This window comes from Streptomyces sp. UF-297 (genome assembly GCF_058245575.1).
In genome coordinates this window covers 1-57,671 of record NZ_JBSIBZ010000014.1, presented here as the reverse complement: position 1 = coordinate 57,671, position 57,671 = coordinate 1, and the positions used below count along the sequence as shown (strand labels likewise).

Here is a 57,671-nt window from a genome sequence, read left to right as displayed (position 1 = left end):
CCGGGGCCCGTCTGCGGGCGCATCGTGTCTGGTCGCGCGGTTCCCCGCGCACCTTTGGGGGAACGGCTGGACCCGTGCGCAGCGCCGTCCCGCCTCCCAGTGGCTACGGAATGTGACGGGGCGGGACGGTCGGCGAGCGCGGGCGGGGTCGGCGGGTGACCATGAAGGCATGGCTATACGGCGAGGCAAGCCCGCGGAGGGCGCGGCAGCAGCGGCAGGGGGTACGTCCGACGACGGGCCGGACCTGAAGCGTCGGCTGCTGTACGGCGGCCTGGCGCTGCTGGGGCTGGTCGCGGTCTACTTCCTCGCGGCCGCATTGGTGCCGCGCTGGTGGGCCCAGCGGATCGGTGACGCGGTCAACGGCCATCTGTGGGTCGGTGTGGTGCTGGGGCTGACCATCGGGCTGGTGTGCACGCTGCTGCCGCTGTTCCTGCTGAGGTTCGCGGTGCGCCGGGAGCGTTCGGGCAGGGTCCGTGTGGCCGCCGCCGTGGTCGCGCTGCTGCTGGCGGCGCCCAACCTGTGCACCCTCTCCGTGGTCATCGGCCGCGGCGGCGGGGCACGGGCGGGCCGGACGGTGATGGACGTGAACGCCCCGATGTTCCGCGGGGCGACCCTGGCCGGAGTGATCGTGGCCGCGGTGCTCTTCGCGGGCCTGCTGTGGCTGCTGTCCGCCCGCCGTCGGGGCAGCGGCACGGGCCGCCGCTCCCGCAAGGGCTGAGGGCGGGACCGAGGGGCCCTCGGTGGCTCCCGGCGGGACGGGGTCGGCGATCATTGGTGTTCAATGCCGGGCGGGGGCCGTTTCGGGCCGGGCGCCGTGTGGAGTGGGGGCGTCGGGCCGGGACGCGTGACACCGCCCCGGAACCGATGAGAGGACGTCCGCATGGTGGCCATCTGCGTGGAGTACGACCGGGAGCCGGAGGCGGACGTACGGCTGAGCGAGGAGCTCTTCGAGGGGCTGCCCGTCCCCGCACCCGACCTGGACCGCGAAGAGATGGAGTGGCCGGACTGGTGCGTGGTCGCCCGCCGTGACGGGGACCTGCTGGGGTGGGCCGAGGTCTACGACCCCAAGGACGGCAAGGGAGTAGTCGACGCCCAGTGGCTGGTGGTCTCCCGGGAGCGGGAGCGCATCGTCTCGGGCCGCAACGTCGCGCGCGCGGCGAGCGCCGAGGAGCTGGACGTGGCCGCGCGGCTGCTGCGGGGCGCGGTCGACAGCGCGCGCGAGGCCGGGTACCGGGCGGTGGAGTGGACCGGTACGGAGAACGAGATCGACGAGCGGGCCGCGGCGGAGCTGGGCGCCGCGCAGGCCGAGGAGCTGGGCCGCCACTGGATGACCCAGGTGCCGCTGGCGGACTGGCGGCCCCCGGCCGGGCTGCCGGCGGTGACCGTACGCAGGGTGCCCGAGGCGCCCGACGAGGCGCTGCTGTCGGGCTACGCCCGCTTCTTCTCCGAGATCACCGGCCAGGCCTACGACCCCCAGGAAGCCGCCGAGGTGCTGACGGACCTGCCGCCCGTGCCGCATCTGGCGCTGGACCTGCTGAGCCCCGAGGGCGAGCTGACCGCCCAGGTCACCGCGGTGGCCGCCGACGAGGCGGCGGTGGTCGACGCGGTCTTCCACCGGGACACGGCCGATGCCGGGCAGCTGGCGGCGCTGATCGCCGAGCTGATCGCCGACCTGCGCAAGGAGCACCCGGACGTGCGGCTCCTGGAGGTGCAGGAGGGCGACGACGCCGTACTGGCCGACGCGCTGACCGAACTGGGGCTGTCGGTCACCGGCCACTGGCGCCGGTACCGGATCGGGCTCTGAGGGGCCCGGCTCCGGCCGCCGCCGTCCCGTACAGCCGGGCCCGCGCAGCCACAGCGCCAGCCTGGCCGGTGAAGCGGCGGCGTTCCGGCTCCGACGGCGGGTTTTCCGGCAGGGCCGGAATCGGGTGGGCTCGCGTTTCGCGGGTCCGGGCGGCGGGGCGCACGATGCTGGGGGCGGGGCCGTGAGCGTACGGGCCGGCCCCGAGCCCGCCGTCCGGAACCGAAGGAGAGCTCCATGATCTTCATCGTCGTCAAGTTCACCGTCCGCCCCGAGCGCAGCCAGGACTGGCTCTCGCTCGTCGAGGACTTCACGCAGGGCACCCGCGCCGAGCCGGGCAACCTCTTCTACGAGTGGTCCAGGAGCGTGGACGACCCGCACACCTTCGTCCTGGTCGAGGGCTTCAAGGACGCCGAGGCCGGCGAGGTGCACGTGAACTCCGAGCACTTCAAGACCGCCATGGCCTGGATGCCCGATGTGATCGCCAAGACGCCCGAGATCATCAACGCCGAGATCCCCAACACCGGCTGGGGCCCGATGGGCGAGCTCTCCCCGCGCAACTCCTGATCCGGCAGCACCTGGGACCGGCCATCGGCATCGTGCCGATGGCCGGTCTTCGCGTTCGGTGTCCGGCGTTCGGCCAAGCTCCTGCGCCGTGCGCCTTCCCTGTGCGAAGAAGGGGGAGACTGGTGAACCGCCGAAACACCGAACCGCCGCGAAACACCGAACCGCCGAACCACTGAACCGCCGACGACTCCGCACACCGTGTGACGAGAGGACGTGAGCAAGGATGGGTTCTGGGAGCACCTGGGCCGCCCTGGGGGTCTATCTGGCCGGAGGGGTGGTCGGGTTCGGGCTGCGCAGCTGGCTGCACCACCGGGTGTCGGGGGACAACGGCCTGCGCTACACCCCGCCGGCGCCGGGCAGCCCGCCGTGGTGGTCGCACCTCCTGGCGGGCGGCGGCATCGTCCTGGGCGGGATCTCGCCCGTCCTGGCCGCCACCGGCGCCCTCGCCCCGATCGCGGCGCTGCACCGGCCCGCTGTGTACGCGGCCGGGCTGGTGGCGGCCGTCGTGGGCTTCGGCGGGGTGTTCGCGGCGCAGCAGGCGATGGGGCGTTCCTGGCGGATCGGCGTCGATCTGGGGGAGCGCACCTCGCTGGTGACGGGCGGGGTGTTCGCGCTGGTCCGCAATCCGGTCTACACCGCGCTGATCACGGCGATGGCGGGGATGGCCGGGATGGTGCCCAGCTGGCCCCAACTGGCGGCGCTGGCCGCGGTGTTCGCGGGCGTCGAGCTTCAGGTGCGTACGGTCGAGGAGCCGTATCTGGCCCGGATGCACGGCGTGGCCTACCCCGAGTACACCGCGGGTGTGGGCCGGTTCCTGCCGGGGATCGGGCGCGCGCCCATCGCCGCGCCCGCGGCGGGGGACGGCGAGGGGGGCGCCCGGTGAGCGCGGGTGGCGCGGACCGTGCGGACGACACGGACGCCGTGGACGGTACGGATGGCACGGCGCTGGAGGAGTTGCTCGAACTGCTCGCCCCGGAGCAACTGGACGCCGACACCTTCCGCGGCGGCAGCCCGGCGGACCGGACGCGAGGGGTGTACGGCGGACAGGTGGCGGGGCAGGCGCTGGCCGCGGCCGGCCGTACGGTGCCCGCCGAGCGGCCGGTGCACTCGCTGCACTCCTACTTCGTACGGCCCGGCGACCCCACCGTGCCCTTTGCGTACGCCGTCGAGCGGCTGAGCGACGGGCGCTCGCGCTCCGCCCGCCGGGTGACGGCCACCCAGCGCGGCAAGGTCGTCTTCACGCTGGCGGCGTCCTTCCACCGGGCCGAGGCGGGGCTCGTCCATCAGGACCCGATGCCCCAAGTGCCGGACCCGGAGCGGCTTCCCACGTACGAGGAGCGGCTGGCCAAGGCGTTCCGGCAGCCGGTCGGGCCGCTGCGGCAACCCTTCGACCTGCGGTTCGTGGGGCCGCTGAGCTTCGAGGCGGCGCTGGACCCGGCGCTGCGGTGCGAACGGAACCTGGTGTGGCTGCGGGCCGCCGGTCCGCTGCCCGCGGACCCGCGCCCCGAGGAGGGCCCGCCGTCCCCGCACTCCGCGCAGCGCGGCCCGCTGCTGCACGCCGCCCTGCTCACCTACATCTCCGACATCAGCCTGCTCGACACGGTCGCGCTGCTGCACGGGCTGGCCTGGGGCGACGGGCTGATCAGCGGTACGAGCCTGGACCACGCGATGTGGTTCCACCGGCCGTTCCGCGCGGACGAGTGGCTGCTGTACGCGCAGCGGTCGCCGGTGGCGCACGGGGCACGGGGGCTGGTGCGCGGTGAAGTCTTCGGCCGGGACGGGCGGTTGGTCGCCTCGGTCGCGCAGGAGGGGCTGATCCGGGTGGCCGACCCGGCGCCGGAGGAGGCGAACTGACTGTGGCGTAAAAGTGCCCACCGGCACGGCTCGCCCGTCCGCCGCTGCACCGTGTGCTCAACTGCCCCTTGAATAGAGCGTGTTACCTCGGGACCCAGGCGTTCCGTCACGTTCTTCACCCTGGCCACTGCCGCCCCAGGAGTACGCCCATTGCGGGTGGCAAACCTCCACTTGACACCCCGCCCGCTGGTTGTATGGTCGTGTCCAGTTGCATCAGGAACAGATATTCGGGCGCCGCGGCGTTGGCTACACCGAAAGTCTTCCAGTACGTCAGAGACGTCAACTTCCGCAATTCTGCGATATGGGACCACGGCGGCCCGGTTGTGCGAAAGCAACCACCACTGACGCTGTTTATAGCGTCACGTCCTGAGCACGCCGAAGGAGACGACGGCAGTGGAAGCCGAACCTATCGCGATTGTCGGCGTCGGTTGTGTACTTCCCGGCGAAGTGGCCACTGTGGACGATCTGTTCGCCACATTCCGGGACGGCCGCGACTGTATCTCGCTGATTCCGCCCGACCGCTGGGACGCCGAGGAGTACTACGATCCCGACCCGCTGCGGCCGGGCCGGACCTATGTCCGGCACGGCGGCTTCGTCAGCGACGTCGACCGCTTCGACGCGGCGTTCTTCGGGATCTCGGACACCGAGGCGGCCCGTATGGACCCGCAGCAGCGGCTGCTGCTGGAGACCGTGTGGCACGCCCTGGAGAACGGCGGGCAGAATCCCGAAGAACTGAAGGGAACCAGCACCGGTGTGTTCCTGGCATCGATGAACACCAACAACTACTCGATGCTGAAGAACAGTTACCAGGGGCCCGCCGGTATCACCCCCTACGACGCGATGGGCGATGCGACAAGCATCAGTGTCGGCCGGATCGCGCATTTCCTGGGCTTCGAAGGCCCCTGTTTCGCACTGGACACCGCCTGTTCCGGCGCGCTGGTCGCCGTCCATCTCGCCCGGCAGAGCATTCTGTCCGGCGAGTGCGACACGGCGGTGGTCGCCGGGATCAATCTGATCCTGAATCCCGGAATTCATATCGCCTTCTCCAAACTCGGCCTGCTCTCCCGCGCCGGACAGTGCCGCGCCTTCGACGCGGCGGCCGACGGCTACGTACGCAGCGAGGGCTGTGTGGCGGTGCTGCTGCGGCGCGAGTCCCTGGCGCTGGAGCGCGGCGACCCCGTACTCGCCAGCGTCGTGGGCACCGCGATCAACCACGACGGGCGCACCCCCGCGCTGACCGCGCCCAACGGCCGTACCCAGGAGCAGGTCATCCGTGCCGCGCTGGCCCGCGTCGGCGCCGACCCGGCCCGGGTGGGGTACGTGGAGGCGCACGGCACCGGCACGCCCATCGGCGACCCCATCGAGATGAGCGCCATCGCCCGGGTCTACGGCCACAGCCGGCCGCCGGCGCAGCCGCTGTACGTCGGATCGGCCAAGAGCAATTTCGGTCACATCGAGGCCGGGGCCGGCCTGCTCGGGCTGGTGAAGGCCGCACTGTCGCTGGACCGGGAAGTGATCTTCCCCAGCGTCCACATGGACAAGCTCAACCCGAAGATCGATCTGGGCGAGGCGCTCGTCGAGGTGCCGTCCTCGCGCGTGGCCTGGCCGCGCGCGGACCAGGCCCGGATGGCGGGCGTGAACTCCTTCGGCTACAGCGGCACCAACGCGCACGCCATCCTGCGCGAGGCGCCCCGCCCGGCGCCCGTCCCCGTCCAAAGGGCGCGCCCGTACGAGCTGTTGGTGCTCTCCGCGAAGTCGGCGGAGAGCCTGGAGGAGGCCGCCGAGCGCTGGGCGGGCTTCCTGACCCGTACGGACCACGCCGACCGTACGGGCGGGCCGGACCGGTCGCACCGCGACGGCGGCCCCGCGCGGGACCCCCTCGCGGACGCGGCGTACACCGCCGCCACCGGCCGGGTGCCGCTGCGCCACCGGCTCGCCGTGACGGGCGCCACCGGCGCCGAGGTCGCAGGCAGCCTGCGCCTGTGGCGCACCCGCCGCAGCCCCGCCTCGGTCGCCGAAGGGCGCGCGCGCAAGAAGGCCAGGGCCGCCTTCGTCTTCACCGGCCAGGGCGCGCAGTATCCCCTGATGGCACGTCAACTCCACGAGTGGGAACCAGTGTTCGCGGAGGCGATCGGCCGGTGCGCGGAGATCATGGACGAGGGTCTGGACGTCCCGCTGCGCACCATGCTCTTCGGGGAGGACGCGCCGCAGGCGCTGACCGGCACCCACCGCGCCCAGCCCGCGCTCTTCGCCGTCGAGTACGCGCTCGCCGAACTGCTCCGCTCCTGGGGCATCCGGCCCGCCGTCGCGATCGGGCACAGCGTCGGGGAGATCGTCGCCGCCTGCGTCGGCGGGCTGCTCACCCTGGAGGACGCCGCGCGCTTCACCGTGCTGCGCGGCCGTCTGATGGGTGAACTCCCAAACGGCGGAAAGATGCTGGCGGTGGCCGCCGGGCAGGACGTGGTGGCGCGGTGGCTGGCGGGCAAGGAGTCCGACGTGGCCCTCGCCGCGGTCAACGGCCCGCGCAGCCTGGTGGTGTCGGGCGCGGCCGGGGCCGTCGAGGAGATCGCACGGCTCGCCGAGGAGAGCGGCGTGCGCACCACGGAGCTGAAGGTCTCGCACGCCTTCCACTCGCCGCTGATGGACCCCGTGCTGGCCGAACTGGAGAAGTGCGCGGCCACCTTCCGCCTGGGCCGGCCGACGCTGCCCGTCATCTCCAACGTCACCGGACAGGCCATGACCGGCACCGAGGGGCCGGAGTACTGGAGCACCCACGCCCGGCAGCCGGTCCTCTTCCACGCCGGGATGCGCACGGTGATCGAGACGGGCTGCGCGGCGATCGTCGAGGTCGGCCCGCACCCCGCGCTCTCGCCCGCCATCGCGGGGGCGTTCGGCGTCACCGACGCCAAGCTGATCCCGACGCTGCACCGCGACGGCGAGGACATCCGGCATCTGCTCACCGCCGCCGGCGCGCTCTTCGTCACCGGCGCCCCCGTCGCGCTGCCGCGGCTGTTCACCGCCCCGCACTACCGGCGGATCCCCGCGCCGCTCTACCCCTTCAGGCGGGACCGCTACTGGATCACTCCGGACTCCGGCGCGCCGTACAGCCCGGCACCGGTACGCGACGAACACCAGCCGTCCGAGGGACAGTTGAGTGACGGAGCGGACGGGCCGACGGTCCAGGAGTCGGCGCTGACCGCGGCGATGCCGTGGACGGACCACCGCATCCTGGGCACCACCGTCTTCCCCGCCACCGGATACCTGGAGATCGCGGTGCGCGCGTACGCCGCGGCCCAGGGCGGCGAGCCGGGAGCGGTGGCGCTGCACGACGTCGACTTCGCCCGCCCGCTGATCCTGGTGCCCGGCAGGACGACGGACATCCGTACCACGCTGGCCGGCGGCGGACCGCTGGGCGACGGCCACCGCCGGTTCGCGATCACCGGTGGCGGCGAGGGGCCGGTGGAGTACTGCCGCGGCACCGTCGCACCGGCCACCGCCCCGCCCGGCGCCGCGAGCCAGGACCCCGTCCTGCCCGAGGCGCTGCGCGCGGAGATGCCCGCCGCCCTGGCCCCCGCCCGCTTCTACGGCGAACTGCGCAAGATGGGGCTGGAGTACGGGGCCGGGTTCTCCACCGTACGGGAGCTGTGGCTCGGCGGGGACGGGCAGGGCGAGGCGCTCGGCCGGATCGCCGCCGCACCCGACGGGGCGCCCGGCGAGGACCACGAGTTCCGGCTGACGACCATGCTCGACGGCGCGCTGCACGTCACGGCGGGCGCCCTGTCCACGCTCTCCTCGCAGGCGCTGGAAGGGGCGTACATCCCGGTCTCGATCCGCCGGCTCACCCTCAACGGGCCCTTCCCCGCGCAGGTCTGGAGCCATGTGCGGGTACGGACCAACGACAGCCGTACCGCGGCCGTCGCCACCTTGAGGATCACCGACGACCAGGGCGCCCTGATCGCCGGCATCGACGGCCTCGAACTGCGCTACACCGCCTCCCTGTCCGCCGCGGGCCAGGCCACCGCCCCGCCCGCGCAGGGCGTACGCCGCCGCCTGGGCGACGAGCGCAAGCAGCTCCTGGAGCGGCTGACCCCGCTCTCGCGCCAGGAGCGGCTGACCGTGGTCACCGAGTGGATCGCCGGGGAGATCCGCGACACGCTCGGACAGGCGGCGGACGCGCTGGACCTGGACATCGACGACCTCGACGCCTCGACCGCGCTGCTGGAGATCGGCCTGGACTCCCTGATGGTCACCGAACTCCAGCGCCGCATCCAGGAAAAGCTCGACTTCCGCTTCGAGGCCATGGAGGCGCTGGACTACCAGAGCGTCGAGGACCTCGCCGGCTATCTCCTGGACCGGGTGCTCGACCTCGGCCCGGCCGCCGCGGCGCCCGCCGCACCGGACCGCAGAGCCGAACCGGCCCCGTAACGCCGATCCGCGACCGTGCCCGCCGGGCCACGCGCCCCGGCGGGCCGGTCCTGCTGACCGCCCAGAACCTCCCGGAGGGGAGTGCTCCCACCGTGCTAGACGCCGACTTCGTCCATCACTACATCGACACGCACCTCGACAAACGACAGGTCAACAAGATCCAGCACGGCTTTCCCTCGCCGCGCTACTGGAGCGAGCTGTCCGTACCCGTCGAGGAGGTCGCCGAGGACCGGCGGCGGATCCGCGAGGCGGACAAGGCCTCGTTCGTGAATCTCTACGTCGGAGTGCCGTACTGCATCAAGACGGACCCCGGAAAGTGCGGCTACTGTCTTTTCCCGGTGGAGGAGTTCCAGGGGAACGCGGCCCTGGAGAACTACTACACCTATGTGGAGCGCGAGGCGGAGATGTACCGGGAGGCGCTGTCCGGCGCGACCCTGGGCGCCGTGTATTTCGGCGGCGGCACCTCCAACCTCTACAAGGAACCGCTGTACCACAAGCTGATGGACATGGTGCGCCACCTCTTCCCGGCCGTCGCACCCCAGGTCGACATCACCCTCGAAGGAATACCGCAGCTCTTCTCCCTGGAGAAGATGACGGCGATCCGCGATGCGGGAATGAACCGGATCAGCATGGGTGTGCAGCAGATCAACGAGCGGCTGAACAGCCTCAGCGGCCGCAAACAGACCACCAAACACGTCGTCCAGAGCCTTCAGTGGGCGCGCGAACTGGGCCTGGCGGCCAATGTCGACCTCATCTTCGGCTGGCCCCAGCAGACCGTCTCCACCATGCTGGAGGACCTGCAGACCCTCATCTCCTGGGACGTGCACGACATCACGCACTACGAGCTGAACGTGGGCGGTCCGACCGATTTCGCGCTCAACCGCTACCACGAACTGCCCAGCACCCTGAGCAATCTGGAGATGTACCGGGCCTCCCGCGACTTCCTCACCGACCACGGGTACGAGCAGATCACCGCGTACAACTTCCGCAAGCCCGGAGATCCGGTCGGCCGCAATTACGAGGAGGGCGTGACCCGCTGGTTCGACAACATGGACACCGTCGGGCTCGGCTATGCCGCGATCAATTTCTTCGGCGACTCGATGCTGGAACCGGGCCGCTCGTGGTCGTACATCAACCACCACAGCCTGCGCCGCTACAAGGACTCCGTCGACGCCGGTGAATTCCCGGTCGAGCGCGGCTTCAGGCACGCGCCGCAGGACTGGCGTCTGGCGATGCTCTTCCGCAATCTCTTCGGCCTCGAAGTGGAGCGCACCGCCTACCGCGAGGCGTTCGGCGTGGATGTGTACGAGGAATTCACCACTGTCTGGGACGCCCTGGCCGAGCGCGGCTTCGCCGAGATCACCCCAAAGAAGATCCGGCTGACCGGTGACGGGCCGTTCTACACGCCGATGATCCAGGCGCTGCTGGCCGAGGAGCGCTACCGCACACTGCGCGAGCGCGAGGCGAGCAGCAAGAAGCGCGCCAGGGCGGGCAGCGCGCCTGTACCGGTCGCACCGCCCGTCGTGGCTCCCGCCGAGGGCGGCGCGAACACGGGCCGGGCCGTCGGGTGAGGGGCACCGGGACGACATCGGTGCCCGCCGCGGTCGACGGGTCGGCCGGGCCCGCCGCCGCGCCCGGAGCCGGACAGACGGCGCCGAGCGGCGGCCTGCTGGCGGGAAAGCGGTTCGTGGTCACCGGCGGCTCGCGCGGCATCGGCGAAGGCGTGGTGCGCCTGGCGCTGGCCCAGGGCGCCGATGTGGCCTTCAGCTACCACCGCAACGCCGAGCGGGCCCGCGACCTGTGTACGCAGATGCGCGCCGCGCACCCGCAGCAGCAGTGCACCGCGCTGCACGCGCAGGTCTCCGACACGGCGGGCGTCGAGGAGTTCGCGGCCGCCGCGCTGGAGAGCCTGGGCAATGTGGACGTGATCGTCAACAACGCGGGCGTCGCCCGGGACGGCACCTTCGCCCGGATGCGCCGCGAGGACTGGGACGAGGTGATCGAGACCAACCTCGGCAGCATGTTCAATGTCACCAAGCCGCTGGTGCTGCCGCTGGTCAAGCGCCGCAGCGGGGCGATCGTCAACATCACCTCGGCGGTCGGCGTCCACGGGGCGCCCGGCCAGACCAGCTACGCCGCGTCCAAGGCCGGGATCATCGGCTTCACCAAGGCGCTGGCCAAGGAGATCGGCGAGTTCGGCGTCACGGTCAACGCCGTCGCCCCCGGTCTCATCGCGACCGATATGACCGCCGGCATCCCCGAGGAACGCCTCGCGCACGTCAAGGCGCTGATCCCGGGGCACCGGCTGGGCAGCGTCGAGGACGTCGCCCACGTGGTGTGCTTCCTGGCCTCGGACCGGGCCCGCTACATCACCGGGCAGGTCATCGAAGTGGCCGGCGGGCTGCTGCTGTGAGCGCACGGAAAGCGTCCGACGGGCCGTGAACTCCCTTCTCCTCACGGCCCGTTCGGACGACGTGCTGGCGCGCTTCGGCGACCCGTACGCGCTGCTCACCGGCCCTGAGCGGGAGCGCGCCGCCCGCTTCCGGGCCGCCGCCGACCGCGAGAGCTTCGTCGCGGCCCACCTGCTGGCCCGTACGACCGTCGCCGACCTGCTGGGCGCCGCTGCGGCCGAGGTCACCCTGGCCCAGTGCTGCTCCCGGTGCGGCGGCGCGCACGGCAGGCCGCGGGTGGTGGAGGCCCCCTGGCTCGCGGTGAGCTGGTCGCACACCCGCGGCCAGGTCGCCGCGCTGGCCGGGACGGGCAGGCTGGGCGTCGACATCGAGACCAGCGCGGCCCCCTACTCGGCCGCGCTCGCCGAGTGCGTCCTCGCGCCGCGCGAACTGCGCTGGATCCGCGCCGCCCAGGACCCCCGCGCCGCCTTCCTGTCCCTGTGGGTGCGCAAGGAGGCGCTGATCAAGGCCGGTTCGCTCACCCGGAACGAGCTGTCCGCCGCCGACCTGACCTGTGCCGACGGTGAACCGGGCGGCGTCTGGGGCCGGTTCCGCCTCGACGGCTGGCAGCACGGCCCGGTCACCGGCGCCTTCGCCCTGCCCCGCGAGACGGGCCCCTGCACCGTCCGCCACCTGAGCCGGGGGCGCACGGGACCGCGCTGAGTGCTCCGCCGGGAGTGCGGTCATGAACCCGCGGGCCGGTGGGAGAGCTGTGCTGTTCCTTCTCTGCCTGCCCTGCCTGCCCTGCCTGCCCTGCCTGCCCTGCCTGCCCTGCCTGCCCTGCGCTCTCTGCCTGCCCTGCCCTCCCTGACCGGTGGTGGGAAAAGGTGTCCCACGTCTTGCGCGGTTGGTACGTACCTGACGGATGATTGACGCGAACATGGCAATCACCGAACGGAGAGGGACGACCCATGCGCTTACGTCGAATGCGTCCAGTCGCGGTTCTGATCGGGCTCACCCTCGTCCTGGCCGGAGCGCCGGCCGTCGCCGCGGGCCCCGCCTCGCCCGGAACGCTGGAGGGCGCCGTCACCGCCGCGATGCTCCGGCAGGCCCGCGCCGAGGGCTCGCCGCTGGTGCGGCGCAATGCCGGTACGGAGGTCAACGTCCAGCGAAGACGCGGGGGCTGGGCGTTCGGCTCGGCCGTCGTCAAGGCGCCGCGGGAGGAGGGGGCCTATCCGCAGGGCTGGCTGTTCCTGGCCGCGCGGACCGCGCAGGGCTGGCGTACGGCCCTGGACGCCGGGCCGGAATTCGCCGCGCTGGTGCGGCGCGCTCCGGAGTCCGTGATCAGCGCGGGGGAGAAGCGGACCTTCGCGGCCAACGCTGCGAATGCGGCGAACGCTGCGGGTGCGGCCGACGCTGCGAGCGCGGCCCACGCCGCCCGCGCGCGGCAGGGCGCGCGGGAGAAGACCGGCCTGTCACTGCCCTACTCCGCCGGGCGGACCTGGAAGATCATCGGTGGTCTGCACGGGTGGAGCGGCCAGCCCCGCCCCTGGAGCTCCATCGACCTGGACAGCCGCGAGGCCAACCGGCAGGTGCTGTCGGCCCAGAGCGGCCGTGCGTACTGGATCTGCGGCAGCGGCGGGCACATCCGCGTCATCCACGACAACGGATGGACCACGGAGTACTACCACCTCCTCAACGAGATCAAGCCGGACGGCGACCCGGTCGGGCTCGGCGACTACCTCGGACTGACCAGCACCCGTATCCCCTGCGGGGGTTCGGCAGGCAGCAACCATGTGCACTTCGCGGTCAAGAAGGGCGGCTCCTTCGTCCCCATGGCGGGCAAGGTCATCGGCGGCTGGAACTACTTCGAGGGCAACTCGGCCTACGGCGGCGGCGCCGAACGCGGCGGCGTGCGCCGCTACACCGGCGACGATCTGCGCAACTACGGCCCCGAGGACGGCCGCACCTTCCACTTCGAGGGGCGCACATCCATCCCCTCCCCGGGGCAGGCCGAGGCCGCGGTGGAGGTGAGCGGGCTGAGCGGCAACGCCCCGGCCGCCCTGAAGGTGTACGTCGACATCCATCACCCATGGCGCGGTGACCTCCAGCTCGATCTGATCGCTCCCGGCGGCCGGGCCTACCGCCTCCAGAACCCCGCCCCGGACGACAGCGCCGACCTCATTCACCAGCAGTACACCGTCAACGCCTCGGAGGTTCCCGCCAACGGCACTTGGAAGCTGCGCGCCACGGATGTCAGCACCAACGACAGCGGCTACATCGACGCCGTCTTCCTGACGTTCTGAGCGACCCTCGCCCCCTTTGCCGCCCCACCCCCTTCGCCGCCCCGCCACCGTCCGACGGTGGCGGGGCACCCCGCTGGGTCACTCCTCGATCGCCCCGCCCACCGACCGCAGATGCTCGCGGAAGGTGAGACCGGGCGACTCGCGGCGGCGCCGCAGGTAGGCGGCGAAGTGCAGCTGGCCGCGCAGGGATTCACCGGACCGGATCCGGTCGGCCTGGCGGCGTTCGGTGTCCCGGATCGACTCCGCGAGCGCGAAGAGGTCCGCGGCGCGGTCGGCCGGGACGAACAGCACCCCGTCCTCGTCGCCCAGGGCCAGGTCTCTACGGTCCACCGTCCAGGGCCCGACCACCGCGGACCGGAGCGCGTCCTCGGCGCGGGTGCCCGGGCTCGGCGGCCCGGTCGCGATCGCCCCCAGGCTGAAGACGGGCAGGCCGATCGCCCGGATGTCGGCCGTGTCGCGGTGCAGCCCCCAGATCACGACCCCCGCCAGCCCGGCGGCCCGCGCCTCCAGGACCACCAGGTCGCCGACGCACGCCTCGTCCAGCCGCCCGCCGTTGTCGGCCACCAGCACATCGCCGTCGGCCGCCGTCTCGAAGGCCTCCAGGAAGACATCGACGCTGCCGGCGTGCCGGGCGGGGCAGACCCGCCCGGCCAGGCGGGCCCCCGGCACCACGGCGTGCAGCGGCGCGGGTGCGCAGCGCACCGGCACCCGCGCGCGCAGGCACGCGTCCGCCAGATGCGCCGTGGTCAGCGCCGCGAACCGCCGCTGGAGTTCTGGGTGTTCCATCCGGTCCCTCTCCCCTCGCCGTTCGTGCGTCCGTACGCCCCGGCGCCTCGTCTCCGTACGAGACAGCCGCCCGCCCTGCCCCCGCCCCCGTACGTCACAGCCACCCGTTGCGCCGGAACCCGCGGTGCGTGGCGAAGCAGAGCGTGGCGATCAGGGACAGGAGCAGGGGATAGCCGAAGGTCCAGCGCAGTTCGGGCATGTGATCGAAGTTCATGCCGTAGATGCCGCAGAACATGGTGGGGATCGCGATGATCGCGACCCAGGCGCTGATCCTGCGCATGTCCTCGTTCTGGGCCACGGTGACCTGCGCCAGGTTGGCCTGGAGGATGGAGTTGAGCAGGTCGTCGAAGCCGGCGATCAGTTCGGCGACGCGGGCCTGGTGGTCGGCCACGTCCCGGAAGTACTTCCGGGTCTCGGCGTCCACCAGGCGCAGCGGCTGGGTGGACAGCGTCTGCAGCGGGCGGCCCAGCGGCACCGCAGCCCGCTTCAGCTCCAGCAGCTCGCGCTTGAGCTGGTAGATGCGGCCCGGGTCGGCGCCGCGCGCCGCGGACGCCGCGAAGACCTCGGTCTCGACCTGGTCCATGTCGTTCTGAAAGCGCTCGGCGACCGCCAGGTGGTCGTCCACGACATGGTCCGCGATGGCGTGCAGCACCGCGGCGGGCCCCTTGGCCAACTGCTCGGGCGCGGCTTCGAGTTCCTCGCGCAGCGGGCCGAGTGAGCCGTGCGGGCCGTGGCGCACCGTCACCACGAAGTCCGGCCCGGCGAAGACCATGATCTCTCCGGTGTCCACCACCTCGCTCGTCGCCGTCAGCTCCTCGTGATCGACGTAGCGCACGGTCTTGAAGACCGCGAAGAGCGTGTCGCCGTACTGGTCCAGCTTGGGCCGCTGATGGGCGTGCACGGCGTCCTCGACGGCCAGCGGATGCAGCCCGAACAGCTCGGCGATGCCGGAGAACTCCCGCTCCCGCGGCTCGTGCAGCCCGATCCACACGAAGCCGTGGCCGCCCGCAGCGCCGTCGGCCTTGCGGGTGCCGGCCAGCGCCTCTTCGACGGAGGGCCTGCCGCGCTGCCGTACGCCCTCGCGGTAGGCCACGCAGTTGACGACCGACGAGCCGAGCGGGGACCGGGCCGGGTGGCTCAGGTCGACCCGGCGGCGGCGCCGGGTCAGCCGTGCCACTTTGCGGAGGTCCACCGACATGCGCGCTCCTTCGATCGGACACCGGCCAGTGTTCCAGAGCAGAACCGGCCACCACAGAGCCACAGACCCCCTGCGACGGGCCGCTGCGGGTAAGGATCGTGTCAACGTCGCAGCGCACAGCCGCGATCCGGCCGCTTTGCGGTGACGATGACTGTGGAAACACCTCACTCCGTCCGGCGGCGCGAGCTCCCCCCCCCCCCCCCCCCCCGCACGGCGTGCCGTAGTCCTGAGAGGGAGCGAACCGACCATGGCGCAGGGCAGCCGTCCGCACGGCGATCCGTCTGGCCCACCGACCGGCCGACGGGCCCCTGACGCTGCCGCCGCACGGCCCGTACGCCCCGGCCCGGGAAGGCTCAAGGTCTTCCTCGGCGCGGCCCCCGGCGTCGGCAAGACCTACCGGATGCTGGACGAGGGGCGCCGCAGGGCCCGGCGCGGCACGGACGTGGTGGTGGGCCTGGCCGAGTGCCACGGCCGCCCGCACACCGAGGCGCTGCTGCACGGGCTGCCCGCGCTCGCGCCGCGCATCGTCGCGGCCCCGCGGCCGGTACGGCCCGGTGGTACGTCGTCGTACGGCGGCACGGCCTGCTCCGGAGGAGGTCACGCCTTCGGGGGCACGCCCTCCTCCGGCGGTACGGCCTGCCCCGGCGGGGCGCCCTTCCCCGAAGGCGCGGCCCGCGACGGCGGTGACGCCGAACCGGACCTCGACGCCGACCTCGACCTCGACGCCGTACTGGCGCGCCGCCCCGACGTCGTACTGATCGACGAGCTGGCGCACGCCAACGCGCCCGGCGGCCGTCACGAGCGGCGCTGGCAGGACATAGAGGAGCTGCTCGCCGCCGGTATCGACGTCGTCACCACCGTCAACATCCAGCACCTGGAATCCCTCAACGACGTGGTGGAGAAGATCACCGGTGTTCCGCAGCGGGAGACCGTACCGGACGAAGTGGTGCGCCGCGCCCAGCAGATCGAGCTGGTCGACCTGCCCCCGGAGGGGCTGCGCCGCCGGATGGCGCACGGCAACATCTACGCCCCCGAGAAGATCGACGCCGCGCTCTCGCACTACTTCCGGATCGGCAATCTCACCGCGCTGCGCGAGCTGGCGCTGCTGTGGGTGGCCGGGCGGGTGGACGAGGGCCTCCAGCGATACCGTGCCGAGCACGGCATAGGGCGGGTCTGGGAGACCAGGGAACGGGTCGTGGTGGGGATCACCGGCGGCCCCGAGGGCGAGACGCTGATCCGGCGCGCCGCGCGGATCGCCGCCCGCTCCGCCGGGGGCGACCTGCTGGCCGTGCACGTCACCCGCAGCCACGGGCAGCCGGGCACCTCGCCCGCCGTGCTGGCCGAGCAGCGCCGGCTGGTGGAGAGCCTGGGGGGCAGCTACCACTTCGTGGTGGGCGACGAAGTCCCCACCGCCCTGCTGGAGTTCGCGCGTGCCGAGAACGCCACCCAGCTCGTCGTCGGCGTCAGCCGCCGCAGGAGGCTGCCGCGGCTGTTCACCCCCAACGGCGTGGGCGAGACCATGGTCGCGCTCTCCGGTGACATCGATGTCCACATGGTCACGCACGAACAGGCGGGCCGGGGCCGGACGCTGCCCGCGCCCGGCGGCGGCCTGCCGATGGCCCGCCGCATCGCGGGCCCGGTGGCGGGGCTGGTGCTGCCCGTGGTGCTGACGATGCTGCTGCGCGCCGTCTCCGGCCCCCTGGACCTCAATCTCACCAGCGAACTGCTGATCTTCCTGGTGACCGTGGTCGGGGTCGCCTGCATCGGCGGCGTCCTGTCCGCGCTGCTCGCCTCCGCCACCGCCTCCCTCCTGCTGAACTACTACTTCGTCCCGCCCATCGAGCAGTTCAGCCTCGTGCACGCCGACTACATCGTGGTGCACGCCGCCTTCGCGGCCGTGGCGGTCACCGTCGCCGCCGTGGTGGACCGCACGCTGCGGCTGGCCCGCAGGGCCGCGCACGCCACCGCCGAGGCGGAAATACTGTCCTCGCTGGCCGGGGGAGTGCTACGGGGCGAGCAGGCGGTGCCCGTACTCCTGGACCGCACCCGCGAGACCTTCGGCATGGACTCGGTGGAGCTGCTGCCCCGTACCCGCGACGGCGAACGCGACCCGGCGCCGCCCGAGAGCACCGAGCCGGGCGAGAGGGCGCGGGTACCCGCGGGCGAGGACGGCCACGAGGCGCGGGCGCCCATGGCCGAGCCCGGCCAGGAGACGCGGGTGCCCGTGGGCGAGGACGCCGAGCTGGTGCTGCGCGGGCGCGGGCTGGCCGCCTCCGAGCGCCGGATGCTCACCGCCTTCGCAGCCCATCTGGCCGCCGCTGCCGAGCGCGCCCGGCTCGCCGAGGCCGCCGCCGAGATCGAGCCGGTCAAGGCCGCCGACCGGATGCGCAGCGCCCTGCTCGCCGCCGTCAGCCACGACCTGCGCACCCCGCTCGCCAGCGGCTGGGCCGCCGTCAGCTCGCTGCGCAGCCGCGATGTCCACTTCACCGAGGAGGACCGGGAGGAACTCCTGGCCACCGCCGAGGAATCGCTGGCCAAACTCAGCCGCCTGGTCGACAACCTCCTGGACATGAGCCGCCTCAGGGCCGGCGCGCTCAGCCTGCGCCTGCAGCCCACCTCCCTGGGCGAGGTGCTGCCGCCGGCCCTGGACACCCTCCCCGAGACCCCCGTACGCATCGCCGTCCAGGACCTGGCCGAGGCCCCCGACGTCCTGGCCGACCCGCCGCTGCTGGAACGCGTCATCGCCAACCTCGTCGCCAACGCCACCCGTCACTCGCCCCCGGACCGCCCGGTCACCGTCGCCGCCAGCGTGCTGGCCGCCCGCGTCGAACTGCGCGTCATCGACCGCGGCCCCGGCATGCAACTCGCCGACCGCGAACGGGCCTTCGCCCCCTTCCAGCGCCTGGGCGACACCGACAACACCACCGGCCTCGGCCTGGGCCTGGCCCTCTCCCGGGGCCTGACCGAAGCCATGGGCGGCACCCTCACCACCGAGGACACCCCCGGCGGCGGACTGACCATGGTGGTGTCCCTCCCGGCGGCTCCCGCCCCTGTCGTCCCGGTGGGCGAACTCCTGATGTGAGCAGCGCCGCCGGTGCGCAACACAGCGGTACCGACCGCCTGTTGAGCCCGGACCGGGCAGCGCCGATACTTGAGGCGAACGGCCCGCGGTGTTCGGCGTACGGTCCTTGTCAGGGGTGCGGTGACGGGAGGTTCCGGTGGATGCCGGTTCCCAGGGGCATGAGGGTGGGGCGGACCGGGACTGCGATGTCCTGGTCATCGGGGCCGGGCCGACCGGGCTGGCCCTGGCCGTGGCGCTGCGCCAGTACGGCGTGCGCGCGGTGGTCGTGGAGAAGGAGTCCAGCGCCAAGCGCGAGGCGCGCGCCTGTGTGATCTGGCAGCGGGCGCTGGAAGTGCTGCGGGATCTGGGGTGCGTGGACAGATTCCTGGACGGCGGGCTCGCGCTGAGGCAGGCCGACATCTACGTACAGGGGCGGCGGGTCGGGCGGCACGAGATGACCGTGCCGGGCTCGGCGTTCGCCAGGCCGCTGTCCATCGAGCAGGACGACATCGAGCAGCTGCTGGGGGACCGCCTGCGCGAGCTGGGCGAGGACGTCCGCTGGCGCACCGAGGCCGTCGCGGTGCGGGTGCACACGGACCGGGTCGAGGTGGACCTCAAGGGTCCCGAGGGTGCGGAACAGGCCCTGGTGTGCCGGTGGTTGGTGGGGTGCGAGGGGGCGCACAGCATCGTACGCAAGACCCTGGACATCCCCTTCGAGGGCGAGCGGCGGCCCAACCTCCAGGCGGTGCAGCTCAACGCCGAGCCCGACTGGCGCTTCCGGTACGCCACGGACCTGACGTACTTCTTCCTGGAGCAGGGCGTGAGCCAGATCGCCAGTCCGCTGCCCCGCGGCGGCTACCGCTTCTTCAGCTTCTGCACGGACCCCGACCCCGGCGTCGAGAAGCCGCCGGGCGTCGAGGAGATGCGCGAACTGGTGGCGCGCGCGGCGCACGACCCGGACATGCGGCTGACGGCCACCGAGCCGCTGTGGACCAACCGCGCGCGCTTCCACGACCGCGTGGCGGGCACGCTGCGGCGGGGGCGGGCGATGCTGGCGGGCGACAGCGGACACCTGTGGGCCCCGATCGGCGGGCACGGGCTGAACACCGGGCTGCGCGGCGCCCACAACCTGGGCTGGAAGCTGGCCGCCGTCCACCGCGGCTGGGCCGTGCCGGAGCTGCTGGACACCTACTCCCGCGAGCAGCGCCGCACGGCGCAGCACGTCATGCGGGACATGCGGCACAACGTGCTGGAACTCCCGCCCACCCGGGTCACCTTGGCGGCGATGCGGGTGCTGGGCCCGGCCGTGCTGGCCAGTGAGCGGGCCGGGCGGCGGGCGCGGATCGCGCTGAGCGACTTCGCGCGGGACCACCGGGCCAGCGAGCTGAGCCGGTGGGTGCGCGGTGGCAGCCGGCTGCGCCACTGGCTGCGGGCCGGTGACCGCCTGCCGGACCTGCCGGTGATCGTGGCCGGCGGGCGCCGCCGCGGGCTGCACGACCTGCTGTCCTACCAGCGCTGGACGCTGCTGGTGCTCCCTGAAGCAGGCCTGGGAGACGCCGAGTTCGCGGAACTGACGAGCCGCTACGCGGTGCCGGTGGGAGTGTTCCGGGTGGCGCCGGGGCCGGGGCACGGCGTGGGTGCCTGGCGCAGCGGACTGCCCAAGGCCGCCCTGCTGCTGGTGCGCCCCGACGGACACATCGGTCTGCGGGTGGACGCGGGCGGCAGCGGTGCGCTCACCGCGCTCCAGGCCTACTTCGCGCGATGGTTCGTGCTGAGCTCCGGCGAGCCGGGCGCGGACGGGCCGGGTGCGTGAGGCGGAGGGAGCGCGGCTGCTCTACGAGGGCGCAGTGGCCTGGCCGCACGGGAGGATCACCTCCCAGGTGTCGATGCCGAAGTCGAGCGTCATGCCGTGGCGTTCGTACAGGGCCAGTGCGCCGCTGCCGTTGTCGGTGTCCACGCCGAGGCCGATCCGGTCGCGGCCCAGCGCCGCGTAGTGCCCGAAGGCGTGGCGCAGGAGGTAGCCGCCCAGGCCGTGGCGCCGGGCCCGCTCCAGGACGCCGAGACTGCTGATCCAGGCCATCGCGGCGCGGTCGTTGACGGTGCGCAGCGCGGCGACGTCGCCGAGTCCGTCGACGTGGGCGATCCACAGCAGTGACCAGTCGGCGCGCTCGGCGTCGATGTCGTCCAGCCACTGCTCGTACGTCCGCGGCTGGAAGTCGAAGTGGTCGGCGAAGGAGGCCTGGAGCAGCGCGTGGGCGAGTCGGCGGTCCGCTTCGGTCCGGCAGGTGCGCAGGGTCACGCCGGGCGGGGGAGCGGGCAAGGGGTCGCCGGTGCGGCTGAGATGACGGTCCATCACGTAGTAGCGGCGCACCCGGCGCCAGCCCCGGCCGCGCAGGGCGGTCAGGTCCGTCGTCGGTGTGGCGGTGAGCTGGAGGTGCACTACGGCCCGTGCCGCGCCGTTGGCGGCCGCTCGCTCGGCCGCCCTGGCCTCCATCAGGTCGAACAGGTGCTGGGCGCCGTGCGGCTGGTCGGGCAGGGCGTAGTGCTCCATGTCGAGCCGCTCGGCGCCCGACTCGTCCCACTGGATTCCGTAACCGACCAGCCGGGAGCCGTCGAACAGCAGCCAGGAGTCGTGCTCCAGATCCACCTCCGGGTGTTTCAAGTCGGCCTGTACGGTGGTGAGATCGGTGTCGGCGCGGCCGATCTCCAGCAGGTTTACCTCGTTGAGCAGCGCGCACACCGCCGCCGCGTCGTCGAGGGTCGCGGGGCGCACGGTCAGGCCGGGCGGCGGTGCGGTGGGCGTGGTCATGGGTCCACTGTCCGGTGGCCGGGGTGCGGCCCGCAACGGACTTTTCCGGGCCCCGGGGCCCGGGCGCCGGGGCCAGAAGGCCGGTCCTCAGGCCCCCGACCGCCCTTGTGTGGCGAGCACCAGCCGCGACGGGCCGTGGAAGACGAGGTCCTGGGCGTAGGTGACGGGCTCGTCGGACAGGGCCAGGCGCGGCAGGCCGCGCAGCAGTTCACCCAGTCCGATCTCCGCCTCCAGCCGGGCCAGCGGGGCGCCGACGCAGTAGTGCGCGCCGGCGCCGAAACCGCAGTGGCGGCGCGCGTCGCGGTGGATGTCGAGCCGGTCGGGATCGTCGAAGCGGGCCGGGTCGCGGTTGGCGGAGCCCAGGACGAGGGTGGTGCGGGCGCCGGCGGGGACGGTGCGCCCGCCGAACGGGGTGTCCTCGTACGCCCGGCGAGTGATCATCTGCACCGGTGAGTCGTAGCGGACCAGCTCCTCCACGGCGCCGGGCAGCAGCTCCGGCCGCTCCCGCAGCTCGGCGAGCTGCTCCGGGTGTGCCAGCAGCGCCAGGGTGCCCTTGGCCAGCAGGTTGGTGGTGGTCTCGTGGCCCGCCGTCAGGAGGTGGATGCAGGTGCCCACCAACTCGTCGTCGCTGAGCGGGTGTTCGTCTTCCCCCGCGCGCATCAGGGCCGCGATCAGATCCTCGCCGCCCTGATCGGGACGGCCGCGGCGGCGCGCGAGTTCGTCGCGGAAGTACGCGTCCAGGTCCCGGGCCGCGGCGTCCGCGAGGGCGAAGGCGCCGGGGCTGCGCGCGGCACGGGAGCTGGTGGCGCCCTGGAGGTCCACCGCCCGGGCGCGGAACCACCGCAGGTGCTCGCCCGGTACGCCCAGCAGTTCGCTGATGACCAGCACCGGCAGCGGCGCGGCGAAGGCGTCCACCAGGTCGGCGAGCGGCGCGCCGCGCATCGCCCCGACCAGATCGGCGGCGATCTTCTGTATGCGCAACCGCAGCTGTTCCACCACGCGCGGCGAGAACGCGCCCGCGACCAGGGCCCGCAGCCGGGTGTGCTGCGGCGGGTCCATGAAGACCATCCAGTTGGTGACCGTCCGCGCCAGGTTCGGGCAGCCCGGTGGCACGGGGGCCGGCGGGCCGCCGCCCTCCGGCAGGCCCGCGCCCCGGCCGAAGCGCCGGCTGGAGAGCACCCGCGTCACGTCCTCGTACGCGAAGAGGTAGTACGTGTCCCCGGTGCCGCTCTGCGCTGCCGGGACGAAGTGGACCGGGTCCGCCTCCCGGTAGCGGCGGTAGTGCGGATAGGGGTCGGCGAGGGGGATGTCGGAGGTGCGCAGCGGCCCCAGGGGCGGGTCTATGGGCGGCTCCTTGCCGGCAGCGGTCATCGGGCACCTCGCACGATTTCGGCCAACTCACCCGGATCGTCCGGAAGTTCGCTGCCGCGCCAGGCGACATGGCCGTCCGGCCGTACCAGGACGTAGGGCCACTGGTAGAGCCTGGCCGCCCCCGGTTCGCGCAGGCGGCCCGTGGCCAGGGGGATGCGCCGGTCCACGAAGGCCCGTACGCAGCCGTCCACCCGCTCGGAGTCCGCGAAGCGCATCAGGTTGAAGCCGCGGCCGAACAGGTCGAGGGTGGAGTGCCCGGACCCCAGCCAGGCGTGCGGGGCTCGCGCGCCGGGCACCGGGGCGTCCCGCCAGCCCGGCGCCTCACCGGCCGCGCCGGGGGCGTCCGCCTCCTCGTCGCCGCGGACGATCAGGGGCGAGTCGTACCGGAAGCCGAAGTGCACGTCCGGTGCCTCGAACTCGCGCCGTACACCGCCGTGTTCCATCCGGTTCGCCAGCGCCGCCCTGGCCCGCGCGCCCTCGGCGGAGTCCAGCAGGATCTCCTTGGGCAGCTCGCGGGAGGTCGTGCGCACCAGATTGCGGTTGGCCTCCTCCAGGCTGCGCTCGGCCACCGGGCGCCGCTCGGTGTCGTAGGAGTCCAGCAGGCCGGCGCCGCCCCAGCCCGCCAGTTCGGCGGCGAGCTTCCACCCCAGGTCGGCGGCGTCGCAGATGCCGGTGTTCATGCCGAAGCCGCCGGAGGGGGACAGGGTGTGCGCGGCGTCCCCGACCAGCAGGACGCGGCCGAGCCGGAAGCGCTCGGCGACCCGGTGGGTCAGATGCCAGACGTTCTCGGAGAGGATGCGCAGTGGGGTGTCGAAGCGGATCGCCGAGCGGACCATGACCAGCGCGTCCTGCTCGGCGGCCTCGGCGCCGGCGCCCGCGCCGACGGTGAGCCGGTACAGCCCCTGGCCGTCCATCGACCGCAGCGGATAGCGCAGCGCGGGCGGCTGGGTCAGGAAGTACACCAGCGCGTTGCGTTTGCCCAGCCGGTCGCGCAGCTGCGGGGCGCGGAAGAGGATGTTGCGGAAGACGCGGGTCTCGTGGCGGGCGGGCGCCGCGATCCCGCAGGCCTTGCGGATCGGCGAGGCCGCTCCGTCGGCGGCCACCAAGTACCGCGCGTGCAGGGTGTGGTGACTGCCGTCGGTCAGGTCGGTGACCGCGGCCGTGACGTGGTCGGTGTGCTGGGAGAAGCCGTCCAGCCGGCAGCGCCGTCGCAGCGTTCCGTGCGGCGCCTGGCCGACCTCGTCGGCGAGCAGCGGGATCAGCCAGTGCTGCGGACAGACCTGCTCCGCCTCGGGGGTGTAGGGCAGCGCGGGGCGGGTGGCGGTGGTGCCGAAGCGCAGCCGGTGGATCTCGTGGCCGCCGACCGCGGTGACCCACACCACGTCCAGCGGATGGTCCTCGGGCCAGCCGGCCGCGCGGATGCGGTCCGCCACGCGCCAGCGCCGGAACAGCTCCATCGAGCGCGGCCCGACCGTGCCCACCTTGGGGTGGTCGACGGCGCCGTCGGTGGCCTCCACCATCACGAACCGTACGCCACGGCTCCTGAGGTCCAGCGCCAGGGCCAGGCCGACGGGCCCCGCGCCCACGATCAGTACATCGGTCTCGTAAGGGAGTTGAGCAGCGGTGTGAGTCATGTCGCCTCCGCGGCACGGCGGAAGAAGTCGGCGTAGAACGCCATCATGTCGGGAACCACCTCGGGGACCACGGCGCACTTGCGGGCCGCCGCGGCCAGGTGCTCGAAGCGCAGCGCCAGCGACCTGCGGGCCACATCCGGGCGGGAGTTGGCGCTGGGCGCGACCTCCAGTTCGAAGGTCGGGCCCGCGGTGCGCCCGCGCCGTCCCGAGGGGAGGGTGACCAGCAGTTCGGCCAGCGGCCGCATGATGCCGGTCATCACGTCGATCGAGGCGTTCATCAGCTTCGAGCGGCGCAGACTGCCGTCCGGGCTCTCGCCGAAGTGCTGCGCCATGATCTGGAGCATCAGGAAGTAGGAACGGTTGAAGAGCAGGGCCACGGTGCGCGCCTCGGCGTCCGTGACCGGGTCCTTGGCGGCGTCGCCCGCCCCCAGGGTCGGGTTGCGCAGCACCGGGTAGGCCGGGCTCCACGGCAGCAGCCGCCCGTACGGCCCCGGGACGCGCTCGGTGGTGAGCAGTTCGCCGATGTGCAGGAACGTCTGGAAGTGGGTGCGGTCGGAGTCCGCTGGCGGGTGGCCCAGGGCTCCGCCCTCGCCCTGCTCGGTGATGAAGTCGACGGCGAACAGCGCGCTGGAGAGGTCGTCGACCTCCAGCTGGTAGTCGGGGTGGACGGTGTTGAGGGACTCCCTCATGAACAGGTGGTGCTCGCCGCCGCCCCGCCCCGGCTCGACCATGAACAGGCCGGGGACCCGCTGCAGCCCCTCGCGGATGCCCGCGTACAGCTCGCTGACCGAGCCCCAGGAGAAGCCGTCCACCTGCCGGGCTCTGCTCTGGTCCGAGGCCCCCTCGCGGGTCAGCTCCTCGGTGAGGGAGGCCGGTTGCTCGATGGCGATGTAGCGCTGGACGCTGCCGATGCCCAGCGGCTCCAGCGCGAAGTCCAGCGGCACGGGCAGCAGGGTGTTGACGGTGCCGAAGTCGAGGGCGGGGATGTGGAACGGCTCGCCCATCGCCATGACGATGTTGTTCACCAGCAGGAAGTGGATCATTTCCTCGCGGGCCACGGACAGCAGCGACCCGCGCATCCCCTCGTCCAGCGTCGCCCCGCCCTGCCCGCAGGCCAGCTCCAGCTGCCGCGGCGTCCACAGCCCGCGCCGTACGTACTCCCGCCCGGCGCCGTGCGTCGGCAGCGAGAAGGCCGCGTACAAGTACTGGAGCATCACGGCCAGTTCGAGCGTGGCGGCCTGCTTCAGCGCCGTCCACAGCTCGCCCCTGGTGGTGATCGCCCGCCCCTGGACACCGTGTGTCCGGGCGGCCACCGGCGGGCGGACGCGGGCCTGGCGGTTGCGCAGATACGCCAGCAGCAGCCGCGCCTTGGCGTCGGACAGATCGCGGGTGGGCGGCATGTAGTACGTCTTGGCCTTGTTGCGCGGATCGCACATCTGCCAGATCAGATCGGCGTAGGTCTCCACCTTGCAGCGGTCGCCGAGGCTGAAGACCTCCGAGGTCATGAAGGACGACAGATGCTCGTAGAACGCGAAGACCTCGCGCCGCAGCAGGTCGAAGTCCACCTCCTCGCGCGGGATGCGGTCCAGGTGCCAGTCGTCGGGCAGGACCCGTACGGCCAGCCAGCTCGCCCCCGCCCAGTAGCCGAGCGCGTCCTCGTCGTCGTACGCGGCCCAGGCCGATCCGGCGGCGCCGGGGTCGGCGCCCGGGGTGTCCGCGGGGTCGCAGGTCAGCAGCGCCCGGCAGGTGCCCGCCCGCGCGCCGCGCAGCGTGAGCACGGCCCGCCCGCTCTCATCGGTGCGCAGCACGCACTCGCGGGCGTACTCGCCGCCGTCCTGCGGGCCGCCCGCGCGCAGGCCCAGGATGTCCGCGTCCCCGCAGCGGGCGTCGGGCCCGCCGGCCACCGGGTCGGCGGGCAGCGCGCGCGGGTTGTGGAACTGCCGTACGTACACCGGGCCCGGATCGGCGGGACGGCCCCGCACGAAGGCGCGCAGCGGCACCTGAACGGCGTGGTCGGCGCCCTGCGCGCGGTCCGGGTGGTGCAGCACCAGCAGCGGCTCGTCGGCGTGGACGGTGCGTTCCTCCTCGCTGAGCAGGGTGACCCGGCGTCCCGCAGGGCCCGCCCCGCGGCCGCGGTCGGCCCCGGTCAGGACCAGCGCCTCGTCCGCGGCCCGCTGCCAGCCGGGTTCGGCGGGCACGGTGACGATGCCCGAGGTCAGCTCGGCCGCCTCGGTGCGGTAGCGGTCGGCGGGGAGGCGGGCGAGGAGCAGGTCCGAGCGCGCGGTGCGCAGTTCCAGGTCGCCCGCGTCCAGCGGCGGGCCCAGGCGGTGCAGCGGCCCGGGCCCGGCCTGGCGTGCCCGGGCGGTCAGCGGCACCGCCGAGACCATGTTGAACACCGCCTGCCCGCCCGCTACCTGGACGGTCAGATGGTGCAGCGGCGTGTCGGTGCCCGCGCGCCGCGGGCCGCGCGGGGACATCAGCCGCCCGGCCGGGTACGTCCGCGGCTCCGCGGCCCGCCAGGGCGCGACGGTGCCGCGCACCCGCCAGTGGCTGGGCCGGTCCGGGGCCAGCGGGGTGGACATGTTGTCCAGCGCGAACTGGACCACCAGGCCGTCCGCGCCGTCCTCCACCGCCGCCCGCAGCGCGACGGCGGCGGGCGAGAGCTCCGCGTCGGCCAGCCAGTGCAGACCGTGCACGTCCTGCGGGGGCTGCCCGCCGGAAGGGCCCTCGGCGCCCTGCGCAGCGAGCCCGTCCCAGGCGTCCGCGGGGACGACGAACTGGTGCACCGCGCAGTACCGCAGCTGCGGCGCCAGGCAGTGGTCGCCCACGTCCAGGATGCGCCCGAAGTCGACCCAGCGCGGCGGGTGCAGCCCCGTGACGCCGCCGGTGAGCATATAGCCCTCGTCGTGCGAGCGGCCGCGCCGGCCGAAGCAGAACTGACCGGCCATCAGCGCCATGGTCCAGCGGGAGGCCGGGTCCACGTCCAGGACGCGGGCGCGGTTGACGGTGGTGCGCAGATAGTCGTTGAAGTGGCCCCATACGTCCACGCTGCGGCCCACCACCGGATCGGTGGTCCCCAGCGTTCCGTCCGGGCCCTCCACGGCCACCACGCGGGCGTCCAGCCACCAGTGCCCGTTGCCGTCGAAGTTCCAGCCCGCGGCGGCGCTGAACTCCCCCTCGGGACACGGGCGTCCGTCCCGTCCGAAGCGCGGGCCGCGCCGCTGGAGGAAGGCCCGGTACTCGGCGCTGGAGCGCTCCGGCGCGAAGGGCCCCTGGTCGGTCAGGGCGGTGTGGGTGGCCAGGTCGGCCAGTCCGCAGCGCGGCCCGGTCGCCAGCTTGGTGACGGCGCTCCCGGCGAAGTGCAGCCGGGGCAGATCGAAAACACTCATCGCAGCGCCCTCGCTGGAGTAGGCACACCGGCGGCGGCCGGCCGGCGGACGGGCTCGTGGCGCAGGACGTCCTCCACGGCCCGCAGCGCCGACTCGATCGCGCCCTCGATCCAGGCGGGCGCCGTGGAGCAGTGCTCGCCCGCGAAGAACAGCCGCCCCACCGGGCGGGCCGCGCGCAGCCGCTCCGTCTCGCATGCCGCGGCGTCCTTGCCCCAGCGCGTGGTGCAGCCGTTCCCGCTCCAGGGTGAGTTGCCCCATACCGCGCTCACCACGTCCAGCACCATGCCCGGGTGCAGGAGTTCGGGGTGGATGGCGCCCAGCTCCTCCAGGACGGCACGGTGGCGCTGAGGGGCGGGCAGCCGGCCCAGCACGTCGGCGTCGTGCCCGATGGTGTAGCTGGCCAGCAGCGCGGCACCGCGGGCCGGATCGCCGTCGACACTGGGGTAGTACGTCTGGCGGATGGAGCCGCCGGTGTACGAGGCGCCGCCGCTGATGCCGGACGACTGCCAGAAGGGCTCCCGGCAGTGGAAGGCCACCTTCGTGGCCGGGCAGTAGACCACATCCCGCACAACGGCCGTCTTGTCGGGGTCCAGACCGCTGACCCGCATACCGCTCAGTGCCGGGAAGGGCACCGTGCACACGGCGTAGTCGGCCCGCTTGACGACCGTGGTGCCGGTGCCGGTGCGGACGTGCACGAGCACGTCGTCGGGCCGCACATCGATGCCCATCACCCGGCGGCCGCACGCCACCCGCCCCTTGAGCCGGGCGGCCAGCCGCTGCGACAGCTGGTCCATGCCGCCCTTGAGGCGCAGCAGCGAGGGGTCGGTCTCGATGAGGATGTCGTCCAGGAAGCTGTTGAGGCGGCCGCTGCACACGGCGCGGATGCCCGGGTGGTCGGCGAACAGCCCGTGCAGATCGACCCGGTCCTTGGCCTCGCCGTGCACATAGCGCGTCAAGTCGATGCGCTCGACCAGGTCCAGCAGCTGGCTGCGCAGGTCCGCGCGCAGTTCGTCGCGCAGATCGGGCGGCGCGATGGCGTTGACGACGGTGGTCAGCCAGATGCCGAAGGCGATGGTCTCCTCGCTGTAGTCGTGGCGGCGGTGCGCCAGCTGCCCCAGGAATCCCTCGCGCAGCGCGGCGGCCGCCTCCCGCACCCGTACGAAGCCGCTATCGCTCTGCAGGAAGGTGTTCTCGTCCGCCAGCAGCGGGGTGAACGCCCGCAGCCTGCCGCGCAGCCGCAGATGGTCGATGTACGCCAGTGTGTGGCGGTGGTGGGCGGGAATGCGCATCGCGCCCAGCTCCACCGAGGGCGCTCCCGGCCCCGTGCCGAAACGGTGGGTGCGGATGCGTCCGCCGATACGGGTGTCGCGCTCCAGCACCTCGACCCGATAGCCGAGTTTGACCAGCTCATATGCGGTCACCAGTCCGGATATACCGGCTCCGATGACGATGATCTCGTTACCTTTCCCCCCGCCTGTTCCCCGTTTACGGACCTGCCAACTCTGCGAACTGACGAACATCGCTTCCCCCGGCGAATTGTTCAAGTCTCCACTTGAGGCTTCACGGTATTTCGGGCATCGGCAATGCCGTTTCCGGACACCGTCCTGGTCGGATGGGGTTTCGGGGCAGGTGGCGGGTGGTGAGTAGACGGCGTACGCCCGTCGGTGGAGTGTGGCTGCTTCGTGCGGTCGCCCCGCAGAAAAGTCCGTACCATTCCCCGGGGTATGTCGGAGAGGTGCAGGATGCATTCTGTTTTCCGCCAGGAGGCTTCACTTTCTTCCGTCTTTTCTGCGCGGTGCGATCGCGCTACTCGAAGCGGCCTGCCGTATACGCGTGAATTCGGGGCCCGGTGATCGGTCGCGCTACGCCCGTCGTGTGGACAGTGCCCGGGGCAGGTGCGCGGGAGCTGCCCGTACGGCTCCGGAGCCGGCGCCCGGTTCGCGGTGCGATACCGGCACAGCACCCCATTCGGCCCAAAGCCCTGCATTGCGGGTGTTCGGCGGGGAGGCCAGCATGGCGACGACGACCTCAGGAGGTGCGCCGGTGTCTGCGCAGAACACGACGACGGATACGCCCGCGAGCCCCGGTGCCCCACCGGAACGCGGCCCCGGACCGGTGAGGGTCACGCTCACCGTCAACGGCCGCGAACGGACCATGGACATCGAACCGCGGGTCAGTCTGCTGCAGGCACTGCGCGAACACCTCTACCTCACCGGCGCCAAGCGCGGCTGCGACCAGGGCACCTGCGGAGCCTGCACGCTGTGGGTGGACGGCCGGCGGGTGCTGGGCTGCCTGACGCTCGCCATCACCTGCGAGGGCCGCGCGGTGGCCACCGTCGAGGGCCTCGCGGACGGCGGGGAACTGCACCCCGTGCAGCGCGCCTTCATCGATCACGACGCCTTCCAGTGCGGCTACTGCACCCCGGGCCAGATCATGTCCGCCGTGGCGCTCCTGGAAGAGGGCCACACCACGGACGACGAGGAGATCAAGGAGTGGATGAGCGGCAACATCTGCCGCTGCGCCGCTTACCCCAACATCCGGGCGGCCATCCGCGCCGTCCGCGACCAGAGCTGACGGGCCCCGGCGGGAGACCACCGGGCCGGGGCGATCGAAGAGGCAGAGGGAGCACCACCGTGCGGCCAGTCAGTTACGTACGTGCCGTCGACGTCACCGGCGCGGTCCGGGCCGTGGCGGCGGACGGGCAGAGCGCCTACCTGGCGGGCGGGACGACCCAGGTCGACCTGCTGCGCCAGAACGTGCACACCCCGCACCGGCTGGTCGACATCAACGACCTGCCCCTGACCGGGATCGAGGACCTGCCCGACGGCGGGCTGCGGCTGGGCGCGCTGACCCGGATGAGCGAGGTGGCCGCGGCCCCCGTGGTGCGCGAGCGCTTCCCGATGGTCTCCCGCGCGCTGGAGCTCGGCGCCTCGGCCCAGCTGCGCAACATGGCCTCCATGGGCGGCAACGTGCTCCAGCGGGTGCGCTGCGGCTACTTCCGCGACGGCGAATCGCCGTGCAACAAGCGCGCACCGGGCAGCGGCTGCGCCGCGATCGAGGGCATCAGCCGCGGCCACGCGGTGCTGGGCACCAGCGACCACTGCATCGCCACCCACCCCTCCGACGTCGCCGTACCGCTGATGGCCCTGGACGCCACGGTGCACACCCGTACCGGCGACGGCGAGCGCAGCCACACCTTCGAGGACTTCTTCCCGCTGCCCGGCGACACCCCCGAGCGCGAACACCCGCTGGAACACGGCGAGTTGATCACCGCCATCGAGATCCCGGCGACGCCGGTGGCCCGCGCCTCCACCTACCTCAAGGTCCGCGACCGCGAGTCCTACGAGTTCGCGCTGGTCTCCGTGGCCGCCGCGCTGAGCGTGGACGGCGGCGAGGTCAGGGACGTACGGATCGCGCTGGGCGGAGTGGCCACCAAGCCCTGGCGGGCCCGCGCCGCCGAGGACTTCCTGCTCGGCGCCCGCGCCCAGCGGGAGAACTTCGCACAGGCCGCCCGCGAGGAACTGGCCGGCGCCCGCACCACCCCCATGAACGCCTTCAAGGTCGAACTCGCCCAGCGGGCCGTCGTACGCGCCCTTGAGACCCTCGCCCCGACCGGGAGTCCGCGATGAACGCCACCCCCCAGGCCGTCGGCCGCCCGCTCGACCGCGTCGACGGCCGCCCCAAGGTCACCGGCAGCGCCCGCTACGCGGCCGAGATCCCGCTGCCCGACCTGGCGCACGCCGTCCTCGTCGGCGCCGCCGTTTCCAGCGGGCGCATCACCGCCCTGGACACCGCAGAGGCCATGGCCTGCGAGGGCGTCCTGGCCGTCCTCACCCACGAGAACCTGCCCAAGATCGCCGCGCAGCCCCCGCTGCTGCCCTCCCTGGCGGGCATGGCCGCCCCGGGCGAGACGTTCTTCCCCTTCCAGGACGACACCGTGCACTACGCGGGCCAGCACATCGCGCTCGTGGTCGCCGACACCTACGAGCGGGCCCTGCACGCCGCCCGCCTGGTCCGCGCCACCTACGAACAGACCCCGTCGGTCACCACCGTGGAACAAGGGCGCGACCAGGCCTACGAACCCGAGAAGATCTTCGCGGGGTTCATTCCGGGACGCACCGAACGCGGGGACGTGACCGCGGGGCTGGCCCGCGCCCAGGAGCGCATCGAGGCCACGTACACCTACGCCGCCAACCACCACAACCCCATCGAACCCTCGGCCACCACCGCCCAGTGGGAGGGCGAGCGGCTCACCCTGCACGACGCCACCCAGGGCCCCAACGCCACCCAGCACACCGTCTCCGCGCACCTGGGCATCCCCGCCTCCAGGATCCGCGTCATCGGCCATTACGTCGGCGGCAGCTTCGGCTCCAAGGCCATGATCTGGCACCACCCCACGCTCGCCGCGCTCGCCGCCCGCCACGTGGGACGCCCGGTCCGGCTCGCCCTGACCCGCGAGCAGATGTTCACCTCCTGCGGCCACCGCGAGGAACAGGAACAGACCATCGAGCTGGGCGCCACCCAGGACGGGCGGCTCACCGCGCTGCGCCACCACAAGCTCTCGCCCACCTCGCACTTCGACGACTGGGCCGAGCCCTCCCTCGGCGTCGCCGCGCAGATCTACGACATCCCCGACTACGAGGGCGTCTACCGGCTCTTTCGCGCCAACACCATGACGCCGACGTTCATGCGCTGCCCCGGCGAGGCCTCCGGCATGTTCGCGCTGGAGTGCGCCATGGACGAGCTCGCCGAGCGGCTGGGCCTGGACCCCGTCGAGCTGCGGCTGCGCAACTACGCGGACAAGGACCCGGCCAGCGGCAAACCCTGGTCCAGCAACGGGCTGCGCGAGTGCTACGAGCGCGGCGCCGAGCGCTTCGGGTGGGCCGCCCGCGACGCGCGCCCCGGCTCCCGGCGCGAGGGCAACTGGCTGATCGGCTCCGGCATGGCCGCGGCCGGCTACCCGGTCTACCCGCCCCACAACCCCCAGCGCGCCCGCGCCCGCCTCTACGCGGACGGCGCCGCCGTCGTCCAGGCCTCCTTCTCCGACTTCGGCACCGGCGTCGCCACCGTCATGACCCAGGTCGCCGCCGACGCCCTCGGGCTGCCCGTGGAGCGCTGCCGCGTCGAGAACGGCGACACCGACCTGCCCAACACCGCGGCGGCCGTGGGCTCTTCGGGTGCCGGGATGCTCAGCGCGGCCGTGCACAGCGCCGCCACCGCCCTGCGCGACCAGCTCGTCGCGCAGGCCGTCGGCGACACCGGCTCCCCGCTGCACGGCGCCGACCCCGCGCAGGTCACGGTCCGCGAGGGCCGCATGGAGCTGCCGGACGGCGCCGGGGAGAGCTACGGCGAGCTGCTGGGGCGCAACTTCCTCCCCGACGCCGAGGCATCGGGCTCCTGGAGCCCGCCGGCCGAGCTCGGCAACTACGGACTGCTCACCTTCGGCGCCCAGTTCGCCGAGGTCGCCGTGGACCCCGACCTCGGGCTGGTCCGCGTGCGGCGGATGGTCGGCGCCTTCGCGCCCGGCCGGGTGCTCAACGCCAAGACTGCCCGCAGCCAGTTGATGGGCGGCATGCTGTGGGGGCTGGGGCAGGCGCTGCTGGAGGCCACCCACATGGAGCCGCGCACCGGGCGCTGGGCCAACGCCAGCCTCGGCGAGTACCTCGTCGCGGTGAACGCCGACGCCCCGGACGTCGAGGTCGAACTCGTCGAGGTGAGCGACGAGATCGTCAATCCGCTCGGCGTCAAGGGCGTCGGCGAGGTCGGCCAGGTCGGCGCCGCGGCCGCCATCGCCAACGCCGTGCACCACGCCACCGGCAGGCGGGTGCGCAAGCTGCCGATCACGATCGAGGACCTGCTCTAGCCCCAACAGCCGCTCACGGCAAGGGTATTCGGCTCGCCGGTAGCAGTACGAGTCGGACGAGGCGTCGCCGCCCTGCAAGCGGGTCTGGTGCACGCGCAGCCCGCGGAAGTCCGCGCCGTGCGGGAAGAAGCGCCCGTCCACGGCGAGCCCGCCCGCCGCGGTGTCGGCGTCCAGCTTGACCGTCCACGCCTGGATGCCGTCCGGGTAGAACTGCTCGCCCCAGGACCCGTACAGCGAGTTGGTCAGATACACCCGCCGCCCGTCCCGGCTCAGCTCGGCCATCTGCGGGCCGCCGGTCGGCCGTCAGGGCGTCCGGGCGCCGCGCCTCGGGGTCGAAGCCCACGACGTAGGCGAGCTTCTCGGGCGGCGCCGCGGCCGCCTCGGCCGGGGAGCGGTAGAGGGTGGGGTCCAGGTGCCGGCCGTGCTCAGTCGGTCCGGGGGAGGTCATGGCCGCTCTCCTCGAAGGTCTCCTCGGATGCGCGCGCGAACGTCTTGGTCTCCATCAGGAACTCTGCCAGCGAGCCGTCGTGCGGCAGGCCCGGGCGGGAGAAGTGGGTGGGCACCTCGCCCCAGTGGGTGTTGCGGATCTGCGGGGCGGCCAGGCACGCGCCCACCAGATCCGCGTCCCCGCCGAGCACGGTCAGGGCCAGGGTGCGGCCCAGCGCGGACGGCCGCCACTGGGGCTCCCAGGGCGCAACGGCCGCGTACGGAAAGGGCAGTTCGACGCCGAAGCGCGCGTCCTGCGGGTCATCGAGGGCGGTCACCGCCGGGCGCAGTACGGCGCTGCCGTCGCCGAGATCCGCGACCAGGTCGCCGTCCGGACCCGCTCCCGTGTTCTCCCGCAGCCACCGCGCCAGCTTCTCGGCCTCGGCCAGGGGCCGTACCGGCAGCACGGCACCCTCCTCGTGCGGGGCGAGCGCGGGCAGCCGGCCCAGCTCCTCGGCCAGGGCGCGGGCAAGCCCCCGGTGGTCGTCGCGGCACAGCACCGCGCTGGCGTTGAGGCACTGCACCCCCGCCTCGCCCGCCACGGAGTCCAGCACTGTCGCCAGCCCGTCCTGCCACCGCACCCCGCCGGCGAACAGCACCTTGGAGCGGCCCGGCCCCTGCGCCAGCACCCGGCCGCTGTCCGCGTAGCGCGCCACGACCGCGTCGCCGCCGTACACCAGGCCGCGGTCGGCGTGCTCCAGCAGGGCCTCGGCGTGCTCGTGACGGGTCGGCAGCAGCGCCGTATAGCCGGGGGCGAGACCGGCCTGACGCAGCGCGCGGACGAGCCGGCGCGGGGTGAACGGGTCGCGCCGGGAGGGGCGTACGGCCACCCGGTAGCCCAACGCGAGGGCGCCCAGCCACTCCAGGTGGGTCGCGGGGTGGTTGCCCGGCGCCAGGACGCCCAGTACCTCGCCCTTGCGCACCCATACCGGGGCCGCGCCCCGCGCGCTGTCCCAGTGGGCCGCGGACAGCGCGCCCGCCGGGCGCTGCGCCGCCAGCGCGCCCGCCGCGGCCCGCCCCGCCTCGGCGGTCCTGGCCAGGACGCGCCGGACGATGCCGAGCGGCAGCCCGGACACCGCCGCCTGGGCGCGGCAGTACTCCTCGGGCGACTCGCCCTCCAGGGTGGTGGTGGCGAACAGCTCCCCGGCCAGCGCCAGCGCCGCCAGCCGCTCCTGCTCGCCCTGCCGCGGCGCCGCCCGCATCTCCTCGATCACACGGCGCACCAACAGCGGTGGCGCCAGCGAGAGTTCACCGCTCTCGCGGCCGCGCACATCGGTCAGGGGCGCCACGTTCGCCGACCGGTACGGCCCCGAGGGGCGCTCCACATCGACCACCGTGCCGGTCCCCGCGTCGACCCCGGTCACGGTCAGTACACCCCCTCGATGATCTCGGCGCCGTCGGCGCGGTACGGCTGGACATCGGCCACGCCGTCCCCGGTGTACCCCGCCACCGGGGCGACCCGCACCGCGGTGTCCCGCTCGAACACCGCGGGCAGCAGCACCTCGGGGCTGAGCTGGTGCATACGCACCCGCCCCCGCTCGCCGTACTCCACCCGCCGGGACCCGTCCTGGGGATCGAGCAGTTCGAGGTGGACGTAGGGGTGGAAGCTCTGGAAGACGCACGGCCAGGCGTCGCCGGGCACGGCGGGCCGCTGCGGCGCGGCGCCCATCATCGTGTTGCCGTACAGCCCGGCGAAGACCGCGTCGGGGAAGACCTCGCCGGACAGCAGGCGCAGGGTCTCCGCGTCGATGGAGGTGCCGCCCCACATGATGCCGCGCACCTTGGCGCGCACCAGGTCGGCCAGCGCGGGGCGCCCGGCGATCGCCTCCAGCAGCGGCGGGGTCGCGTACAGCAGGCTGATGCGCTGCGAGGAGAGCGCCCACTGGGCCTGGTCCAGGATGTGCTCGACATAGCGCTTGGCGGTGTCGTCGTGGCCCGCCTTGACCGACCTGCGCACCCAGCGCGGGTCCAGGTCCACGGGGAAGAACACCGCGCCGCGCAGCCGGGCCAGGGTCTGCACCATATGGGCCACCACATGGGGCCCGCTGGGGCCGACGTACAGCAGATTGCCCTCGTCGCGGGGCAGGGTGTGCCGGTCCAGGACCTGGGACCACCACCGGGTGGTGCGCTCCCACTGGCCGAGGTCGACGATGCGCTTGGGGGCGCCGGTGGTGCCGCCGCTCTCGTACACCGACGGCAGCCGGCCCAGCTTGCGCAGCCCCGCCGGGAGCAGGTCCTCCACCGGCAGATCGCGCCACTCGGCGCTGACGTCGGGGAAGCGGGCGAGGTCCTGGACGGTGACGATGTCCTTGCGCGGGTCGAAGGGGAGCGAGGCGGCGCGCTCCCGCCAGAATCTCGATCCGGTCTCCGGGCCGAAGTGCCACTCCATGGCCGCGGCCACCACGTCCTCGGTGGTACTCAACTCGCCCCAGGGGGTGGGGAGTACACCATCCACGTCGATCATACGCCACCTCTTCCTCGCCGCTGCCGCGCACGGTCCGGTGCACCCGTGCACAGATACAGCACCGAAGCCAACGGATCATGGGAGGTTTGCGAGATCAATGCGCCCCGGGCCGATCCGGCTTGAAGCGGACCGTGACTGACCGGATCCCGACCGTGTGCGCCGTAGTGGGACGTAGCGGATCAACCGCCGCAACCTCCCCGGGCGCGTCAACCGCTCTTCGGCGCCAGGCGCTCCAGGAACGCGGCGGCGACCGGGCCTGCGTCCTTGCCGCCGGAGCCGCCGTCCTCCAGGAGGACGGCGAAGGCCAGGTCGCCGTTGAAGCCGATCATCCAGGCGTGGGTGCGCGGCGGGGAGTCCGTGCCGAACTCCGCGGTGCCCGTCTTGGCCGCCGGGGCGCCGGGGATGCCCTTGAGGGCCCGGCCCGAGCCCTCGGTGACCACCGCGCGCATCAGGGAGCGCAGCTGCCCGGCGACGTCCGGCGCGAGCTGCTGGGGCGCCTCGTGGCGACGGCCCGCCGCGCCCGGGACCAGGACCGGCTGGTGGAAGCGCCCCTGCTGGACGGTGGCGGCGACGGAGGCCATCACCAGCGGGCTGACCTCGATACGGGCCTGGCCGATCGCCCCGGCGGCCTTCTCGTTGCCGCTCGCGGCCACCGGGACGCTGCCGTCGTACGTCGCCGCGCCCACGCTCCACGTACCGCCGATGCCGAACCGGGCCGCGGCCTCGGTCAGCGAACCGGCCTCCAGGCGGTCGCGCAGGCCGACGAAGGCGGTGTTGCAGGAGCGGGCGAAGGCGTCGTGGAAGGTGGCGTGGGGCGGGAGCCGGAAGAGGTCCTGGTTCTCGAAGCGCTGCCCGTCGACGCGGGCGTAGCGGGGGCAGTCGACGCGCTGGTCCGGGTCCAGGCCGCGCTGGAGGAGGGCCGCGGCGGTGACGGCCTTGAAGGTCGAGCCGGGTGGGTACCTGCCCGTCAGGGCCCGGTCGGCCTGGTCGGCGGGGTTGTCGGCGACCGCGAGTACGTGGCCGGTGCTCGGCCGCAGGGCCACCAGCGCGGCGTTCTTGTCCAGCCCCTTCAGCGCGGCCTCGGCGGCCTGCTGGACGCGCGCGCTGAGCGTCGTACGCAGCGGGGTGCCCTTCTTGCCGCCGCCGGTGAACAGCGTCCTGCTGTCGCCGTCGAGCCGGTCGACGAGCCGGACCGAGACCGCGGCCCGGCCCGCCAGCTGCCGCTGATAGCGGTACTGGAGCCCGCTCGCGCCCACCACGTCTTCGGCCGCTGCGCCGGGCCCGGCGTGCCGCAGTGTCTCCTGGGAGGCCGGTGCGACCGTGCCCACCAGGGCCTTGGCCATCCGGGCCACCGACCGCTGCGAGGAGCGGAACTGGAGCCCGGGGATGGGCAGGAGCCGGGCGCGGTGGTCCTGGTAGACCTCCTCGCGCAGCGTCACCACCGGCACCGACTGATCGGGGCGGGCGGTGGCCACCCGCTTGCGCAGCGCCCGGGTGTCGAGGTCCACCTTCAGCGCGTCAAGGGCCCGGTAGGCGCGCTCGGGGTCGGTGAGCTCGGCGGGCCAGATGGCGATCGACCACACCTGCGCGTCGGCGGCGACCGGATAGCCGTCCTCCGCCAACACCTGGGCCCGCGGCGGCAGTTCGCGCACCCGCTGCAGGCGGGTGTCGGCGGTGAGCGCGGGGTGCACCACCGAGGGGCGCCAGGCGACTTTCCACGCGCCGTCCTTGCGGACCATCTGTGCGGTGGAGTCGTACGACCAGGTGGCGCCCTCGGCGAGGGTGAGCCGCGCGTGGAAGGGCACCCGCGCCGTGGACGTGCCGGGCTTCTCCTCGGGTGCGCGAGCCGTGAACAGCCGTGACCGCGGGCGCAGTTCACCCTCCACCGCACGCAGCTGACCGGCCGCGGCCTTCGGGTCGGAGGTGTGCCCGGCGGCGGCCGCGGTGTCGCCCTTGGCCCAGGCGGCCAGGAACGCCTCGGCGGCAGCGGCGGGACCGTCCGCGTGCTCGGCGGTATCGGCGCTGCACGCGCTGAGCCCGACGGCGAGCGAGGCCGCCAGCAGCAGGGGGATGCGGTGCGAGGGGGTCATCGAAGCCCTTTCCGTCCGGCCGGTGCACCACACCTACCCCACACCTGTCCCAACAAGGAATGCAGGGACGGCAGGCGCGAACGGGCCGCCCGCGGGGCGGGGGAGGACACCCGCCGGGTGCGGGCCGCCGGCGGGCCGCCCGTCGCGCCTGCGCCGCGGTTCAGCCGATCTCCAGAACGACCTTGCCGCGCACATGGCCGGTGTCCACCTCGCGGTGTGCGTCCGCCGCCCGCTCCAGCGGGAACGCCCCGGACACCTCGATGTGCAGCATTCCCTGCGCGTACAGATCGGCCAGCCGCTTGAGGCGGGCGGCCGACCGCTGGGTGTGCAGGGCCCGGATGCCCAGGCCCTCCACCCGGCCGAACTCCACGAGCGTGCCGATGCGTTGGCGGTCCTCGACCAGCTCCAGCGACACATCCAGCGAGCAGCCGCCGATGGCGTCCAGCGCCGCGGTGACCCCCTCGGGGGCCAGCGCGCGCACCCGGTCGGCCAGGCCCTCGCCGTAGGTGACCGGTACGGCGCCCAGCCGGCGCAGATAGTCGTGGTTGTGCTCACCGGCGGTGCCGATCACCCGCGCGCCCCACTGCCGGGCCAGCTGTACCGCGACCGTGCCCACGCCGCCCGCCGCCGCGTGCAGCAGCAGGGTGTCGCCCTCGCCGACCTTCAGCTCCTGCAGGGCGGTGTGCGCGGCCTGCGCGGACACCGAGAACGAACCGGCCACCTGCCAAGGCATGTTCACGGGCTTGGCGGTGGCCTGGTCCTGCGGGACGACGACGAAGTCGGCATAACACGCCAATAAGGCCGAGCCCAGGACCTCGTCCCCGGCGGCGAACGCCGTGACGCCCTCGCCCACCGCGTCCACCACTCCGGCGAAGTCGTTGCCCAGCACCTGCGGGAAGCGCACCGTCATGCCGGGCGGCTCCCAGCCGGCCCGCACCGCGGTGTCGTATGCCTGGACGCCCGCGGTCTTGACCCGTACGCGCACCTGGCCGTGGCCGGGCCGGGGGGTCGGGATCTCGGCGATCTGCAGAACCTCGGGGCCGCCGAACGCTCTGACGACCGCTGCCCTCATGACCGTGTCCCAGTGCTCATGCCGTCTGCCCCCATGCCCTCAACGCGCTTGGTCCGACCGCCGTTTCGCGGTACAGCAGAACTCTAACCTTGCCGCTTCAACCAAGTTCCGGGTCAACCGGGACGGGGCGGCGCTCGAGGTGTCCTCGAGCCGTGTTCGAGGAGCGCAGGCGCCGGGGCGGCGCCGGTGGGCGGGCGGGCCGGTCAGGCGACCCGGGTGGTGCGGGCCGGGGCGACGGCGCCCGCGTGGGCGTACGACGGGCCGGTGCGGGCGGCGGCCCGTTTGGCGGCCGGGGCGCGGTTCGGGCGCGGGTCCAGGACCTCCAGCTGGAGGCGCTGCAGCTCGGGGGAGGGCTCCAGGCCCAGCTCCTCGCTCAGCGTACGGCGCAGATCCTGGTAGACGCGCAGCGCCTCGGCGCGGCGGCCCGAGCGGTGCAGCGAGGCGATCAGCCGCCCGTGGAACCATTCGTTGAGCGGATAGCTGTTGACCAGTTCCCGCAATTCCGGAATGACTTCGCGGTACATCCCCAGCTGGATCTCCGCCTCGATACGCAGTTCCAGGGCGCGGATCCGCAGCTCCTCGACGAACGCGATACGGCCCTTGAGGACACTGCCCGCCTGAATATTGAACAGCGCCGGGCCGCGCCACAGTTCGAGGGCCTTGCGGAGGTGGGAGATGGCCACTTCGGCCTTTCCCTCGCGCAGCGCCGCCTGCCCCTGTACCACCAGCCGCTCGAAGTTTTTGACATCCACCTGGTATTCGTCGACCTGGATCTTGTAGCCCTGGGGATGGGTGGTCAGCAGGTCCCGTCCCTGCGGCGTCAGTTCCTCGGTGACGAACATGCGACGGGCGTGGTAGATGTACGTCTGCAGCGTCGTCAGGGCGCTGCGCGGCGGCTGGTCCTCCCACAATTCCCGGATCAGGGATTTGGTGGCGACAATTTCGTTGGGACGGGTGAGCAGCACCGCGAGCGTCTGGCAGACCTTCGGCGTACTGGGTGCGTACGTCTTTCCGTTGTCGGCGACGATCTCGAATGGGCCGATCAGATTGAACTGCACGGCAAACTCCTGTCGTCGGCCGGTTGGCTTCTTCCTCACTGACCGTAGAGTTGTGCGACCCATGCCCCAAGGGCCGGGGTTTGAGAGTGTCACCTCGCCCAGCAGGCCTTGGTCCGGTCCTTTACCTGGCCCGTCGTCCTGTCCACGGCATGCGCGGCGCGGGGCCGGGCAGCGGCGGGGGAGTGCGCAGCGGACCGGCCCAGCGGCACAGTGCGGCCACCGCCAGCCCGCAGCTCGCGGCGATGATGTGGCCGAGGTCCCAGATGGTGCGGCTGACCACCATCGGGGTCAGCAGTACGGCCAGCAGCAGCGCGGCACCGACGAGCCGCACCCTGCCGCGCATGACCAGGACGGCGGCGGCCATCCCGGCCGCGAGGATGTAGCTGACGCCGACGTCGGTGGCGTAGGCGAGATGGGCCGGCGCCCGGCCGAGGCTGATCTGCTGTCGCAGCAGTCCCTGGGTGAGCACGGAGCCCAGTACGTGCCCGGAGACCGCGATGACGATCATGCGCGGGGTGCCGAAGCGCCGCTCGGCCCAGGCGACCAGGGTGGAGAAGCCCACGACGTACAGGACGAGCCCGTCGCCGTGGTCGGCCACCCAGAACGCGCTCGTGGCCAGGACCTCCATCGCGCCCCGGCGCAGCCGCACCAGGCTGGTGCTGTCCACCGCGGTCATGATGTCGATGAGCCGGGGCGGGGCGGTGGTCTGCACGATGGTGAAGCAGGTGAACACGGCGATGTAGCAGAACGTCGCGGGCGCCGAGAGCACCCAGGCGTGCAGCCGCGCGGTCCACGGCGAACACCGCTCGACCAGACGCCGGGCGCATGACAGACGGCGTGCCGCGCCCTTGAGGACGTACCAGGCCACGACGGCCGAGAGGAATACGGAAATCATGCGGGGCTCGCTTTCACGGGCCCATGATGACAAAGAGATCCACTGCGCTAAACGCAGCCCGCGTGGTGGCGCACACCGCACTGCGCGGCGCACCGGATTCCGGCGCACACCCGACACCGGTACCGGCCCGCAAAAGCCGGTTGCCGGGTCCGCTGTGCCGCGCATACCGTGAGCCGCGCGACAGCGTGTAGCTCAGACAGCAGAGCGCCGGGCTTCCTACCCGGAGGGCGCAGGGGCGGAACCTGCCACGCTGGCTATGAACGATGACGAGCTGTCGGTGAACAGCGACGAGCAGCAGCGGCCCGTGGCGGCCGACCCCGGCTATGCGGCAGGGCAGTTGGCCCGCGCCTTCACCACCTCACTGACCCACGCGGACCGCCGGACCCGCCGCCGTGCCCGCGAACGCGTCCGCCGCTGGCGCAAGGTGCTGGCGGGCATGAGCGAGGGGACCCTGTCCATCGGCTCGCGCACCCCCGTCGCCGGGCTCCCCGCCTGGGTGACCCCCGAGGTGGTCCGCGGCGGCTTCGCCACGGGCGCCGCGAGCGCCGAGGGTCCCCTGGAGCCGTACGAGTCCGAGGCCGCGCGGCGCGCCGGTGTCCGCGCCGACCGGCAGGCCCTGTTCGCCCACCACCTCACCCACACCGGCCTGCGGCAGCTGACCGAGCGCCTGGAGGAGGGCGCCTACGAGGCGGCGCTGCCGGAGGAGACCGCGCTGCTCACGGTGGCCTGGCTGGTGCGCGCCGGGGATTCGGACGGCGCGCTGGAGCTCCTGGACACCCTGGAGCCGTTCGCCGCCCGGCTGCGCTTCACACCCCGGCCCGCCGCCGCCCGCACCGCCCACGACGCGGCCGGCGACGCCGCCACGGCGCACCGCCGTACGGTCGGGCAGGCCCGCGCCACCGTCGCGGCGCGCGGCCGCCACGAGGCCGTCGAGGCGATGAACGAGGCGCTGGCCGTATGGAACCCCTTCGCCGACGAACTGCTCGCGCACTGGCTGGAGACCGCCGAGGGCGGCCGCGTCCTGGCCCGCACCCCGTCGGCCGACTGGCACCGGCGCTCGGCGGCCCTGCTGGAGCGCTACCGGCACCTGGCCGCCGAGCACACCCGCTGCACCAAGCACCGCAGGCCCAAGGAGAACGCCGCGATCCTGCGCTCCTGCCTGGAGTCCCTCAGTGGTGACGGCGCCGGCTCCGGTGTTCTGACGGACCGTCAACTCGGCCTGCTGCGGCACGCGGTCCACTCGATGGTGCGGCGGCGCGGCGTGCCCGGCACCGCGCCGCACCGTACGCTGCGCGACCGGCAGGCGGCGGACGCGGCCCGCCCCACGCACCACGCCCTGGCCCAGCTCGTCGCCCGCCGTCTCGCCGCCCTCCCGCAGGACACCGGCACACCCGACATCGAGCCGCTGCTCACCCCGGTCACCGAACGGGAGGCGAAGAGCGGCGGTCTCCCCGCCGGGGCCGCCGTGCCGGACCCCCTGCGCCGGATCGTCCGGGGCGCGCTGCACGCCCCCATCGGCACCCTCGTCGAGCGCGGCGTGGTGCCCTCCGCCGAGGTCCTCGCCGAACTCGTACCCCAGCTCGTGGCCGCCACCACCGCGCTGGCCTACCCCGACCCGGCGCTGCGCGCCCTCATGGCCGCCAACCACCGGGCCTTCGCCGGGCGCCGCTCCCTGCTGCTGCACAACCTCCAGCACCAGGTACGCGTTGAGGAGCTGCCGTGGGTACGCGCCGTGGCCGGCCAGCGCAGCGGCTCCGGCCACAGCCGCGCGCAGGCCCGCACCACCCTGACCCTCCTGGCCGGGCAGGCGCTGACGGGCTTTCCCGCGACGCTGCTCCCCAACCCGCTCATCGGCAGGATGAGGGACCTGGCGCGCGCCGCCGACCTGGAGGTGCCGCTGGTGGAGGAGCTGGCCGCGGACATCTTCACGGGTACCTTCTCCGGCAAGTTCCTGGCGGCGGCCCGGATCGCGGGCGAGCTGCTGCACGGCACCCTCTACGAGCGCTACTACGCCGTCGACTACGACCGGATCGTGGCGCTGGCCGACCGCAAGGCCCGCAAGGACGGCCGCGAGCGCGCCCGGCAGGGCGAACGCCCCGACCCCAGCGGCGGCTTCGCCCGCCTGTGCCACGACCGCGTACCGGCCGCGGGCTCCTGGTCGGTGGCCGCCAACGGCATGGTCATCGAACAGTCCCAGATCCTCACCACCCACAACCTCGCCACCCTGGTCCACTCGCTCGGCGCCACCGCGCCCTCCGGACGGCCCGAACTCGCCCGCCGCTGCTTCACCGCCGTCTGCCGCCTCACCGCCCAACTCCACGGCCACCCCCGCCCGTTGCCCACCGTCAAGGACGCGGCCTACGCCTGGCGTCAGATGCTCTTCCACCTCTCCCTGTGCACCCCGCCCGAGCAGACGGCCGTCCTTTCCTGGCTGGAGGAAGCGACGACCCGATTCCCCCCACGCGTGGCGCAGCGCCTGGCCCCCGCCCTCGCCGGACTCCAACTCGTCGTGTCCGGCGGCTACTTCGCCGCCGACGGCACCGCCGAGAACGGCCGGGCCCGTCGCTTCCTGGGCTGGACCACGGGCGGCCACTGGCTGCTGGCCTAGGGGCTGTGACGACAGGCCCTGGGCCTTCCCGCGTACTTCTCGGCGTACGCCCCGGCGCAACGGTCCCGTCACCGGCCCCGGACGGCCCGGAGTGCGAACAGGAGGGGGATGCGGGGGCGGTCGGGGGGCAGGTGCCACCAGCCGTCGGGGGCGCGGAGCATGCCCTGGAATCTCGGCCAGGGCAGCAGCTCGGTCTCGCGGAGGGCGGTCAGGGTCAGGCCGGTGCCCAGGGTCGCGGAGACGATGTCCGCCAGGCTGTGGCGCCACTCGTAGCTGGTCCGTGCGCCGCTGAGCGGGGGGCCGTCGGTGTAGGTGTGCGGGGAGTCGCTCCGGATGGGGCCGCGGCCCGACAAGTAGTCGTGGCGGAGCAGGAGTTCGTGGTCGTCGGGCTGGGGTACGGGGCCGAGCGAGTTGAGGACGGGGTGGAAGTCGACGACGTAGAGGGTGCCGCCCGGGCGCAGGAGCGAGGCGACGACGCGGGCCCAGCGGGGCAGGTCGGGCAGGTAGCAGACGGCGCCCTTGCCGGTGTAGACCACGTCGAACTGTCTGCCGCCGAGCGCGGAGACGGCGTCGTGGACATCGGCCTGGACGAACTCGATGTCGTGCCCGGCCCGCTGTGCCAGCTGCCTGGCCTGCGCCACCGCCTCGCCGGAGAAGTCCAGGCCGACCGTGCGGGCCGCGCCGCGTTCGGCGAAGGCGAGTGTTTCGGTGCCCAGATGGCACTGGAGGTGCAGGACCTCGCGGCCCTTCACCTCACCCAGGTCCTCCCACTCGAAGGGGGCGATGAAGTCGGCGGTGGTCCGGGAGCCGTCCAGGCCGTAGAAGTCGCTGGCGACGTGGACCGGGGTGCGGGCGTCCCAGTTCTGCTGGTTGGCGCGCAGCATCTGTTCGACGGTGAGGTGGTGATCGGCTTCGCTCATACGTCCTTTCTGCTCCGTCAGCCGTGTTCTACTCCGCTTCTACTCCGCCCGGACGGGCGTGGCCTCGGCGTTCAGCAAGGCACGCCACACGGCGCTCTCGGTGTAGTGGTTGTCGTAGAGTTCGGAGGACTCCGCGATCTCCCTGGGGTCGGCCTGGCCGAGCGCCACGCGGTTGAGCAGCCGCAGATAGTCGAACCGCGGCATCCCCGGCGTGAACAGGCACAGCACGTCCGGCTCGGACCCGGGCGCGGCCCGGAAGGCGTGCGGGGTGTGCGGAGGTACGGCCAGGAAGTCGCCGTCGTTCAGGACCGTGACCTCCTCGCCGACCAGCACCTGGAGGGAGCCGCTGATGACGAAGAAGATCTCCCAGGCGCGGGTGTGGAAGTGGACCGGGGCGCCGGGCGTGCCCGGGCTGAACCTGCTGCGGTAGCTGGTCACGCCGGAGCCGTCGGTGCCCGCGTCCGCCAGCAGGGTCATCACGCTGCTGGGGTCGGCGCGGGTCTCCGCCCCGGCGGCGCGGGTCAGTACGGGCTGCTGCGGGGCGGTCGAGGTGGTGGGGGCGGTCGCGGTGTGCTGCGTGCTGTTCATGTCGTTGACTCTATGAGCCGGATAGACCCCTTCCAGGGTGCAATTACGGTCGGAATTTTGGGGTCAATTCGTGGCCGGCGAGGCGCGGGGTCAGGGCAGCAGGCCCCGGCACCCGAAGTGCCCGTCCGCCGCGCCCCGCCCGCCCCGCCGCTCCCCGTACAGCGCCTCGATGTCCTGGGCGTAGGCCGCGGCGACGGCGTGCCGGCGCATCTTCAGGGAGGGGGTGAGCAGGCCGTTGTCCTGGGTGAACTCGCCGGGCACGATCCGGAAGGCGCGGATGGCCTCCGCCCGCGAGACCGCCTGGTTCGCGTGGTCCACGGCCCGCTGGACATCGGCCAGCAGGCCGGGGTCGTCCCGGAGTTCGGCGAAGGGGGCGCCGGCGGGGCGGCGGCGGACCCGCAGCCAGTGCTCCATCGCCTCGGGGTCCAGGGTGATCAGCGCGGCGATGTAGTGCCGCCCCTCGCCGACCACCAGGCACTGGCCCACCGGCGGGCGGCTGCGCAGCCGGTCCTCCAGGATGCTGGGGGAGACGTTCTTGCCGCCGCTGGTGACCAGGATGTCCTTCTTGCGCCCGACGATGGTCAGATGGCCCTCCTCGTCGAGGCGGCCCAGGTCTCCGGTGGCGAACCAGCCGCCGTCCAGTGCGTCCGCGGTCGCCTCGGGGTTGTTCCAGTACGAGCCGAAGACGATGCCGCCCCGGATCAGCACCTCCCCGTCGTCGGCGATGCGCACCGACGTGCCGGGCACCGGCAGGCCGACCGTGCCCAGGCGCGGGGCCAGCGGCGGGGCGACGGTCGCGGCGGCGCTGGTCTCGGTCAGCCCGTACCCCTCGTAGACCAGGACTCCGCAGCCGAAGAAGAACAGGGCCAGCCGCGGGTCCAGGGAGGAGCTGCCGCTGAGCGCGTACCGCAGCCGCCCGCCCAGCGCCTTGCGGACCCTGCGGTAGACCAGCAGGTCGTACAGCCCCCTGGCGAGCCGCAGGCGCAGGCCGGGGCCGGGCCCGGTGCCCAGCAGACGGTGCATCTCCCGCTCGCCGTAGCGCACCGCGATCCGCTCGGCCCGGGTGAACGAGGCGCCGCGGCCGATGCGCTCGGCGGTCTCCCGCGCCACGTCGTGCACCTTCTCGAAGAAGTAGGGCACGGCCACCAGGAAGGTCGGCTCGAACCGGGCCAGTTCGGGCCGCAGCTCGGCGGGCTTGATGCTGGGGAACAGGCCCAGGGCGATCCGGTCCAGGAGGCAGGCGATCTGGATGACCCGGCCCAGGACGTGCGCCAGCGGCAGGAAGAGCAGCGTGGCGGGGGTCTGCCGGGTCGCCTCGACGAAGGCCGGGCGCAGCAGCTGGACGAGGTTGGCGGCCTCGGCGTACAGGTTGCCGTGGGTCAGCACGCAGCCCTTGGGGCGGCCGGTGGTCCCGGAGGTGTAGACGAGGGTGGCGACGGTGTCCGGGCCGAGCGCCCGCCGCCGCTCGTCCAGGACCCGCTCGCCGACGTCCTGGCCGATGGCGGTGAGCTCCTCCAGCGCCCCGGCCTCGATCTGCCGGATCCGCGGTGCCGGTGCGTCGGGGCCGGCCGTGGCCCGGTGGGCGGTGTGCAGATGCTGTGCGTTCTCCACGATCAGGAAGGTGGCCGCGCAGTCCCGCAGGATCCACCGCAGCTGGTCCGCCGAGGAGGTGTCGTAGACCGGTACGGTGCGGCCGCCCGCCGCCCAGATGGCGAAGTCGAGCACGGTCCACTCGTACCGGGTACGGGACATCAGCGCGACCCGGTCTCCCGGCGCCAGGCCCGCGGCGATCAGCCCGCGTGCCACGGCGGCGACCTGCCGGGCGAAGGCGGCCGCGGTCACCGGGCGCCACTGCCCGCCCTCCTTGCGCCGCAGCACCACCGCGTCGGGGGCCTCGGCGGCGTTGGTGAAGGGGATGTCGGCCAGGCTGCCGCGCTCGGGCGGCACGGCGAGCGGGGCGGCCCGCACTTCCCGTACGACCCCGCCCTCGCGGACGATGTCCACCCGCGCGCGCCCGGCGAGTCCGGGGCGCCGCAGCGCGGTTCTCAGGTCCCTGGTGATACTGCCCATGGCCACCTCCGGAGCCTTGGACGCGGGCCGACTTACTCCGGCTTACTCGGAAGTCAACTTACCCGGGCGTAGGGAGAATGCAATGCCTGTGCGGCGTCAAGGGCCGTATGGAAAAGGGGAGTTGGGGGTTCAGTGGCGGGCGTCAGTGGGTGGCGCCCCGGGGGAGCGGTGCCGGTGTGGCGGGGCCGTGGCCGTGTCCCGGAGCGCCGGTGGGTAGTGTGGCCGGGCGGTCCACGGCGCGTGGAGTGACGCGTGGTGAGTGGCAAGCGGTGAGGAGACCGGTATGGCCGAGGACGTCGCCGCCCGGCTGGCCGGGCTCGACTTCGCGAGCGTGACCCCGCAGGAGTTCGCCGGGATCGTCAAGAGCCTGTCCGCCAAGGAGATCGCCCAGGTCGCGCGCGGTGAGCTGCGGGCGAGGGTGCTCGGCGAGATCTTCGGCCGCATGGAGCGGCAGTTTTGCCCCGAGAACGCGCGCGGGCTGCGGGCGCTGATCCGCTGGCGGATCACCGGCGAGAGCGACGTCGACTACGAGACCACGATCGAGGACGGCACCTGCTCGGTGCGCCGGGGGTGGGGCGAGGGCGCTCCCCGGGTGACCTTCACGCTGCGGGACGCGGAGTTCCTCAAGCTGGTCTCCGGCAACAGCAGCCCGGTGACGATGTTCCTCACCCGCAAGGTCAAGGTGACCGGCGACCTGAGCCTGGCCGCCTCCCTCACCCGCCTCTTCGACATCCCCAAACCCTGAGGGCCCGGGTTCAGCCGCAGGCCCTGGCGTCCCGGCGCTCGAAGATCGCTCAACTCGGCGTGCCCATGGGGACCTTGAGCGTTGAACCTCTTGACCGTGCACGGACAGCCGGTAAAGTCTAGACCAATTGGCGTACGAGATCCGGGCCGCCGCGAATGCGGTCGGCAGCCCTGCGCGGACGGCTTCGGACCCCGTCGCCAGAGGAACACCTTCACATCCCCTACCCCCCCCATTCGACGAGGCCCCCGGCAAGCGGACGCCCGGTGCGGCGACCCCGGTGCGCATGCCTGCCCGTGCGGGGGCCTCCATCGTGAAGGAGTTGACATGCGCAAGAAAAGGATGCTGGCCGCTGCCGTGGGCGCGGGCATAGCCCCGCTCCTCGTGGTCACCCTGCCGGCCGGCCAGGCCAGTGCGCACGGCTATGTGAACGCCCCGCCGAGCCGCCAGGCGCAGTGCGCGGCGGGCACCGTCCAGTGCGGCCCCATCAAGTGGGAGCCGCAGAGCGTCGAAGGGCCCAAGGGGCTGCGCAGCTGTAGCGGCGGCAACCGGCAGTTCGCCGACCTCGACGACGACAGCAAGGGCTGGCGGGTCACCAACGTCGGCCGCACCCAGGCCTTCACCTGGCGGCTGACCGCCCGCCACGCCACCAGTACCTGGCAGTACTTCGCCGGCGGCCAGAAGGTCGCGGAGTTCAACGACGGCGGTGCCCGGCCGCCCGAGACCGTCACCCACCAGGTCAACTTCGGCAATGTGAGCGGCAAGCAGAAGGTGCTGGCGGTCTGGAACGTCGCCGACACCGCCAACGCCTTCTACGCCTGCATCGATGTGAACATCGGCGGCTGACCGCGGCGGGCGCCCACCCTCCGCACGGGCGTTCCGGACCGGAGCCACCCGGTCCGGAACGCCCGCATCGGCGGGTGACGCACCCCGGCCGGGCGCCCGCCTCGGCCGCGCGGCGCCCCCGAAAGCCGGGCCGAGCGCGGCGGCCGGTGCAGCGGCACCCCGGCGCGGAAGACCGCCGGCACCCGTCCGGAGCCGGAGCCGGAGTCCGGGGCGAGCCGGGTGTGCGGCGCGCGTGCGGTCCGCGGGCGGCTCGGCCAGCTGAATTCCCGTCACGAGTGGGCGGACAGGCGCCAGTTGGGCGTCGGTGAGGCGGGGCGGGCGGTGCGGGCCGCGGGCGCAGCCGCGGGTGGCGAGGGTGGTGGCGCTGAAGGGCGTACGGTACGGCGCGGTCGCGGGCGGCAGCCGGGCGGCGGTCCGCCGCCCTTCGGCCGCCTCGACGTGCGTCCGCAGCGGCAGTCCGGCGTCCGCCGCCACGATCCGACAGGTCTCCACGAACGCGCCCAGCGACAGGAACAGATCCCGCCGGGTCGCACGCCCGCGGGCAGCTCGCGCTGGGTCAGCCGGCCGACCGTGACCGCCTCCGGCCCGTAACTCAACGTCCACGGCCGGGTGTTGTGCGCACTGGGCGCGCGCCGGCACGGGGCCTCGCGCCCCTGGAGCGCGGTGAACGGATGGGCGGGGGCCGGGCGGGCGGGGCCGGCATCACAGGTCTCGCTCGTAGAAGGTGTAGCCGTGCAGCGGACGGCCGCCGGCCCGGCGGTACTGGGCCGCGGAGGCCTCGTTGCCGTGCTCGACGAAGGTGCCGCGCAGCGTCCGGTAGCCGCCCTCGCGCAGCCCGCGGTGCAACTCCCGGCTGAGCAGCGTCAGATAGCCCTGCCCCTGGTGTCCGGGGACGGTGCCCTTGATCACCAGGACGGCGTCGCGGCGGTAGCGCGAGCGGGTGGCCAGCAGGTGGAGCCGGCGGGCCGGGGTGAGCCGGCCGCCGGTCCCCGCCACGAACTCGGAGATGTCCGGCACGGCCAGCACGAACGCGATCGGCTCCCCGTCCTTGGTCAGATACAGCAGCAGCCGCTCGTCCAGCAGGTGCGCCAGCCCGTCCGTCCGGGCGGCCAGCTGCTCGGCGGAGATCTCGGTGTAGTACGGGAGTTGCGCGAAGGAGGCGTTCAGCATCGTCCGCAGCAGCGGCAGTTGCTCCTTGAGGCGGCGGCGCGAGCCGTGGTGGACGCGCAGCCGCTCGGACGCGATCCGCGCGTCGTCGAAGGGGAAGGCGAAGTCGGCGTCCGTGGTGTGCACGTTCTCGCAGATCCAGGTGTCGGACACGAAGCGGCGCAGAAAGCCGTGGTGCTCGTAGATCGCCGGGTAGTGGGAGGGGTTCCAGGCCGAGTCGATGAAGCCGCGCTCGGCGAAACCGGATGTGATCACTCCGCCGGACTGGTTGGGCAGCAGGTTCACCGGCCCGAACTCGCCCTTGGCCCCGGCCCGCGCCCCGGTCCTGCGCACCAGGTCGAACAGGACCCCGGCGACCTCCGCGTCGGAGAACTCCAGCAGCCCGAACAGTTGGGTGGCGCGGCCGAGCCGGGCGTCCATGGCGGGGGAGCGATGCAGACACACCCGGCCCAGCGCCCGGCCCGTACGGGAGTTTCGCGCCAGGTGCAGCTCGGTGGCCCCGCTGCGGTACCAGTCGCGGATCTGCCCCTTGAGGACGGGCACATAGCGGTCGGCGGGGTGCAGGCGCAGCGGCAGTTCGCAGAACTCGCCGAGCGCCCGCCGCCCGTCCACGGGGGTCAGGACGATGGTCATCGGGTCACATGGCGCACGGCCCGCGGCGCGTGCTCGGTCGAGAGCGGGCTGAAAGTGTAGATATGGCCCAGGCGCCCGTTCTCCGCGCGCCAGAGGCCGTTGGTGTACCCGGCGGCATCGGCGGTGCAGATACGGATCCAGCCCCCGGTCACCCGCTTCTCGCCCTCATCGGTCAGCCAGCACATCAGCTCATGATGGGCCCGGCCGCGGGCGGACTTCAGCAGTTCGCCGCGGTCGGTGAAGAAGGCGATGGTGCCCAGGGTGAACGGGAACCGCCCGTACACCTTGTGCCATACGTAGCCGCGCATCGGCTTCATCTCGCGGACCGTACGCAGCCGGCCCGGGCCCGGCGCCAGGATCGCCCGCGGCCCCGGGAGGGGGGCACCTCCCATGCCCTTAAGGCAATGGGGGAGGGTGGCGCCCACGAACATCGCGCCGGCCGGGCCGGGCGCCGGTGCGAGGGAGAAGTCCTCGCTGCGCATCCTCACGCACCCCCACGGATCGGACAGGTGTTCTTGATCTTTCCGGTGCCGGCGAACGGGCCGGTGCCGTGCGCGTGCAGCCGTACCGAGATCTCGCCCGCCGCGGCGTCCTCGGCGACCGACTGGGCGAAGTTGCGGCTGCAGGAGGTGAGATGGCGCAGCCCCCCGTACTGGCACGCCTTGGCCAGATGGTCCGCCTCGGCGGGGGAGGGCCGGGCCCCGGCGCGCAGCTGTACGTGCACCACCGGCCGGGCCGCGAGGTCGCCGCCCTCGTCCAGCCCCGGACCGCACCCCTCGATCAGCTCCGCCATCGGGTTGCCCTCGTAGAGCCCGTACTCCACGTCCTGCGGAGAGATGTTCGCGCCCATGTAGGAGATGGTGGAGCCGGCCCGCCCGTACAGGAACAGCAGCGGCAGCCGCATCCGCTCGCGCCGGGCGGCGGCCTCGGCGCGCGCCGGCAGCCCCGGGCGCACGGGCTCCAGGTCCTCAAGGATGCGCCAGGCCTTCGGGAAGGACAGCAAAGTGCCCTCGTCGCCGATGTTGTAGCGCAGCTCGTCCGGGCCCAGGAAGGCCGCGCGTACCGTCTCGTCCCGGCGGATCAGCCGGCGCAGCCACACGCTGAAGGCGGTCTCGCCGCCCATGCCGATGGCCAGGTCCGAGGCGCCGTAGCCGGAGCGGACCTGGCCGAAGATGTCGCCGACGTAGTCGCGCAGCGCCTCGGTCATGCGCTCGCCGCCCACCCTCGCCGCCAGCCGGTAGTCCTTGCGCGAGTTCACGAACCACGCCTCGCCCGCGAGCCGGTCCCGCAGGTGCTCGCGGAAGGGCGGGTAGGCGGTGACGGGATAGTCGTAGCGCGGCCCGAAGTGGCGCAGGGTGTCCACGATCCGCTCCGGATCGGGGCCGGTGTTCTTGACGGTGGCGATCCGCGCCATGGCGGTGCTGGTGCTGGTGCCGGTGGCCCAGGCCCCCATCGAGTACGCGTTGATCACGAAGAGCTTCCTGGAGGGGAAGACCAGCGAGGTGTACCCGGCGACATTGCGGTGCACGGTGTTCAGCTCCCGGCGCGAGCGTACCCAGTTGTACGGGGTCCCCGAGGAGCCGGAGGACTCGTCCACCACACTCCCGGCGATCTCCAGCCGCCCCTTCCAGCACCGCTCCGGCTCGGCGTACGCCGTGACGTAGCCCTCCTTGTCCGTGTGGTCCGGGCCCGGTCGGCGGCTGCCGTCCATGAAATCCTCGTCCGCGGGGGTGCGGACGGCATGAGTCCGGCTGCTCAGATGACCGGTTGAGTACCGCTCAATCGCGTCTGACCAGCGCGTATGGCGCACGTGGTGGGCACCGGAGCCGCGTCGGCCGCTTGGCCCCCCGTGGCCCTGCGGACGGCGGCCCGGCTGCCGCCCCGCCGCCGCGGGGAGGAGGTGCGAGGGCGGGGCGGCAATGTCCCCGATACTCGCCGTGGCGCCGGGCGAAGTCGTCGTACGCGGGCAGACAGTTGCCCTTACTCTCCCCGGGGGCCGTGGCGCCCCCGGCTACTCCCCGTGGAGTACGGCCGCTTCGGTTCCCCAAGACGAGGCGCCCGCACGGGAGTTGGCTCTACTGTGCCGAATATGGCGCGCGACGAGCTCCCGCACGACCGGCGGCACCGGGTGCCCGACACGCTGCTGGGCTGCGCGGCCGCGGGCCTGCTCGTGCTGGACGCCGCCTACCTCTCCGAACGGGTGGCCACGCCGGGCCCGTTGGGATACGTCCTGCTCGTGTCCGGCGGACTCGCGCTGATCCTGTGCCGCCGCTATCCGCTGCCCGTCCTGCTGCTGGTCACCGGGATCATGGCCGTTGTCGCGATACGGCTGCACCCCGGGCCCTCGGCGGGCACCCCCGTCCTGGTGGCCGTCCACTTCGCGGCCCGCGCGGGCCATCGCGGCCAGGCACTGCTGGCCTCCCTGGCCTTCATGTGTGCCCCGCTGGCCGTCGCGCTCTCCGACGGCCCGCTCGGCCCGAGCGTGCCCGCCATCGGGCGGGACACCGCGGGGCGGCCGTACCAGGACATCCTGCCGCTGATCGTGCTGCTGCCCGGCTGGTTCGTGGCGGTGATCGTACGGGCCCAGATGACCCGGCACCGCGAGGCCTACCTCAAACAGGTCGAGCAGCGCGCGGTGGACGCCGAGCGCACCCGTGAGGAGGCCGCACTGCACCGCGCGGGCCAGGAGCGGCTGCGCATCGCCCGGGAGCTGCACGACTCGCTCACCCACAGCATCTCCATCGTCCGCCTCCAGGCCTCGGTCGCCGTCCATCTGGCGCGCAAGCGGGGCGAGCAGGTGCCCGAGGCGCTGCTGGCCATCCAGGAGGCCAGCGGTGAGGCCATGCGGGAGCTGCGCGCCACGCTGGAGGTGCTGCGCGAGGACGGCAGCGGGCCGCGGCACGGCCTGGCCCGTATCGAAGCCCTGGTGGCGCGCTCGCGCGCGGCCGGACTGGAGGTGACGGTCACGGTCGACGGAGAGCGCCGCCCGCTGCCCCCGGAGGCCGACCGGGCCGTCTACCGCATCGTCCAGGAGGCGCTGACCAACATCGCCCGGCACGCGGGCCCCACCGCCACCGCCGAGGTGCACATCCGTTACGCGGAACGGGAGTTGCGGGTCCGCGTCACCGACGACGGACGGGCCAGTGCGGACCGGGCCGCGGCACCGGGCACCGGGCTGATCGGGATGCGCGAGCGGGTGGCGGCCCTGGGCGGCAGGCTGCGCGCCGGGCCGCGCGCCGAGGGCGGCTTCGCCGTACACGCCGACATCCCGCTGCCCAGCCCCCTGGAGAGAGTGTGAGCGCCCTGATCCGCGTAGCGATCGTCGACGACCAGGCCCTGATGCGGGCCGGGTTCCGCGCCCTGCTCGGCGCCGAGGAGGACCTGGAGGTGGTCGGCGAGGCCCCCGACGGGCAGCAGGGGCTGGCGCTGGTCGAGCGGTGCCTGCCGGATGTGGCCCTGGTCGATGTGCAGATGCCGGTGATGGACGGCATCGAGATGACCCGCCGGATCGCCGCCGACCCGGGCCTGGCCGCGGTCCATGTGGTGATCCTGACCAACTACGGCCTGGACGAGTACGTCTTCGCCGCCCTGCGCGCCGGCGCCGGCGGCTTCCTGCTGAAGGACACCGAACCCGACGAACTGATCCAGGCCGTCCATGTCGCGGCCCGCGGCGACGCCCTGTTGTCCCCCTCGGTCACCCGCCGGCTGATCGGCGAGTTCATCGCCCGCCCGCCGGACGACCCGCTGGTCCCGGCCCTGGACCCGCTCACCAACCGCGAGCGGCAGGTGCTGGCGCTGGTCGCGCGCGGGCTGTGCAACGAGGAGATCGCCCGGCGGATGGTGATCAGCCCGCTCACCGTCAAGACGCACGTCAGCCGCGCGATGGCCAAACTGGAGGCCCGCGACCGGGCCCAACTGGTCGTCTTCGCCTACGAGTCGGGGCTGGTGACGGCCCGGCACCGGCCGTAGCCGCAACGGGCGCCGGCCTCCTACGCTCCGCGCGGGCGCCGGTGACTCCGTACGGGCCCAGCGGCTCCGTACGAGCCCGGTGATTCTGTACGGCGCCGGTGATTCTGTACGGTGGGCGCGCCACCGGACCCGATCAGGGCAAGGAGCGCGATGACCTTCCGACCGACGCGCCGCACCGCGGTCCTGGCGGCGCTGCTCGCCCTGGTCGCCGGTGCGGCCCTGCTGTTGGCGCTGCCCGAGGGCGGCCGCGAGGGGTGCGGGGCCCGCGGGGTCACCTCCTGGTCCGCGGAGTCCCGCTTCACCGGGGAGTTCGCCCGCTACGGGGACGACAACTCCCGGCTGGACGACTGGACCGGCGGCGACGGCACGCACTCGGTCCGGCTGCCGGACGGCCGTACGCTCTGGCTCTTCTCCGACACCTTCCTGGACCGCGTGAACCAGCCCCCCAACTCCTTCGGCCAGCCCTACCGCTGGCGTACCTCCGACTCCGGCCGCACCCCCGCCCTGATCCACAACTCCGCCGTGGTGATGTCCCCTTCGGGCCGCCCGCAGCGGACCCTGACCGGCGGTACGCCGCTGAACCCCGGCCCGTACTTCCCCGACGCCGCGGGCGGCTGGCGCTGGCCGGTGCGGGCGAGCGTGGAGCCGCGCGCCCCGGGCGCGGACGAGCAGGTCGTCCGCGTCCTGCTGTGGGACCGCACACCGGGCCAGGGCGCCTGGGTCTTCGGCGTCCCACGCTCCACGGAGGTCGCCACGCTCTCGCTGCCCGACCTGCGTCTGGAGCACATCGAGCGGGTGGTGGACCAGTCGGCGGTGCCGGACCCGGGCAGGCGCGTCCTGTACGGGGCCGCTGCGGTCCGCGACGGCGACTGGACGTACGTCTTCGGCGGCGACGACGGGCCGCAGCGGGCCACCTCCAACGCCTATCTCGCCCGGGTGCCGACGGGACGGCTGGACGAGGCGGGGGCCTGGCGCTTCTGGGGCGACGGCGACTGGCGGGCGGAGGCCGCCCGGGCGACGCCGGTGCTGCCCGAGGACGGGCGGCGCGGCGTCGGCAGCTCCTTCACCGTCGTGCGGGACGGTGGTACGTGGGTGCTGTTCACCATAGACACGGGCGGACCGGACGGCAGCGGCCTGGCCACGATCACCTCCTACTGGTCCTGCTCGGCACAGGGCCCCTGGCACGGGCCGAGCGGCCGCATCACCCCGCCCCGCCCCGACGACCCCGCCCAGCAGCGGCACATCGCGATCTACAACCCGCAGGCGCACCCGGAGTTCACCGGCGCCGACGGACTGCTGCTGAGCTATGACGTCAACTGGCTCGGCCCGCCCGGCGTTCCACCGGACCCGCAGGTCAACGGCAACGTCGAGCTCTACCGACCGCGCTTCGTACGGGTGCGGCTCGGCCCTTTGTGACCGGCGGCGGCGCGGTGGGGGCCGTACCGAACAGCCGTCCCCACCATGCCTTCTCGGCCCCGCTGCTCGCCCCTACGATGGTCCGCGGCCCAGTTGGAGGAGGAAGCCGTGACCGAGTCCGCGCCCGCAAGACCGGCGGCCGACGAGAACACACAGCGCAAGAACGGCCTGTACACAGGGGTTTCGGACGCGCTCGCCGAGAACATGAGGTCCGGCTGGGCCGACACCGAGCTGCGGGACCTCAAACCGGTCGAGCAGGCCGCCCATGCCGCGCGCCGCCGCGCGGCCCTCTCCGCGCGCTTTCCCGGCGAGCGGCTGGTGATCCCGGCCGGGCAGCTCACGTCCCGCGCCAATGACATGGACTACGCGTTCCGGGCGGGCACCGAGTTCGTCTATCTGACGGGTGATCAGACCGAGGGCGGTGTGCTGGTCCTGGAGCCGGCCGACGGCGGCCACGAGGCGACGCTGTACCGGCTGCCGCGCTCGGACCGCGAGAACGGCGAGTTCTGGCTGCACAGGCTGGGCGAGCTGTGGGTCGGCAGGCGCTACGGCCTGGCGGAGGCAGAGGCGCTGCTCGGGCTCCCGTGCAAGGACGTGCGCGAGCTGGCCGCCGTCTTGAAGGACGCCTCCGGTCCGGTGCGGGTCGTGCGCGGTCACGACGCGGGCATCGAGTCGGCGCTGGTGGACAAGGTCACCGCCGAGCGCGACGAGGAGCTGCGGGTCTACCTCTCCGAGGCGCGGGTGGTCAAGGACGCCTTCGAGATCGGTGAGCTGCAGAAGGCCGTGGACTCCACGGTGCGCGGCTTCGAGGACGTGGTGAAGGTCCTGGACAAGGCCGAGGCCACCTCCGAGCGCTACATCGAGGGCACGTTCTTCCTGCGCGCCCGGGTGGAGGGCAACGACATCGGCTACGGGACCGTCGCCGCGGCGGGGCCCCATGCCTGCATCCTGCACTGGGGGCGCAACAACGGCCGTGTGCGGGCGGGGGAACTGCTGCTCCTGGACGCCGGGGTGGAGACGCACACCCTCTACACCGCCGATGTGACGCGCACCCTGCCCATCGACGGCACGTTCACCGGCCTCCAGCGCACGATCTACGACGCGGTCTACGAGGCCCAGGAGGCGGGCATCGCGGCGGTGAAGCCGGGCGCGAAGTTCCGTGACTTCCACGACGCCGCCCAGCGCGTACTGGC

General features: G+C 73.2%; 41 protein-coding genes, 1 tRNA gene and 1 pseudogene. 23 read left to right on the top strand and 20 right to left on the bottom strand.

Annotated elements, in window-relative coordinates; translation table 11 throughout:
- Positions 1–169: 169 nt before the first annotated feature.
- The 10 genes from AC4IJH_RS11190 to AC4IJH_RS11145 all read left to right on the top strand — a co-directional run bounded on the left by AC4IJH_RS11190 (position 170) and on the right by AC4IJH_RS11145 (position 13,343).
- Positions 170–718: a hypothetical protein gene (locus AC4IJH_RS11190; RefSeq protein ID WP_490851448.1), complete on the top strand. Its 549-nt coding sequence runs from the start codon at positions 170–172 to the stop codon at positions 716–718.
- Between the two features lie 162 nt (positions 719–880).
- Positions 881–1,804, top strand: coding sequence for a hypothetical protein (locus AC4IJH_RS11185; protein WP_490851447.1), 924 nt, complete (start codon positions 881–883; stop codon positions 1,802–1,804).
- A 234-nt stretch (positions 1,805–2,038) separates the two neighbouring features.
- Positions 2,039–2,368: a putative quinol monooxygenase gene (locus tag AC4IJH_RS11180; protein WP_490851446.1), complete on the top strand. Its 330-nt coding sequence runs from the start codon at positions 2,039–2,041 to the stop codon at positions 2,366–2,368.
- A 223-nt stretch (positions 2,369–2,591) separates the two neighbouring features.
- Positions 2,592–3,251: a methyltransferase family protein gene (locus AC4IJH_RS11175; protein WP_490851445.1), complete on the top strand. Its 660-nt coding sequence runs from the start codon at positions 2,592–2,594 to the stop codon at positions 3,249–3,251.
- Positions 3,248–4,222 carry an acyl-CoA thioesterase gene (locus AC4IJH_RS11170; RefSeq protein ID WP_490851444.1) on the top strand — a complete coding sequence of 325 codons (975 nt, stop codon included), beginning with the start codon at positions 3,248–3,250 and terminating at the stop codon, positions 4,220–4,222. Before AC4IJH_RS11175 ends, AC4IJH_RS11170 begins: the two co-directional genes overlap by 4 nt.
- Before the next feature lie 393 nt (positions 4,223–4,615).
- Positions 4,616–8,647: a type I polyketide synthase gene (locus tag AC4IJH_RS11165; RefSeq protein WP_490851443.1), complete on the top strand. Its 4,032-nt coding sequence runs from the start codon at positions 4,616–4,618 to the stop codon at positions 8,645–8,647.
- Between the two features lie 92 nt (positions 8,648–8,739).
- Positions 8,740–10,218, top strand: coding sequence for a coproporphyrinogen-III oxidase family protein (locus AC4IJH_RS11160; RefSeq protein ID WP_490851442.1), 1,479 nt, complete (start codon positions 8,740–8,742; stop codon positions 10,216–10,218).
- Between the two features lie 20 nt (positions 10,219–10,238).
- Positions 10,239–11,060, top strand: a complete 822-nt coding sequence (gene fabG / locus AC4IJH_RS11155) for a 3-oxoacyl-ACP reductase FabG (protein WP_490851441.1) — start codon at positions 10,239–10,241, stop codon at positions 11,058–11,060.
- Between the two features lie 25 nt (positions 11,061–11,085).
- Positions 11,086–11,760, top strand: coding sequence for a 4'-phosphopantetheinyl transferase family protein (locus AC4IJH_RS11150; RefSeq protein ID WP_490851440.1), 675 nt, complete (start codon positions 11,086–11,088; stop codon positions 11,758–11,760).
- Positions 11,761–12,023: 263 nt separating this feature from the next.
- Complete coding sequence (locus tag AC4IJH_RS11145) at positions 12,024–13,343, top strand: proprotein convertase P-domain-containing protein (RefSeq protein WP_490851439.1); 1,320 nt, start codon at positions 12,024–12,026, stop codon at positions 13,341–13,343.
- Between the two features lie 78 nt (positions 13,344–13,421).
- On the opposite strand, the gene AC4IJH_RS11140 is transcribed toward AC4IJH_RS11145, so the two are convergent.
- Together AC4IJH_RS11140 and AC4IJH_RS11135 are read right to left on the bottom strand one after the other, a co-directional pair.
- A complete protein-coding gene (locus tag AC4IJH_RS11140) occupies positions 13,422–14,129 on the bottom strand; it encodes an RraA family protein (RefSeq protein WP_490851438.1) in 708 nt (235 codons plus the stop codon).
- Positions 14,130–14,223: 94 nt separating this feature from the next.
- Positions 14,224–15,327, bottom strand: coding sequence for a magnesium and cobalt transport protein CorA (locus AC4IJH_RS11135; RefSeq protein ID WP_490851437.1), 1,104 nt, complete (start codon positions 15,325–15,327; stop codon positions 14,224–14,226).
- Positions 15,328–15,574: 247 nt separating this feature from the next.
- Here AC4IJH_RS11135 and AC4IJH_RS11130 point away from each other — a divergent pair, with 247 nt between their 5' ends.
- Positions 15,575–18,409, top strand: a complete 2,835-nt coding sequence (locus AC4IJH_RS11130) for a sensor histidine kinase (protein WP_490851436.1) — start codon at positions 15,575–15,577, stop codon at positions 18,407–18,409.
- A 136-nt stretch (positions 18,410–18,545) separates the two neighbouring features.
- Positions 18,546–20,201: an FAD-dependent monooxygenase gene (locus AC4IJH_RS11125; protein WP_490851435.1), complete on the top strand. Its 1,656-nt coding sequence runs from the start codon at positions 18,546–18,548 to the stop codon at positions 20,199–20,201.
- A gap of 21 nt (positions 20,202–20,222) precedes the next feature.
- Here the strand turns inward: AC4IJH_RS11125 and AC4IJH_RS11120 are convergent, their stop codons facing one another.
- The 5 genes from AC4IJH_RS11120 to AC4IJH_RS11100 form a co-directional block, all read right to left on the bottom strand.
- Positions 20,223–21,197, bottom strand: a complete 975-nt coding sequence (locus AC4IJH_RS11120; RefSeq protein WP_490851434.1) for a GNAT family N-acetyltransferase — start codon at positions 21,195–21,197, stop codon at positions 20,223–20,225.
- Between the two features lie 87 nt (positions 21,198–21,284).
- A complete protein-coding gene (locus tag AC4IJH_RS11115; protein WP_490851433.1) occupies positions 21,285–22,568 on the bottom strand; it encodes a cytochrome P450 in 1,284 nt (427 codons plus the stop codon).
- Positions 22,565–24,202 (bottom strand): FAD-dependent monooxygenase, encoded by a 1,638-nt coding sequence (locus AC4IJH_RS11110; RefSeq protein ID WP_490851432.1) that lies wholly within the window; start codon positions 24,200–24,202, stop codon positions 22,565–22,567. The genes AC4IJH_RS11115 and AC4IJH_RS11110 overlap by 4 nt, the downstream gene beginning before the upstream one ends.
- Entirely contained in the window at positions 24,199–27,591 is a 3,393-nt protein-coding gene (locus tag AC4IJH_RS11105; protein ID WP_490851431.1) for a ferritin-like domain-containing protein, read from the bottom strand. The genes AC4IJH_RS11110 and AC4IJH_RS11105 overlap by 4 nt, the downstream gene beginning before the upstream one ends.
- Positions 27,588–29,111, bottom strand: a complete 1,524-nt coding sequence (locus AC4IJH_RS11100; RefSeq protein WP_490851502.1) for a flavin monoamine oxidase family protein — start codon at positions 29,109–29,111, stop codon at positions 27,588–27,590. Before AC4IJH_RS11100 ends, AC4IJH_RS11105 begins: the two co-directional genes overlap by 4 nt.
- Positions 29,112–29,604: 493 nt before the next feature.
- Here AC4IJH_RS11100 and AC4IJH_RS11095 point away from each other — a divergent pair, with 493 nt between their 5' ends.
- From AC4IJH_RS11095 to AC4IJH_RS11085, 3 genes are read left to right on the top strand one after another with little or no spacing between them, the layout of a single operon-like run.
- Complete coding sequence (locus AC4IJH_RS11095) at positions 29,605–30,165, top strand: (2Fe-2S)-binding protein (protein WP_490851430.1); 561 nt, start codon at positions 29,605–29,607, stop codon at positions 30,163–30,165.
- A 59-nt stretch (positions 30,166–30,224) separates the two neighbouring features.
- A complete protein-coding gene (locus tag AC4IJH_RS11090; protein WP_490851429.1) occupies positions 30,225–31,220 on the top strand; it encodes an FAD binding domain-containing protein in 996 nt (331 codons plus the stop codon).
- The gene (locus tag AC4IJH_RS11085; protein WP_490851428.1) at positions 31,217–33,454 is read left to right on the top strand and encodes a xanthine dehydrogenase family protein molybdopterin-binding subunit; all 2,238 of its coding nucleotides are present in this window, start codon (positions 31,217–31,219) and stop codon (positions 33,452–33,454) included. The genes AC4IJH_RS11090 and AC4IJH_RS11085 overlap by 4 nt, the downstream gene beginning before the upstream one ends.
- A gap of 102 nt (positions 33,455–33,556) precedes the next feature.
- Here AC4IJH_RS11085 and AC4IJH_RS11080 read toward each other — a convergent pair.
- The 7 genes and pseudogenes from AC4IJH_RS11080 to AC4IJH_RS11050 all read right to left on the bottom strand — a co-directional run.
- Positions 33,557–33,736 (bottom strand): annotated as a pseudogene (locus AC4IJH_RS11080) (selenium-binding protein SBP56-related protein); the annotation flags it as partial.
- A gap of 143 nt (positions 33,737–33,879) precedes the next feature.
- Positions 33,880–35,304 (bottom strand): aldehyde dehydrogenase family protein, encoded by a 1,425-nt coding sequence (locus tag AC4IJH_RS11075; RefSeq protein ID WP_490851427.1) that lies wholly within the window; start codon positions 35,302–35,304, stop codon positions 33,880–33,882.
- Between the two features lie 2 nt (positions 35,305–35,306).
- Positions 35,307–36,404, bottom strand: coding sequence for a phenylacetate--CoA ligase family protein (locus AC4IJH_RS11070; RefSeq protein WP_490851426.1), 1,098 nt, complete (start codon positions 36,402–36,404; stop codon positions 35,307–35,309).
- A gap of 206 nt (positions 36,405–36,610) precedes the next feature.
- On the bottom strand, positions 36,611–38,494 hold the full coding sequence (locus AC4IJH_RS11065) for a penicillin-binding transpeptidase domain-containing protein (protein WP_490851425.1): 1,884 nt from the start codon (positions 38,492–38,494) through the stop codon (positions 36,611–36,613).
- Between the two features lie 160 nt (positions 38,495–38,654).
- Entirely contained in the window at positions 38,655–39,566 is a 912-nt protein-coding gene (locus AC4IJH_RS11060; protein ID WP_490851424.1) for an NADP-dependent oxidoreductase, read from the bottom strand.
- A gap of 203 nt (positions 39,567–39,769) precedes the next feature.
- Entirely contained in the window at positions 39,770–40,624 is an 855-nt protein-coding gene (locus AC4IJH_RS11055; RefSeq protein WP_490851423.1) for an AfsR/SARP family transcriptional regulator, read from the bottom strand.
- Between the two features lie 121 nt (positions 40,625–40,745).
- Positions 40,746–41,519, bottom strand: a complete 774-nt coding sequence (locus AC4IJH_RS11050) for a rhomboid-like protein (RefSeq protein ID WP_490851422.1) — start codon at positions 41,517–41,519, stop codon at positions 40,746–40,748.
- A 181-nt stretch (positions 41,520–41,700) separates the two neighbouring features.
- On the opposite strand from AC4IJH_RS11050, the gene AC4IJH_RS11045 reads away from it, so the two are divergent.
- Positions 41,701–41,773, top strand: a tRNA-Gly gene (locus AC4IJH_RS11045).
- A gap of 2 nt (positions 41,774–41,775) precedes the next feature.
- Positions 41,776–44,127 (top strand): hypothetical protein, encoded by a 2,352-nt coding sequence (locus AC4IJH_RS11040; protein WP_490851421.1) that lies wholly within the window; start codon positions 41,776–41,778, stop codon positions 44,125–44,127.
- A 68-nt stretch (positions 44,128–44,195) separates the two neighbouring features.
- Here the strand turns inward: AC4IJH_RS11040 and AC4IJH_RS11035 are convergent, their stop codons facing one another.
- The 3 genes from AC4IJH_RS11035 to AC4IJH_RS11025 form a co-directional block, all read right to left on the bottom strand.
- Complete coding sequence (locus tag AC4IJH_RS11035) at positions 44,196–45,047, bottom strand: class I SAM-dependent methyltransferase (RefSeq protein WP_490851420.1); 852 nt, start codon at positions 45,045–45,047, stop codon at positions 44,196–44,198.
- Positions 45,048–45,086: 39 nt separating this feature from the next.
- Entirely contained in the window at positions 45,087–45,635 is a 549-nt protein-coding gene (locus tag AC4IJH_RS11030; RefSeq protein ID WP_490851419.1) for a cupin domain-containing protein, read from the bottom strand.
- Between the two features lie 90 nt (positions 45,636–45,725).
- The gene (locus AC4IJH_RS11025; protein WP_490851418.1) at positions 45,726–47,705 is read right to left on the bottom strand and encodes an AMP-dependent synthetase/ligase; all 1,980 of its coding nucleotides are present in this window, start codon (positions 47,703–47,705) and stop codon (positions 45,726–45,728) included.
- A gap of 283 nt (positions 47,706–47,988) precedes the next feature.
- On the opposite strand from AC4IJH_RS11025, the gene AC4IJH_RS11020 reads away from it, so the two are divergent.
- Both AC4IJH_RS11020 and AC4IJH_RS11015 read left to right on the top strand, forming a co-directional pair.
- On the top strand, positions 47,989–48,450 hold the full coding sequence (locus AC4IJH_RS11020) for an SCP2 sterol-binding domain-containing protein (RefSeq protein WP_490851417.1): 462 nt from the start codon (positions 47,989–47,991) through the stop codon (positions 48,448–48,450).
- A 324-nt stretch (positions 48,451–48,774) separates the two neighbouring features.
- On the top strand, positions 48,775–49,293 hold the full coding sequence (locus AC4IJH_RS11015) for a lytic polysaccharide monooxygenase auxiliary activity family 9 protein (RefSeq protein WP_490851416.1): 519 nt from the start codon (positions 48,775–48,777) through the stop codon (positions 49,291–49,293).
- Between the two features lie 702 nt (positions 49,294–49,995).
- Here the strand turns inward: AC4IJH_RS11015 and AC4IJH_RS11010 are convergent.
- Genes AC4IJH_RS11010 through AC4IJH_RS11000 form a run of 3 tightly spaced genes read right to left on the bottom strand, consistent with a single transcriptional unit; the run spans position 49,996 to position 52,804 of the window.
- A complete protein-coding gene (locus AC4IJH_RS11010; RefSeq protein WP_490851415.1) occupies positions 49,996–51,093 on the bottom strand; it encodes a GNAT family N-acetyltransferase in 1,098 nt (365 codons plus the stop codon).
- Positions 51,090–51,575: a DUF4188 domain-containing protein gene (locus AC4IJH_RS11005; RefSeq protein ID WP_490851414.1), complete on the bottom strand. Its 486-nt coding sequence runs from the start codon at positions 51,573–51,575 to the stop codon at positions 51,090–51,092. The genes AC4IJH_RS11010 and AC4IJH_RS11005 overlap by 4 nt, the downstream gene beginning before the upstream one ends.
- Before the next feature lie 2 nt (positions 51,576–51,577).
- Complete coding sequence (locus tag AC4IJH_RS11000) at positions 51,578–52,804, bottom strand: phenylacetate--CoA ligase family protein (RefSeq protein ID WP_490851413.1); 1,227 nt, start codon at positions 52,802–52,804, stop codon at positions 51,578–51,580.
- Positions 52,805–53,182: 378 nt separating this feature from the next.
- Here AC4IJH_RS11000 and AC4IJH_RS10995 point away from each other — a divergent pair, with 378 nt between their 5' ends.
- The 4 genes from AC4IJH_RS10995 to AC4IJH_RS10980 all read left to right on the top strand — a co-directional run.
- On the top strand, positions 53,183–54,391 hold the full coding sequence (locus AC4IJH_RS10995) for a sensor histidine kinase (protein ID WP_490851412.1): 1,209 nt from the start codon (positions 53,183–53,185) through the stop codon (positions 54,389–54,391).
- A gap of 5 nt (positions 54,392–54,396) precedes the next feature.
- A complete protein-coding gene (locus AC4IJH_RS10990) occupies positions 54,397–55,062 on the top strand; it encodes a response regulator (RefSeq protein WP_490851501.1) in 666 nt (221 codons plus the stop codon).
- A 150-nt stretch (positions 55,063–55,212) separates the two neighbouring features.
- Positions 55,213–56,478, top strand: a complete 1,266-nt coding sequence (locus AC4IJH_RS10985) for a DUF5005 domain-containing protein (protein ID WP_490851411.1) — start codon at positions 55,213–55,215, stop codon at positions 56,476–56,478.
- A gap of 108 nt (positions 56,479–56,586) precedes the next feature.
- The coding region (locus tag AC4IJH_RS10980; protein ID WP_490851410.1) for an aminopeptidase P family protein at positions 56,587–57,671 on the top strand (1,085 nt) is incomplete at its 3' end.

What these genes read in the sequence shown, in the direction of transcription:
- AC4IJH_RS11020 (WP_490851417.1), top strand. Translation starts at nt 47,989, where the DNA reads ATGGCCGAGGACGTCGCCGCCCGGCTGGCCGGGCTCGACTTCGCGAGC.
- AC4IJH_RS11140 (WP_490851438.1), bottom strand. Translation starts at nt 14,129, where the DNA reads ATGGAACACCCAGAACTCCAGCGGCGGTTCGCGGCGCTGACCACGGCG.
- AC4IJH_RS11000 (WP_490851413.1), bottom strand. Translation starts at nt 52,804, where the DNA reads ATGGACGGCAGCCGCCGACCGGGCCCGGACCACACGGACAAGGAGGGC.
- AC4IJH_RS11180 (WP_490851446.1), top strand. Translation starts at nt 2,039, where the DNA reads ATGATCTTCATCGTCGTCAAGTTCACCGTCCGCCCCGAGCGCAGCCAG.
- AC4IJH_RS11110 (WP_490851432.1), bottom strand. Translation starts at nt 24,202, where the DNA reads ATGACTCACACCGCTGCTCAACTCCCTTACGAGACCGATGTACTGATC.
- AC4IJH_RS11015 (WP_490851416.1), top strand. Translation starts at nt 48,775, where the DNA reads ATGCGCAAGAAAAGGATGCTGGCCGCTGCCGTGGGCGCGGGCATAGCC.
- AC4IJH_RS11050 (WP_490851422.1), bottom strand. Translation starts at nt 41,519, where the DNA reads ATGATTTCCGTATTCCTCTCGGCCGTCGTGGCCTGGTACGTCCTCAAG.
- AC4IJH_RS11100 (WP_490851502.1), bottom strand. Translation starts at nt 29,111, where the DNA reads ATGTTCGTCAGTTCGCAGAGTTGGCAGGTCCGTAAACGGGGAACAGGC.
- AC4IJH_RS11070 (WP_490851426.1), bottom strand. Translation starts at nt 36,404, where the DNA reads ATGATCGACGTGGATGGTGTACTCCCCACCCCCTGGGGCGAGTTGAGT.
- AC4IJH_RS11025 (WP_490851418.1), bottom strand. Translation starts at nt 47,705, where the DNA reads ATGGGCAGTATCACCAGGGACCTGAGAACCGCGCTGCGGCGCCCCGGA.
- AC4IJH_RS11185 (WP_490851447.1), top strand. Translation starts at nt 881, where the DNA reads ATGGTGGCCATCTGCGTGGAGTACGACCGGGAGCCGGAGGCGGACGTA.
- AC4IJH_RS11040 (WP_490851421.1), top strand. Translation starts at nt 41,776, where the DNA reads ATGAACGATGACGAGCTGTCGGTGAACAGCGACGAGCAGCAGCGGCCC.
- AC4IJH_RS10995 (WP_490851412.1), top strand. Translation starts at nt 53,183, where the DNA reads ATGGCGCGCGACGAGCTCCCGCACGACCGGCGGCACCGGGTGCCCGAC.
- AC4IJH_RS11115 (WP_490851433.1), bottom strand. Translation starts at nt 22,568, where the DNA reads ATGACCGCTGCCGGCAAGGAGCCGCCCATAGACCCGCCCCTGGGGCCG.
- AC4IJH_RS11065 (WP_490851425.1), bottom strand. Translation starts at nt 38,494, where the DNA reads ATGACCCCCTCGCACCGCATCCCCCTGCTGCTGGCGGCCTCGCTCGCC.
- AC4IJH_RS11035 (WP_490851420.1), bottom strand. Translation starts at nt 45,047, where the DNA reads ATGAGCGAAGCCGATCACCACCTCACCGTCGAACAGATGCTGCGCGCC.
- AC4IJH_RS11120 (WP_490851434.1), bottom strand. Translation starts at nt 21,197, where the DNA reads ATGACCACGCCCACCGCACCGCCGCCCGGCCTGACCGTGCGCCCCGCG.
- AC4IJH_RS11085 (WP_490851428.1), top strand. Translation starts at nt 31,217, where the DNA reads ATGAACGCCACCCCCCAGGCCGTCGGCCGCCCGCTCGACCGCGTCGAC.
- AC4IJH_RS11130 (WP_490851436.1), top strand. Translation starts at nt 15,575, where the DNA reads ATGGCGCAGGGCAGCCGTCCGCACGGCGATCCGTCTGGCCCACCGACC.
- AC4IJH_RS11005 (WP_490851414.1), bottom strand. Translation starts at nt 51,575, where the DNA reads ATGCGCAGCGAGGACTTCTCCCTCGCACCGGCGCCCGGCCCGGCCGGC.
- AC4IJH_RS10985 (WP_490851411.1), top strand. Translation starts at nt 55,213, where the DNA reads ATGACCTTCCGACCGACGCGCCGCACCGCGGTCCTGGCGGCGCTGCTC.
- AC4IJH_RS11060 (WP_490851424.1), bottom strand. Translation starts at nt 39,566, where the DNA reads ATGAGGGCAGCGGTCGTCAGAGCGTTCGGCGGCCCCGAGGTTCTGCAG.
- AC4IJH_RS11135 (WP_490851437.1), bottom strand. Translation starts at nt 15,327, where the DNA reads ATGTCGGTGGACCTCCGCAAAGTGGCACGGCTGACCCGGCGCCGCCGC.
- AC4IJH_RS11175 (WP_490851445.1), top strand. Translation starts at nt 2,592, where the DNA reads ATGGGTTCTGGGAGCACCTGGGCCGCCCTGGGGGTCTATCTGGCCGGA.
- AC4IJH_RS11145 (WP_490851439.1), top strand. Translation starts at nt 12,024, where the DNA reads ATGCGTCCAGTCGCGGTTCTGATCGGGCTCACCCTCGTCCTGGCCGGA.
- AC4IJH_RS11030 (WP_490851419.1), bottom strand. Translation starts at nt 45,635, where the DNA reads ATGAACAGCACGCAGCACACCGCGACCGCCCCCACCACCTCGACCGCC.
- AC4IJH_RS11010 (WP_490851415.1), bottom strand. Translation starts at nt 51,093, where the DNA reads ATGACCATCGTCCTGACCCCCGTGGACGGGCGGCGGGCGCTCGGCGAG.
- AC4IJH_RS11105 (WP_490851431.1), bottom strand. Translation starts at nt 27,591, where the DNA reads ATGAGTGTTTTCGATCTGCCCCGGCTGCACTTCGCCGGGAGCGCCGTC.
- AC4IJH_RS11095 (WP_490851430.1), top strand. Translation starts at nt 29,605, where the DNA reads ATGGCGACGACGACCTCAGGAGGTGCGCCGGTGTCTGCGCAGAACACG.
- AC4IJH_RS11190 (WP_490851448.1), top strand. Translation starts at nt 170, where the DNA reads ATGGCTATACGGCGAGGCAAGCCCGCGGAGGGCGCGGCAGCAGCGGCA.